Raw genomic sequence first — 54,666 nt, 5'->3', positions numbered from 1 at the left:
TATAAGCCTTGCTCTCCATGAGAGCAAAACGGAGAGTAAATCTATATGAAGTAAATCTATTTGTAAATATTTTTTTCATGTTGTGGGTTGTTTAGTTAATTGATAAATATTCCTTATAAAATCTTTGTCATTTTTAGCGCAGTTGTTGGCTATTTAAAACAGTGTGAATATCTTCTTGATATTTGTTCTCGTGATACGCCTGTTATATCAGCTACAGCTTTTTTCGTTACCGTTTCACCAGAATCCATTAATTTTTCGATAGCGGCTCTAATTGCGTTCTCCGTTTTTTCAGCTCTAACGTGATGCGTGATATATGCAGCGCGTGACGTGTGATGCATGCCGACATAGCCTTTTTTAAGGTTTTCAACACATGCGGGGTTTAGCCAAATACATTCCGTCCGCAATCCAGTTCCGCTACCAGCACTAATACGAGCCTGTTTATTTTCCAATCTCCATCCACTAAGTAGGTCGTTATAAAGATCACTAGGATAGCCGCTCAAAATAACTGATCCATCAAGCTTTTTAAGTTCGTTCAATAGAGCTTCATGATCACTGGTTGTCATTTCGTGACGGTATACACCGCCACTACTATTTATCTTACGTGTGTCAAAGAGGTAAGGCGGATCTACATAATGCAAAGTGCCTGGTGCGTCATGTTTAACCATACAATCTACAGCTGGTCGGTTTTCAATATTCACTCCCTGCAATCGTTCATGAACAAAACGCAGGACTGGTGGGTATTTTTGCCAACAGTGTGATGAAGTCGCGTATTTTCTTGATGCCTCACATCTAAATCCTGTCGGATGGCCAGAAGCGGCACCGCTACCAAATCCCATAGCAGATCTTACGATTGTTCGTCTTGCTCTTTCGATGGGTTCGGATGTGAACTCGTAAGCTAATTTGAATTCATCGCGGCTATAAGGTGTCAAATGGCAAAGCTGTATTAACTCTTCTGCATCCGATTTATTTCTTAGCACTTGAAATAAGTTAAAAATATCTTGGTCAAGGTCGTTGTATACCTCGCCATGACAGCGCTTCTTTCTTAGAAGAACAGAAGCAGCACCACCAAACGGCTCCACGTAAGTAGTATGTTCTGGGAAAAAGCCATAAAGCCATTTTGACAGTCGGTATTTGCCACCATGATAGCGTAACAGTGGGGTGTGCATTATATTTCCATTCCCTCTATGGCTTCACGTAATAAGCGAAGCGACTCGTCGCCATCCTCGGGGTTTAATGATCTAGTTGAATCAATAAAGCCAATGGTTTGTTTTATAGTACTTTCGAGCTCTTCAATTCTCTTTGATGCTGCAAATGCGAGATCACATATTTCAATCTCGCAAGAACCCTCACGTCCTTGTTCATCTTCACCAATGATTTCCATGGAGCCACTTTCATACTGCTCTGGTTCAGCAAGAGCTAACTCGGAAAGAAACCACGCTAGGTTTTTTTTACTGTATTTCATCTTCTCACCTATGCGCTTTGTTTTAATGAGTCGTCTAAATCAGCGTAATGCTGATCTATCACGGTTTTTAACCAGCGATGTGGCCTACCTTCAATGGTAGGCTTCATAAAGTCACCTTTAGCAACCTGCTTTCTTAAGTAGTCTTCTGTTACACCTTCCATAGCGGCAACTTCTTTTGTTGTGTAAAATTTGCTTGATGGTAAGCTCATAAATCACCTCTCTCATAAGTTTTTAGGCGCTGACTTTCTTTGCCGGCTATTTCAATGTGCCGTTTTAATAGCTTTCGGTTGGCCTTTCCAATACTGCTATCTGTTAAATCAAGACCCTCAAAAACCTTAGTCTTGTTGTGTTCTTCTTCGGCTATTTGGTTTCGCTCAAAATCGCGCATTTCAATCACTTCATCAAAGTGCTCTGCGCAAGCAAAGGCACCGCGATATTCGTATGCTTCATTTGCCTTTAGCTTAGCCTTGCATTTTTGGCATGTGTAATTACTCACAAATCACCTATGCTGTTTTCTTTTCTTCAATTGGATTGGCAGCTAAATAACAGTCACTTTTCATGTGGCCTGCAGCCATTTTTAAACGCTCTGCAAAATCTTCATCGTTATCAGGGAACTCTAAGTCGTAAAAAGTCCGTCCATTTACTGTGTTGTAATAGAACCGCATTTTAGGTGTGTCCATTACATCGTTTTGGTATATCGATAAATATAGGGCCGGTTGCTGTGGTTCTGTTGGTAGTACCATCATCATTTGTTGAAATAAATGAGTCAGATACTGTTTGCAACTTGGTCGTTTTTTCATTGTGTTTACCTTCTAGCTTAGTGACCGCAAACCAGTTATGCGCTCTACGTTTAACTTGTGGTTTCATTTGTTAGCTCTATAAGTTTTGCTTTACTTAGCTCAACAACTTTCCGGCATTCCGAAACATCAAACATACCAATGTGGCAGTCCGGTCCTGCCTTATTCATTTGAGTACCCAGCCATTTGTAAGCCTCTTGGCGTTTCATTAGTTTATGGCGCCATAGTTGATCAAAGGCTCTATGAGCTGCGCTTTTCGCTTGGCGCAGTTCTTTATTTGCAAGCCTGCCTAGAGGTTTTTCTGATGTGCCGTGGCAGCCAACATAAGCGCCGCCAGGCTGACAGTTGCAGCTATAAAAAGTCATTTGATAAAGATCTTTACGATGAGGGTAAATTTCTTTACCTGTCACTTTTTTTGAAAAGTCACCGCAGTAATCACAAATAGGTGTTAATCCGTTCATGCCGCTTTCGCCTTCATATTTAATTTGCCCACTTCATTGCCCCAAACAGACCAGCCTTTAACACGCTTACGAGAAAACAACTCGATACGAGGCACGTCTCCTGCAAGCTCTACGCATGCCTCTCTAAACTCATTTGGCTTTTCGCTATGCTGCCCAACCTTAAAAGCACCGCTAAATATTGTGTGCTTCAAAACTTCATCTAAGCTTTCAGGATCGTAGTGACCCACGGCTCTAACTGAATGGCTTGCAACTTTTGGCTTACCTTTAATTGCGATAATGGCTGACTCGCTTCCACCGCGAGTCCAAAAGCCCATACCAAAAAATGGTATGTTATTTACAGTGAGCTTGTTCCATACGAAGCCATTCATATTTTTAAGTGTGAAACCCCATGCTTTCACAACGTCTAGGGCTTCTTGTGGCATTGCGCCGACATACCACAGAACCAATATGCAATCGTCGGCTGCAATGTCATCTATAGGCATTGCTTTTATTTCATCTACAGTCATAGTCGACTTGTATTGATGCTTAGCACCGCTTGTCATGCTTCCACCTGTCTTTTTATTGCTGAATGACCAAGCGGGATCAGCGTATATAAGGTTGAATTTATTGCCTTTAAATTGTTCAAACATGGGGCCTTCCTTACATACACATCAATAGAGCAGGGTACTGCAAGCCGATGGGCGCGAATGGGATATCATCATCAAAATCTATAGGTGGCTCCATAGGGTTTTGAGGTCCGCCGTACTGCTGTGATTGTTGCGGTTTAGGGGCATACCCACCTTGCGAATTGTTATTACGAGTATTGCTTTGACGTTGATTGTTCTGTTGTCCGCCTTGATGGTGACTTCTTTGTTGCTGTCCACCTTGATATCCGCCTTGTTGATGACCGCCCTGATAACCACCACCTTGATAGCCAGTTCCTTGATGTTGATCGTTACTACGGCCACCAAGCATCTGCATCTGTCCGCCCATATCGACAACGATTTCTGTTGTGTATTTTTCTTGGCCTGATTGGTCGGTCCATTTGCGAGTTTGTAAACGTCCTTCAATGTAAACCTGTGAACCTTTACGTAAGTATTCACCGGCCACTTCAGCAAGTTTCCCGAACAATATAACGCGATGCCATTCTGTGCGCTCTTGCAATTGACCTGTATTTTTATCCTTCCAGCTATCAGTTGTAGCCACACTGATATTTGCCACACCATTGCCATTAGGCATGTAACGTACTTCAGGATCTTGGCCTAAGTTGCCAACTAAGATTACTTTATTAACTCCGCGAGCCATGGTTTACTCCTTACTTAATTATTACTTCTCGAGCGCCGTTATGACCAGGCGCGGTGATGATGCCGTTTGCTTCAAGCTGTTCAACTAATCGAGCAGCTCGGTTATAGCCAATTCGAAATTTACGCTGAATGCGTGAGACGGATGCGTGTTTTGATTTTTGAACAAACTCTACTGCTTCGGCATAGAATTCATCATTGCCATTGTTGTCTTGAAATTTTGAGAGCAATGATTCGTTAGTATCGTCTTGATCTTCAGGGAACCCATTGACAAGACCACCATGTGTAAGCTCGGTCACCATTTCGACCAATTCACTTGCAATTAAAATGAAGTCTGCATCTAACTTAAGTGGCATATCTTCAGCAGGAATATCAGCGTTTTCTTCTTTCAGTGTGTCTGAATAGCCAACTTGTTTGATGGCACCATCATTTTGGAAGTTAAACTTGATACGGTCTTTCCAGTTAAGTGCTAGTTTTGTGACTCGTTTACCCAAATCTAAATGAGCTTTAATTTCGTCACCTTGTAAGTCATGACCTTTCAGTTTGACAATTGCACCACTATCGTCTGCCTCTTGCATTTCGGCATCTGCGCCAATTGAGAAGTTGGCAGGGGTAGAAAAGTTAGTTAACCAATCAGTAAGAAAGACATCCAAATCAAATTCGCCAAATGCTGGAACGATTGGCAGGGTGCCAAGTGACTTACGCAATAGGGCGGTGAGCTCTTCAGCCTTTCCAAAGCTTGCGCTGTTAACCACTAATAAACCGCTGTCCATATCAATGAATGCGTATTGTAGGCTTGATTTAGTAAACGCTTGAGGTAGCAGCGTGTGCAAAGTGTTTTCTTTTAGTTCGTCACGTTCTTTCTTCTTAACTGTGCGATTTTCCTCAAGTTCAATTTGCTCAATTTTTTCGGCAACTATTTCATTAATCACAGCCGCTGGAAGGACTTTTTCTTCACGTTTAGCGCACACTAGGATTTTGCGATTTGAAAAGTGGCATAGTGCTTCACCATGCTTCCCAAAAGCTTTAGTCCAACCTAAAGTTGACAACTCTTGTTCACCACAATGACGAAACATATCTTGCTCAAGTGCTTCGTTGAATTGTTCATTATTGAACTCAATTTCTTGCTTGAATTTATAAATTATTAAATTTGAAAAAAGCATAAAATTACCTTTAAAAAAATTCTTCATTGATGAGCTCTTGAGTGAAATTTTGTTCAAGAGGCACCCACTCAAAAATTGGTTTTTTAGTACGCTTGGAGTATTGAAAAGCACCTTTTTTATCTGCTTTATGTACTCGTCTCATACCTTTTAAAGCTCGTATATCGCCCGTTTTATTTGCTAGCTCTATAAAGTCATCAACTAGGCTTGGACTTGATAATTCGCCACTGACAGCAGTAGGTTTTGACTTTAAGAACAATTCTTCTGTCACCACCTCAACCATTTGTTTGTGCTGTGCTGAATTTTTTGGCGCAAGTTCACCACGCATAGCATTTACCTTCTTTTCAGCAGCGGCTTTACATTTCTTTTTACTTACACCAAAGACACAAAACATTCTGGACCTACTTGGTTGTGAGCCAGACAACGGTGGCAACTAAAATCACAATTGCCCCAATGACAGCAGTTAATTTAATAAATTCTTTGCGTTTTCGAGCCTTACAAGCGCGTGTTGAGTTGCCACGGATTGCCATGTAATCGTCCATCATAACTATGCCGCTCTATCTGAGTGAGTTACTGATTTAATGCCACCTAGAGCCTCAATTAGGCTGTGCATCTTTCTGCACGTTTTAAACGCTTCAGTTCTATTTCGAGTAAATTTCCCACCAGGTAAAACCCAACCTTCCACGTTTTCTTTTTTTGCGCTTACTACTATGGCTGACCCAAAAATGATGTTGTTACAGCGCAAGTGCTGAGTCATACGGTGTTGAGCTATTCTTGTTACTGATGACATAGTTTCTCCCCTTAAATGGCGCGCCCGAAGGCGCTACATTTGTTTAAAGTTAGGAATTAAGCCGCAAGTGCTTTGTTTAATTCAGCTTCTAAGAATGCGATGTGACTTTCGGCTACTTCTAGCTGATCACAAACGCGGTCTAACTCTTCGTTCTCTGCTCGGTCCATTGCACTCGGCCATAATTCCAGAGGGATATAGCCATCAGTAGTAGATGCAGCTTCAAAAACGTCTGACTTGATTGTCCCGCCTAGAAGCGGTGCATCTTGAGATTGAAGTTGATTATCTTCTTGCTGTTCAAATTGAGCCTGCTGAACGCTATGCACATCTTGGCTGGTAACTTGATCTTCAACTGGCTGAGCAACTGAGTTAACAGATTCAAGTTGTTTGGCCTGTGTAAGCATCATTCGCAATTGCTGAATTACTTGTGCTTGAAGCTGGATAACTTCATCTAGGCGTGGACCAAAGTCACTTTCAGTAGGTGTGTAGTTTTCTAACTGAGTAATACGGTCTTGGATCACTTGGCTAGACTTGCCAAAGAAATCCATAGGGCTGTTACGCAATTTATTAATGCGGTTTTCAACTGTGCGCTCTTTTTCTATTTGCTCTTCTTTGGCGCGTAACTCAGCACGTTCAGCTTCAACTTTTTCGTTAGCTTTCGCTGTTTGATACATTTCATTAAGAGCTTCGATCACTTCTTTTTTAGCGTCGATAGCTTCATGAATAATGTCTTTGTGGAATGAATCAGTTTCGATGAGATCCACAGACTCCAGTGCATCAGCAATATACTGAGAGTCTTTGCCTTTGCATTGCTGAATAAAGCCTTTGAACTCAGCAATCTCTAAGCGTTGTTTATCTAGCATCGCTTCGTGTTCTGCTTTAATACGTGCAGCTTCTTCTTTACGGCGTTTATCTTCTGCTTCAAACGCTGTAATGATTGGGTTGTAAATCACATCAATTTTATTGATTAAGTCATCACCGTGATCTTTAAGGTCACTAGTGAAGCTGATTCGACGATCATTGATTGCTTTAGCAAGTTTGTTACGCTCAGTGCGAATTTTACGAGCTTCTTTGAAATCATCGTCATCTTGCATATCAAGTTTGAAAGTCTTCGGGTATTTCTTACGAAGTTCTGCCAGACCTTGCTTTGTAAGGTCTTCTTGAAATACGACTTCTACTAGGCTTGTTGCAGTGCTTTGCTTTGCTGTAGTCATGGTGCTATGCTCCATTTAGTTTCTTAGGTTGATTAGTGCTTGTTGATGCGCTTCGTTTACCTGGCTAACAAAATTGGTTGCGTCAATTTTGTTAGCTCTACAATGGCCCTTAACCTCTTGAAGCAGTTTCTTATGGTTAAGGTTTAAAATTGATTCGTTCTCAGCGCTTGTGATCAGGTCGCTGATTTTCGTGTTAATCCAATTCAAAAACTTTTTGTTTTTATTTATTGCTTCGTCTTGGTTTTGCTTTTCAAGCTCAGCTTTTTTGCGGTCTTTGATTGCTATCGCTTTGTCACGAATATCGATTCTGTTTACAGCTTCAGCGTACTTGTATGCTTTGTTGTAAGCTTCGCGCATTGATTCCATTAACTCTGCAGACTCAATCGCCTCTAAGTACTTATCGAATTTAGCTTTTGGTAAGGCCCAATCAGGTAGTTGAGGAGGAAACCATTGCGCTTCCATTTTTGGGCCGTTTTTCTGTTGCTTATTAAGTGGAATGCGTATGTATTCACCATCACACTCGAAACGGTTATTAACTGGTAAGCAAGTTGCAAACTCTGATTCAAGAGAGTAGAGGTAACGGCCAATACCAAATTGAACGGCTGTTCGCTTCATAGCACCCGATAAAGCACCTTTAAGGGGCTCTATATTCGTGTACTCTGCGCCATCCCACTTAGTTACCCATTTATCACCAATGCGAACTTTTAACCCGCAAAGGTAGCCTTTACCGTTAGATGCTTCTTGATAGACATTTTCCCAGCCATCCAGACCTAGAACGTCATCTAATCGTTGTTGGATTGCGCGGTTAGTGATGTATGGAATAACCATTACCCAAGGCTTTTGCTTGTTAGATACACCGCTTTGTTGAACACGCCATTCAATGTCATGTTCTTCAAAAGGATCTGCCAATAGGTCTTTTATTTTTGTAACGTCCATGGTCTTAGCTCACTAAATCAAGAGGGCAGTTAAGTTGATTAAGCTCGTCGATTACCGCATTGATTTTTTGTGCTGAATCTTTCGCATTTAGCAAGATGGTCTCTAAGTCAACAGTCTCGTTTGACTCGTCTTTTATGAAGATTGAAACCACATCATTAGCAGGTGAAATATTCACGCAAGCCGTGTGCTTAGCTAGTGCGAAAGTAAGCGATGCTGAAATTAGACGATGTAGTGCTAGTTCAACTGACTCTTTATGTTGTTTAGTGTTGCTATCCATGTTGATACCTTAAATTTAAACTTTCTAAAATTTACATTTAAAAGTTAAGGTATCTAAAATTGTTTGTCAAATTAAAATTTAAACTTTCTAAAATTAGGGTTTGTCGTTTGATATTTTGTGATGTTTTAGTTGGGTATTAAGGTTGGTTTAAATTGTTCTTAAGGGTTTGAATTTTCTGGTTTGCTTTATCTTTTGTAAGTGCTATTTGGGCATCAATGGTGCTATTTAATTCAACTTCCTCAAGTTTGATTGATGTCAAGCGATTAGTTACTAAGCTATTATAATCATTGCTTTTTTTGATTTTATTTATTTGGTGGTTAGATGTGGTTAGTGAACCTAGAAGCCAAATAATAAAAAATGCAAAACCTTCATTTTCAAACGCGTCACATATTAGAATTGATGGTAAGAACCAACCTGCGAAATGGCCATAAGTAACGCCTCCAGTAAGTTTTTTTGCATTTAAGTAAATATTTTCCTTCTTATCTTTCAGTTTCTCAATTAAGTATTTTCTCTCAACTTCTATAACTGAAATTTCAGCCCGACAATTTTTTTCAACAGCCCTTTTAGCTTTGTAAAAATTGGCCCATTCTGATTTGGATATTTCACTCTTTGTCGATGCTGGTTTTGCGTGTGCTTCTATAGCAGAAACAGCCTCAGATGGTCGGCATTTAAAAAATTCGCGTCCTCGACTAACTCTACAATGCTTTAGAGTTTTGTGGGCTTTTCCTTCAATTAATCTTGGGTTTTCAAATAAACCAGCATAATAAATAGTGAAGGGAGTGGGGATGCCTGTTTGATAGAGTTGTCCAGCTCTGCTTTTAGGTGAGTGTTTTGTATAGCCAACCTTAACAAGGCCCGGCATGGATTTATTTTCCAAGACATAAACCCAGCCAGCCATTTTACAATTCTTGGATTACTTGTTTTGCAACTGCAATGATCGTGCAATTGCCATTTATGGGAATTGTAGGGAAAGAGTTGTTAAAAGGCCTTAAATATTTCCTTCCTGCATCAATAACCAACTCTTTTACAGTTGCCTCGGAAGAGTCATCTAGTCTTGCTATTACAACTTTTCCACTAATAGCTTCAATATCAGGATCTGCAACCACAATGGAGCCTGCTGGTATAGATCTACCCGTGCTAGATGTCATACTGTCCCCAACTACACGAACCGCAAATGCGTTGGGGCCTACTTTAGCAGTCGTTCTGTATCTCGGAACTGATTCTGATACAAAGTTAATATCTTCCATTTCCTTCCATGCACCTGCTTGTACCCAAGAAATCAAAGGGACAGAGCCAGTAATGTCTGGACCTGGTTCAACATTTGAAGCGAAGCCAGTGCCTTGTAATAACTCAGTTATATCAACTTTTAATGCTTTCGCTAAAGGTTGTATTTGTGCACCTTTCGGTGAAGTTATCTCAGATTCCCATTGCGATATAGAGCCATGAGAAACGCCCACGTATTTAGCTAGCTCTTTTTGAGTATAGCCATTTAGTTTTCTTAGGCGCTTAATGCGCTGATTTAAGTTTTCTTTATTCATAACTAAATCATAAGCTCACTTGACTTTAGTTTCCTTTAGATCAACAATTTTAGAAAGCTATAATTATTGAGGTTGAACAATGCTCCGAAAAGATGTGATAGAGCACTTCGGTTCTGCAACTGAGGTGGTTAAAAGGTTAACTAATTTATCTCATGGCGCGGTAAGTCAGTGGGAAGAAGTTATCCCAATGGGCCGTGCCTATGAAATTCAATCCATAACAAATGGAAAGTTAAAGGTTGATTTAAGTTTGTATAACCGAAAGCAACCTGATACCGCAGCATAAGGAATAATATAAATGCTTTTATCTAAAAAAAGTACGTGTGCTCATGCACCAGCCGCACGATGCCCAATGGCAGCAGCTGAAAGTTATAAGAATGACTACAACATTGCTGAACTAGCTAGGCAGATGGGTATGAATCCAACAGTTCTTAGAAGCAAGTTGGATGATGGTTGTGATACTCACATTCTTGGGTATCGACAAATTATTGCAATGTCAGACCTAACACAAGACTACCGTTCACTAGAAGCCTGGGCATTTAGCGTAGGCAAAACTGTTGTTGATTTGCCTGATGTTGGTTTATCAGATGAAGAACTAGCAGACCAAATACTTCAGTTACAAGCCGCATGCGGTGACTTTGCTAAAGCTGTTCACACTTCACGTTCTGATGGCGTTATTACCGAATCAAATTTCGATGTTATTCAAAAGCGAGCACAAGAAGCTATTACAGCTATTTTGCATGTGACAGCTGAGCTCGAGCAAATGGTTCGTCCTGATCCAAATGAACCGGCTTCAGTGAAAGCTGCATCATTGAAGGTGGCTTAGTTGTGGGTAGTAATAAAACACAAAGACAGAAAGTGGCTGAAGGCTACGAAGCATACTCAAAAAGCGTTGAACGTTTAGGCAAACAAATCAGTGAAGAAGCGATTGAGCTAGGCCTTCATGATTCAGCAATGGTGGGGTTTGTTGCTGATGTTGTTAGGGGTATCGATGGCCTACCTGAAAGCCAGGTAGGCCGGCTAATAAGTAAGGCTTAACAGCCAACTTTGCCTTGGTCATAAACAGAAGAAGATTTTTTAAACTCTTTTTCAAAATCGACTTTAAGAAGTTCTAGGCCTTTTGATGTTAAGTAGTAATTCGCGTTATCTGCGTGATCGCCATCAAACATCAAGTAGTTATTTGCTACTAAGTAATAAAGGGTTGCCCTTAACAAAGGTATATCCGTCTTTACGTCGAAGTCTGTTGCCTCATAACGTTGAAGGTGGATCTTTTGTGGTAATGGGAATTGCTCTGCGAGGTCATTTAAAAGTGGTTTAGCAATTCTATTAAAAGAAGAAATATCGAAGTTCATTTTTAGTCCTTTTGTGTGGCTGGTTTTTGTAATTCGCACTTGCATGCTAGCAGACAAAAGGGCGCTTTAAAATTGGCAGTTTGTGATGTGTTAACTGTGAAAGGTTGGCAATGGTGAGGGTGCCTAGCCACCGTTAGTGGGTGGCTAGGACTTTCTTATAAGAGCCCTGCAGTGTATAGCGCTAAAACCATCGATGCTAATGCATAGATAATTTTAGAGATATCTACAGTGATCTTAACAGAGACTTGAAACTTCATGAGAAATCTCACTCCATCACAAGTCGCCGAGCGCTCAGCGACCAATGAAAATTTGGCCGACGAGTTCCGAGCCTTGCAAACTCGGAGGCAAGGGAGGGGAGTCTATTAGTCCCTAATCACGTCTAGGGCAACGGTCTGTGCAAGCCAATAGACTAACTCTCCCTGTCGCTACCGCCTATAGCGAACATACAGAATGTGTGTTTTTTAAAACTTATTCAAGTAGTTAATGGAGTCGTAATGGATGCAGCTGATATTGCTCAAATTGAAATAGAGCGAGAACAAGAAAGACAGTTAGCGAACTTAAAACAAGAAGATATTCAAGAGTCATTAGATTGTATTGAGTGCGGTACTGATATTCCTGAAGAGCGTAGAAAGGCAGTTAAAACGAATTTGTGTATTGGATGCGCTGAACTTCAAGAAATACAAAGACGCCAGTTTAGGCGTTGAGTATGAGCTTTATAGTTCGTCACTCTATAAGCATTGGGGTGCTGCTGATGGTGATAAGTACTCTCGCCAGTAAACATGAAACAATTTCTGATTTATTAGCCATGTTAGCTGTGATGGCTTTTGTAATTAACTTAATTGGTTGCGTGGTTATTGGAAGAAGAAAACTGAATAAAGCAAAAGAATTTAAGGCGCGAGCTACAGCAAAGGCTGATGTAACTCGCAGATAAAACAAAACCCGCATCAGCTTTGGTCGGCAGGATAGCGGGTTCAGTAATAACAGGAGTAAGTATGGCTAATTTAGCAGAGATTTACAAGTTCCCATGTAGCCAGGAGCAAACAAAACAGGCCGAGGTCGTTACTGTGGCAAGTTTAGAAAAAGGCTTTACGCGCCTAGCAAATGCATTGCTGGATGCTGCGATTAGTCATGATATGACGAAGCGTCAATACAAGGTGTTTCTAGCAGTCATACGTAAGACGTATGGCTTTCAGAAGAAGTGTGACCGTATTAGTGGCTCTCAGTTATCTGAGATAACCAATATGCCAAGAGCACGCTGTAGTGAAGTATTGAATGAATTGATTGAAATGAAGCTGATTATCCGTACAGGCGGAACTCAAGGCGAGCTAGAAATCAATAAAAAAACGAGTGAATGGACAGAGCATAAACCTAAGAAGTGTTACCAAAACAGTACTAGCAAAAAACCAAAACAGTACAGTACTGAAACAGTAACACTTACTAGTACTGAAACGGTAACACATGCTAGTACTGAAACAGTACACACAAAAGAAAGTCTTAAAGACAACTCTAAAGATAAAGAATTAACTAAAGTTAATTCTTGCTCAGAGCAAGGCTCTGAACCAGCCGTTGCATGGATACCGACCAACAAAAAAGATGAACGCTACGAAATAACTCAAACTCAAATTGATGAATGGTCTGAAACCTATCCGGCAGTTGATGTTTTACAACAGCTACGAGAAATGTATTCGTGGAGTAACGCAAACCCCACTCGTCGTAAAACACAGCGAGGTATGCCGCGATTTATTGTTAGTTGGTTATCGAGAGAGCAGGACCGGCCATCAGCACCAAGTCATTTTAGCCAACGCAAATCTAACAACGTTGGTGACCAACTAGCTGCAATGCAAGCAGCGGTGGCACACATGCCAGCACTTCATGATGACGAGGTGATCGGATGAACAATCAAGTATCGACACTCAATCAATCGCAACGTTGTCCTGATCAAGCGCTTGCAAGCCTGATCGGTGGTGAGATATTGCCAGCGCTAAGAGCTTACTACCCAGCAAGTGATTTTAATTGGCGTGGAAACTTAGAGCAGACAGCAGTTGAATATGCGAATCAACTCTTTGGGATGAAGTTCTTAGTGAAGGAAATTAGAGCTGCGCTCAATTTGGCTAGAACTCGATCTGTTTCAGAACGTCACGCGCCAAACCCCATTGAATTTAAAATTTTATGTTTGCATGCCCGCGGTATGCCAACACTTGCGCAATGTATGGCTGAGATAAACGACCAACGAGTTAAAAACTACGGCAAAGACAAAGAATGGTCTGAGCCTTTAGTTTACTGGCTTAACCAAAGTATTGCTGCAGCAAGAGCAAATCTTACTGATAGCGCTTGGCAGAAAATGGCTAAAGAGAAATACACAAACCTTGCAGAGCTATATGGCAAAGGAGAACTGAGCCCTATACCGCTAAAGCTTGAGTACTCAGCACCACCGGCTTACTTGAAGTACGTGGGGTGAGCCATGAAGTCTTACGAACAAGACCAAAAGCAATTCATCCGTGCACTAAAAGAGATTTTAGGTGATGGGTATTGGTTTGCAGTCGTTGAAGCGCGTAAGACCAAGGAAGAGGTGCTTGAAGGAATAAATGAACCAAGCGCAAGAGAGTTAAATGCAGCTACTGCAGCAGGTAATAGGGTAATGGCCAGAGCAGCAAAACTTGCTGGTGTTCAAAGTGTCCCTCAGTACATCAAGGACCAGAAAGAAGCATTTAAGCAGGAAAAGATTAAACGTGAAGAGTCTCGCCGTCAGCATCGTAAGGCAGCAAACCAGATGAGTAATGTAAAAGCTCATCCGGGTAACTTTACATCAAATAAGGTTCCATTAAATCAGGGCTACTCGCTCAACGCTGAAATGGAAAAAACATTTAAACAAGCAAGAACTGCATAGAGGTTAATCATGGCACAAGTAAAGAAAAGCACATTACAGCAACTATCACCCACTGGGGAACTTATTAGTGATGGGTTTCTATCAGCTGCCAAAGGACATGCAGCAAAAGCTATCCAAGAGGGAAGCCAGGCAAATATGAACAAAGCAATTGAGCTACTGGTTAAGTCAACAACAGTGATCACTGAGCGATATAACTTGCCCCGTGATTTACGTGACTCAATGCTAGCGGCAACGGCAGAAGTATTGAAACTGGCACACAAAGAGGAAGTAGCCAAACAAGAAACTGCAAAAGAACCAGAGAAGGCAGCGTAAATGGCAAAGAAAGTTTTAACGGCTACTAATGCCCAGTATTACTTGCCTCAAATAGGGCAAGCAGTAAGAGATATGCTGCGCTTTGGTAAAGACGTTGTGATTGAATTCAAAGAATTCAAGGCAAAGCGTTCTTTAGCTCAAAACCGACTTATGTGGGTGTGGAATCAGGAAATAGCAGAACACTTGCGAGAGCATTTTGGGCAAGAAAACAGCTCAGAAGATGTTCACGAAGTATTTGTGCGCAAAAAGTTTGGTGTGCGCGTTATCCAAGCAGGCAATGAAGAGCCAATTATTGTCAGAAAGCGCACTCGAAAGCTGAATACCAAAGAGTTTACTGAATACCTTAATTGGCTAGAGCAATACTGCGCAGAGTACTTAGAGTTAATGCTAACTAGGCCTGACGATTTATACATGCTTGCTCTATATGGGGAAACAAATGTCGCTCATTAGTAAGAAAATTCGAAATAGCGCCAGAGGTCAACAATGCCAAGTGCGCATACCGGGTGTGTGCAATGGCAATAGTGAAACAGTGGTACTTGCGCATGTAGGGAAAGGCTCAGGTATGGGCCAGAAGTGCGATGACATACATGCAACGTATGCGTGTTCGGCATGCCACGATGTTATTGATAACAGAACTCGAGTAGGTGATCCGCGTATCAATCGTTTGTATGCATATGAAGGGATGATCAGAACGCAATCAATTCTATTAGAGCAAGGTTTAATCGAGGTACCAAGCGCATGCTAACAATTGGAATAGATCCCGACTTTGTTAAAAGTGGTATTGCTGTAATTCAAGGGAAAACTATTTTACACCTTGAGTCACTTAGCTTTGTTGACCTGTTTGAATACATCGCTGCAGCAGGACCAAAAGATTCAATCACAATCAAAGTAGAAAACCCTGAAGCAATAAAGCCGTTATTTGGTGAGAAAGTTAAGAACAAGCGCTCAGTGCGCGAAAAAATTTGCCAAGACGTAGGTGCATGCAAAGCGACAGGTCGGCTAATTTGTGAAGTTCTTGAAAGCCAAGGTTACAAAGTCACTAAAGTAAGACCTCTTAAAGGGCCATATAAGCGACAAGCGAAAAAAGACGGCAATTACTTCAATAAAATCACAGGGTGGCAAGGCCGAACAAACGAAGACAAACGTGACGCAGCAATGATTGCGCTTTGGGGGTAAATAGAATGCAGCCGATTAAACTACTAGCAAAACTAACAACTAAAACACTTAATCTAACTGGTACGTTTGGCGGCAGCGGTCAAGACGTCATAGATTGGAGAACGGCAGCGCATGCACTTGCAGGCTTACCGCCTTGCCAAACAAGCTGGGCTTACTTTCGATATGTAGGCGAAGAGCAAAGACTTAAACGCGTAGTACGCTCTTTAACAATGCATGCAACGCTTTTTATCAAAATACGAAAGTACAAGATAAAGCCAGAAACATTAGACGGCCTAGTAATGTCGGCAATATATGAGCACGTACAGCCGGTATGTCATGAATGCGATGGCAGCGGTTTAGCATCAGGGGAGAAAGCGACAAACCCAAACCCTGAAATTTGCATTCATTGCCATGGTAGAGGGCGCAAGCCAATATCAAAGAGAAGTCGTTGCCAAATCATCGGTATCAATCACAAAAGCTACAGCTGTGCACATGACGAAGTAACCAAAGAGCTTTTAAGACTAATAAGCGAGTGGGAGCGGGATATATTTAAAAATATTCGTGGAAAAATGTGTGAAGTTGCCTAGTATTAACTCATATAGTTTACAAGTAGAGAAATTTGTGGGATGTTTATTATATTGTAAGCATCCTTAAAAATTAGACTAAGGAAAGTATTAAGCGTATAATCTTCGACCGCCTTTGGTATAGAAGGTTACTCTTCAACGCACTAAGGAATTCAATGACTCAACAATCTTTACCAGAATCTAAAGCTAACACCTTGTTAGAGCAGATATTTCATCATTTGAAGTTTAATAACGAAATTGACACATTCTCTAAACTTCGTTTTCTGAAAGAGGTTGATGATATTAATGATTTTGAGCCTAAATTAGTAATAAAAGGCATGTTATTTCATGCGTTAGGCGATTTTGATGAAGGTGAAAGTTATTTTAGCAGGGCCTTAAACATGTTTGGCCCAACTCCGTTTGTAGTAATCAATCACATCGGTGTTTTAACTTCACTGGGCCGTTATAGATTAATTAAAGCTCATTTTGCTGAGTATCGTCAGTCAACATCGGCAACAGTTTTAGTTGAGGCTCTGGAAGAGGCATGCAAATACAGTCAGTTGGATGTAATTATTTCTATTCTTGATACCTTGGAACCTATGGAGGTTGGCTTGGAAGAATTTAGAGTTCAGATAGAAGCTGCAAAGTCTAAGAAAGAGTTGTTATCTAACATCTATGCTAGTTATGATTTAGAACAGTCGGTTGTAGACGAGCATGTGGATGCGGCTCTACAAGTTCTTGAAGCAAAGAATACAAAGTTTAAATCATGCGGAATGAACCTTTATGATTCAGAAGGTTTAGATATATATTTTCAAGTAGAAGCTACCACTTCAGAGCTACTTGCACTTAATGAAGATCTAATGGATGTTGCCATACAAGAAGATATAATGCATTCTTGTGTGACAACTCGATTTAGGCCTTTTAACTAATTACATTGGAGGTAATATGGCAGTCTGTTCCTCGGATTTTTATTCACAAGCGGAAAGCACTTTAGCGAATTCTATAGGTGAGATTTCATCAAGGTGTAGCGTTAAAAACTCTTATTATGCAGCTTTCCATAAAGTCAATGAAACACTAACTTGTGAGCCAGCTAAATACTGTGGCACGGGCGTCCATCAAAGTTTTATTGAGTATTTAACCAATGAGGCTTTTAGGCATGAGCCGAACATCGAAAAGAATAAACTCAGGAGGCTCGCTGTAATGCTAAAACAAATGAGGAACTCAAGAGCTCAAGCTGATTACATTTTAGATGATACCGTATCTGAAGGTGATGCAACTTTACAGTTGGCAATGTCAAAAAGACTCTTTGCATTGTGTGATGAAATCGAAGCTGGCAAGGTTGCATAGAACGCTTACTCCACCCAACGATTATCAAAAGTGATGCATTGAAGTCATTAAACGCACCTATCTACACAAAACATCACTCCAACCACTTTAAGTTCTGACCTGTAAATTCAGGTATAACAAATTAGTTTAAATATATCCCGACGGATTAAATTTAGTGCGCAATGTGCGCAGCTACAACTTGTTGATTAATAATTATAAGCGCAAAGTCTATCTGTAATTTTTGAACAAATGCGTGATTAAATGCGCTTAAAGTCAACCTAATATGCAAAGGGTTTGGAGAATGCATGGAATAAGGAGATACAGATGCAACAAAAGCTCACCAACATAAAAGTACAGCCAGTTGGATTTGGCGATTACTGCAATTTCACATTAGCTCTAGATATCGACAATGAACATTTAGAGGCTTATTTCAATAAGAATGATACGAAAGCTACTGTCGCTTATAAGCTTCGTTCATTGGCAGAAAAATTGGAGAAGCGCATTGAATAGTAGGTCAGAAATAAATGTTAAGCCGAACATAGAGCTTTTAGATAGAGTTTTTTAAATGTGTGAACTATTAGAGAAAGCCATTCTAACAGTTAAAAAAGTTTGGAGAGCTATCATTGATAAATTAGTGAAGAAAAGTGTAATTGCTGTACTTTCTGTAACTGTAGTTCACTTAGTTATAGCGGCTGTAATATGTAATTGGGTTTATGATCACTACGTTATAACCGGTAACATTGGTTCAGTAAGTGATATTCTGATAGCTAGTTTCACAGGGTTGATTTCTTTGGCAACAACTTTGCTGTTAGTTTTAGCTTGGATGACAAAGGAATCTTGGTTAGAGCAAATAAAAAAACAGCGAGAACTAAATTTTTTAGATAACTTTATCGAGTATTACTATGAATGCTGGTTTCATGCTGACTGTAAATACGATTTAGATATCTATGATGAGTTAGTGTCACAAAAGGCTGGTGATTTGAAGTCTGATCTTAGCAGTCACGCAAACCGGTTTATGTCGAAGTATCTTGATATTAGTTGCAAAGTTGATAGTTTTTCAATTAAAGAGGTAAGGCATATCAAAAAATGTTATGAGCTAAACTATCGTGAATCGCAACGTAAATACTCTAAACACCTCGAAAAAATGAATACGTTAAGGCTTGAGCTGATGAAGCATGGCCCAGTATTGTCACTTGATTTTAAGACATTAATGGTTGATATAGGAAATGTTTCAAAAGACTTAAATCCTGATACAGTAATTGAGTCCTATGCTGAAAAGCTTGGAGTAGAGAATTTCAAACCAATGAACTTAGGTCCTTTTCCGAAAGCTATAGATAAAAACAAAAAACAAGATTAATTTAAATTTTATTTAAACCATGATGGAAAGTAACTTTAACAAAGCCAACAACTTTAAAGATTTACCAAATGGAGTAGCAGGCTTAATCGAAAAGAACAAAGATGCAACCTTTTATGGCATTGCTAGCGGCCGCTCGATGGAAGGTGTTGGGATTTTTGACGGTGACCTGCTAATAATTGACCGCAGCGTTGATGTTAAGCAAGGCGATGTTATTGTTGCTGCCTATAATGGTGTGTTCGTTTGTAAGGTTGCTGATCTTAAGAATAACCTTCTTTTATCCGCAAGTGATGATTACCCACCCGTAAAAGTTACCAAGCATGATGAGTATCTTTTTGAAGGGGTTGTCATTAGTTCTGTGCGAATGCATAGAGGAAGTGTTAAGGACACGTTTTAATTATGAGTGATAAAATGACAAAGCCTAAGAATAAGCAGTTTTTTTCAATTGATGAGAGCGTAGGACTGCATAAAAACTACTCATTTAGACTTGCTATACTTCTACCTGTAGCTATAAGCGTAATCCTTATCATAATATTCACAGTTCAATTAGCGCTTAAAGGGCAGTTTTGGTTTTCTTTTTCTCAGCCTGGTGTAACCGCATTTGTAAAATATTTTACCTTTCCAATATCTTTACTGTCATTAAGCATAGTCTTTGGGGTTATGGTTGCCAGATTTCACTCATCAAAGCAAAAAGCTAAGAGTAATGAGATAACAGAAAGAAATAATTCAGTTAATTACTTTTATAAGACTCACGAGGAATTTGAGAAGTTTTGCATGAAGTTAATTTCATCAACAGATAATGGTTTTAAAGGTATTAAGGCAAATATTTGTTATGAGGCGATGTTTGATTCAAGTTCACCTAAAGCACCATCGCTCTTTGTAGGTGACAACTTTTTTCGCTCTATCGAAAGTTACTATAGTGTTTACATTGATAATTTGGTTAATTATCTAGGCAGTGACGATTTCAAATTAGCAATTAGCGGCACTAAATTGAACAGTATGGGCCCTAAGCATAATTTTAGTAAAGGTTTAAAAGCTAAGCTTGAAAGGCTAGGGTTAGAGTTTGATTGGATAGGCTACACTACTGATTTAAATATTGAAAAAGACCTTAAAGAGTTTTACGAATCTATATTTGAGCTTTTTTCCTTCCCTGGCTTGGAAAACAAATTAAAATCAAGAGAGAAGCTAAACGACATTCACAAAGAGAGGATTTTATTTCTTAAGGCTCACCCGAAGTACATTGAGTTTATAGGCTTGCAAACCCCCCAATCCTGATATAGTATTTCCTATGTTGAAGAAATCCGCTTAGTTTATGACTCGGCGGATTTTTTTGTTTTTATATTCCCACAAAGCTTTGCATGTTAATCTGATACCTATAACGCTTAAAAGGAGAAAGCATGCAGAAGTTTGATAAAATGACTGTAATAGCAGTTTTATTGACATTTTCAGCAGGAGTTATTGTAGGCCAAGGTTTTTCAATCGGAATTAAACTTAGTGACTTGATTGCTACTGCAGCAGCATTAATTACCTTTCTATTTGCTTGGAACGGCTTAAAGCACAATGAAAAGCAATTCTTGAACTCTATTCAACCAGTCATTGAAAAACTTGAGTACTATAGTAAACCTGAAGGCCTTTATCGCTACACCCTTCACAACTATGGAAACGGAGCAGCCATAAAACTTGAATACAAATTATTTTTGGGCGGCAAAGAGCTTAGTCAAATTGGAATTGAGGACAAAATAAAAGCTAGCTTTAAGGGCATTAAGTTAGAGCTTGGAGGGCCGTTAGGAATAAGTCCTAATAGTTCGCATAGTCTCATTACCGCTAGGGGATTGAGCGGGAGTGATTATGAGCGGTTCTTATTCTTACTGAAAAACCTTAGAGTTGAATTGAAGTTTAGAACTACTCAAGATCAAGTTATTACTAAGCAATTGCTTTTTGGTCACTTTTAACAATTATTGATTAGTTAAACCCGCACCTTGCGGGTTTTTTTATACCTAAAATTTGAGAACAGTTTATGAAAGCAGGAAAACTTATAGCGCTGGGGTTTTCCGGCATTCTTGCGGCAGCAGGTGTAACAGTCGCTACTTTCGAGGGCCAAGAGTTAACCGGCTATGTTGACCCTGTTGGCATTGCAACAACTTGCTATGGTCATACTGAAACAGCTGTTGTTGGTAAAGAGTATACAGAAGATGAGTGTTTGAACTTATTAGCTGATGATTTGGCAGCGCATAATGAACAGCTGATGAGTGCTATCAATATAAAACTAAGCCAAGGAGAGCATATTGCGTATTTATCATTTCACTACAACGTAGGCTCAGGCAACTTCCAAAGTAGCACATTACTTAAAAAGCTAAACAATAACGATCGCATTGGCGCTTGCAATGAGCTGTCACGCTGGATTTTTGCTAAAGGCGAAAAGTTACCAGGCTTAATCACGCGAAGAGAAAAAGAGCGATCAATATGTCTTGATGGAGTAGCAAATGTTCAAAGTACTATTCAGCAGCATTGAAAGAATCGCTATCGTCGCATTACTAGCGGCACTGGCTTACGCAACATATCAACTTGTGACTATTGAAAACGATCTTACAGAAGCTAATAAAACGATTAAAAGTAAAAGCTTAGTGATTGATAATCTAACAATGCAAACTGAGTTCTTAGCGCAAAGTGTTGAACTAACTGAACAGCAGAATCAAAAGTTAATACGTGAGCGGGAGTCATTATCTCGCATTAACCAATCCTACCAAGATGAAGTAAGCCAGCTAACAAACAGCTTAAATACTTCACAATCTGAAATAGACAAGTTACGAGAGTCAAGCAATGAAGCTACTAAACAATGGGCTAATGATAGCGTTCCTTGTGATGCTATCCGCTTGCTCAAGTACGCAAGAACCAGCGAGTGTGACAAGGACGGTGGTACAGACAAAATACGTGTACGTAACACCGCCGGAAGAATATCTATCCAACTGTAACATCGACATTAAACAAATAGCAGGAAACGCGAGTTTGTTAGCGTATGCGCAGTATTTAGAGTTTGTCATAGATAAATGCAATGAAAACATTAAACGAACCAAACAATGGGCCAGCGAATTTAACAATGGATAAATCAACAGCAGCAGCCAGTTACACCGCAAGTATCGGTACTGGTGTCGGTGGCTTATTGTCACTTAATAACATTGCCCTTGCGCTTGGTATTTTGTTCACAGTGATAACGTTTTTAATGAACTGGCGTTATCAGAGCAAAAAGCATGAGCTTGAACTTCAGAAACGCCGTGAAGATGCTGAGTACCATAAGGCACGTATGAGAGAACTAGTGCGTGACGATGAACAAGCATTAGCTGAGTGCAAGGCAGGCTACGGTGAACAGTAGTGTCAAAATGGGACGATTTAAAGACACTATTCTTAAAGGAGCATGAAGAAAGTGGTATAGGTCCGCGCGATTTCTGTGAAAGTCACGGCCTTAATTACGCAACAGCAAGACGTTATATAAAGCTGCCTCAAACCAACCTGAAGAAACAACCAAAGGCTAGAGAGCGTAAAACCAAAGAAGGTAAGCAAAAACCCGGTGTAAAGCCAGGTACTCGAAATCGACACCTTGTAACGCATGGTGGCTATACAAAGTACTTTGAGAATGAAGTTAATCAACTTGTAGAAGCTACAACCCTTGAAGATGAACTCTCTCTTTGTAGAGCTCGTATTCACATGGTTATGAAGGCCATGGAAGGGATCAATCAGAAGCTAGAAGATCCTGAAACTGATGTTGATACAGCAGCGCGGTTTTATGAGTCGTTATTCAAAGCAGAGTCAGCGCTCGATAGAAACATTACACGCGTTGAATCAATTATAAAAACGCTATCGAATCTTGAAACTGACTCACTCGCACGCGGCAAACTGATTGCTGAAACATCAAGAATATCACAACAAACTAAAGCACTTGTTCATGCAACTAAGCGTGGCAAACATCAAGCGGAAATTGCTGAACACGAAGCTACTAAAGCCAGAAAAGAAGCAGGTGGTACTAGCAAGCTTGATAACTTCATTGATAGTCGCACTGACGGCTTAGATCAGGTGGTAAGTGAATAATGCAGCCAAAGCTTGCTAAATACCCTAAAAGCACTTGGTTAACAGAAGAAGAACGCTTCACTTTGGATGATGTGGACCTGTTAGAGCGTTGTGAGCCATATTTAGACTGTTGGTGGTGGCGACTAAACAATCTCTACATTATCGCTAACGAAAAGGGCCAAGAGGTTTTATTCCGTTGCAGGCTTGCACAAACCATGTTGTTTATGACTATGTGGTTTTTAAACATCATCTTAAAAGCACGTCAGCTGGGCTTTAGTACTGCTATTCAAGTTTTTATTCTTGATCACGCTATGTTTAACGATAACAGGCAGTGTGGCGTTATTGCTCAAGGTAAGGATGAAGCAAGCGCGATATTTTCATCCAAGATACTTTACCCATACGAACGGTTACCAAGTTGGCTAAAGACAGGTAAGCGCTCGATTAAAAGTAAAACGGGCACTGGTATTTGGTTTAATAATGACAGCTGGGTACGTGTTGCTGTTTCGTTCCGCTCTGGAACGCTTCAAGTCTTACATGTTTCCGAGTACGGCAAGATATGCGCTCAATACCCATTACGTGCAGAAGAAGTTAAAAGCGGCTCATTCAATGCTGTTCATGACGGCTCATTAATATTCGTTGAATCAACAGCAGAAGGCGCAGCAGGTAACTTTTTCGATATGTCATGCGAAGCAATGGAGTTGCTAGAGTCAGGCATTGCGTTAACTAGGCAAAATTTTAAGTTTCACTTCTTTCCTTGGTTTGAAGATCCTAAGTATGTTGCACCAGTCCAAACAGGCGGGTTGAAGCTAACTAAAGAACAAGTTAAGTACTTTAAGTCAGTTGAAGCTGCCAATGGAATAGCGCTCAGTGAAGAGCAGATATGTTGGTATATCGGCAAAGAACGCAACATGAAGGACAAGATGAAACAGGAGTTTCCATCTACGCCAATGGAAGCGTTTTTAACTTCAGGCCGCAAAGTATTTGCTAGTGATGACTTAATGCGTGTTGAAGGCCGTTGCAAAAAGCCTCTTATTGTTTATGAGATTGAGCCCTATACAGGCAAGCTCAAAAAGATGAATGGCAAAGTGGACCTATCATCTAAAGCAGCTGACAAGCTAGCACAATCAACACTTGGTTACTTACTCGTTTGGGAACTGCCAGACGAAGACGAAGAATATGCGATCGGCGGCGATGTTGCAGAAGGACTTGAGCACGGCGATCGCAGCTCGTTAGATGTATGCGCTAAATCAGACGGTCGCCAAGTAGCCCATTGGTTTGGTCATATAGATCCTAAGCGCTTTGCTCATATTAATAAGCATATTGGCCTTATGTATAACAAGGCTTTCATTGGGATAGAGCGAAACAATCACGGCCATGCAACACTTCAAGAGTTAGTTGAGATTTACCCAACTAGCCGGATTTACACAGAAGAACACATAGATCGTGAAGATACCGATGAAGAAACAAAAAAAGTAGGGTGGCACACCAGTGCACAATCTAAACCAATACTCACAAGTGGTTTAGATGAACTGCTTACACATGACAAGGACGGCATTGTTTGGCGCGGAACAGCCAACGAATTAAACACCTTTGTTTACGATAAAAAAGGGCGAATGGGCGCGCAGCCCGGCGGCTTTGATGACCAAGTAATGAGCTACATGATTGCTAAAGAAATGCTGGTCAGAATGCCGAAGAAACTCATTAAAGATAATACTCCCGCACCGCACAACCCTAACTCTTGGATGGCACGATAATAAATGGCTGATTTTGCAAAGAACAAAGATGGCTTGTCGTTAGATAAGTTATTGTCGATCCTTGGTGACATTGACTCACAACCTGATTGGCGAACACCCGCAACAAAAGCTTGTGCGTATTATGATGGCGATCAGTTAAGTGCAAAAGTTAAAGCTGTTTTAGCAGAACGTGGTCAACCAGACATTGTGCACAACATGATTGGTCCAACTATTGACGGCGTTTTAGGTTTAGAAGCTCGGTCACGTTCTGACTTGATGGTTTCAGCTGATGATGAGCAAGGTGAAGAGCTAGCGAAGGCGCTTAATGAAAAGTTTAAAGACTATTGGCGCTTAGCAAATGGCGACAGAGCGTGTTCTGATGCCTACGCGAGTCAATTGAAAGCGGGTATTGGCTGGGTAGAAGTTACTAAAAATCCAATTCCTTTTGCAGCACCATACCGAATTAAGTTTATTCATCGTCGTGAGGTTTGGTGGGACTTTCACGCTGTAGAAGCTGATAGAAGTGATGCACGCTGGATTGCTCGCCGTAAATGGCTTGACTTAGATGAAGCAATAGCGACTTTTCCAGAGCATAAGGAAATATTGAAGCATTCCGTTAATCACTGGGAAGACTTCTTGAGAACGTTGGATGAAGAGCACACCGAAGACCATGCATTGCAATCTGCATGGAGCGATGCGCAAAGCTGGAACAGATCAACAAGTGAGTGGTTAGACACAACACGTAAACGCGTATTACTGCAAGTTATCTATTACAAAGTGTGGAAACGTGCTCACATTATTCGACTTTCTGATGGCCGTGTTATCGAGTTTGATAAGAATAATGCGGCACATGTTGCAGCTGTCAATAGCGGTAAGGTTCAGCTTGAATATGCTGCATTCCCTAATGTGCGAGAAGCATGGTTCATTGGTCCGCATCGTATTATTGATCGACCAAGCGAAGCGCCAGGTGGCATGTTTAACCTTGTTCCATTCATTGGCTATCAAAAAGACGCAAGCGGTGAGCCTTACGGTTTAGTCAGCCGAATGATGCCTGCGCAAGATGGTATTAATGCGCGAGTAATACGACTTAACTACTTATTACAAGCAAGACGTGTTATTGCAGATGAAGATGCAACGCAGCTATCAGATAGACGTGTAAAGGAAGAGGTCGAAAAGCCAGATGGCTACATTAAGCTTAACCCGGAGCGAAAGAACAAAGGCAAGGCCAGTGATGCAATAAGCATTCAAAACGATGTCGGCATTGCAGCACAACAGTTTAACTTGATGCAGCATGATATGAAGCTGATACAAGATTGTGCCGGTGTATATAACTCGATGTTAGGCCAAGACAGTAACGCAACAAGTGGTGTAGCTATTGCTAACTTGGTAGAGCAAGGCACAACAACACTTGCTGAAATAAATGATAATTTTCATTACTCGCGAAACAAAGTAGGTGAGCTGCTTCTTGCTTATATTATCGAAGAACTTAAGCCTCAAAATAACATCGAGGTAACCGTTAACCGTGAAGATAAAGCAAAGCGCCGTTCTATTGTTATTAATGAGCCAAACCCTGAAGGTAAGCGCAATAACGATGTAGCACGTTGGCGCGGACATATGGCACTGGCACCAGTAAAAGCCACACCAACTTACAGACAGCAACAAGCGACACTACTCAGTAACACCATGAGTCAAATACCGCCCGAAGCTCAAGCAGCAACTTTACCAATGCTTGTAGAGCTAATGGATCTGCCAAACAAAGAAGAATTTCTATCAACCTTACGCCAAGCGTTAAACATTCCAAAAGCTAAAGAGGATATGAGCGAGGAAGAATTGGCACAGGCGCAAGCGCAAGCAGAAAAACAGCAGGCAATGGAACAGCTACAGCAGCAAGAAATTCAGCAGAAAGTACAAAAAATCGTACTCGAAAACAAACAACTTGAAGCGCGCATCAATGAAATTCAGAAGAAAGCTGAAACTGAGGGCGTGAAAGACGAGAAGATCCAAGCCGAAACGCAAAATATTATTGCTGAGGTACAAAAGAAACGTGCAGAAGTAGCAGCGCTCAAGTCATCTATTCAAACAAACTTACAACAGCAACTAGACGCAATACAGGTTTAACAATGTCAGAAACAGCACAATTAGAAAGTATCGAACATATACCGGCAGAGCATTTAGAGCAGATCACCGCTATTGCGAAAATGTGCCATGAAACGAACCGCGCATACTTGTTAGTTATCCGAGAAAGCGCAAAGCCTTGGGATCAGCTAGACCAGCAAGATAAAGACAGCACAATAGAGCAAGTGGCTTTTTATATTCTCAATGAGGGGGCTGACGTATCAGCATGGCATGACGCATGGACTGCAAAAATGATTGTTGCTGGATGGAAGTACGGGCCTAAGCGATCAATTAAAAATAAAACCCATGAATGTTTGAAGCCTTTTCACCATTTACCAGAAAAGCAGCAGGTTAAAGATGCGCTATTTCACAGCGTTGTAAGCCAAGCCATTCACGCAGAGATAGAGGAAGTAGACGATGACATTGAAATTCATCAAGAACTTGTTTCTTAAGTATGTGTTATCAGCGTTTAAGCCTGCAAATAATCCGGCTATGCCAGAAATCATGTGGATGACACGCCCTATAACAAATCTAGACAATGCACCACATAGCACAATGCCAAGACATATATCGCATATTAGCTGGGGAAGTGTTGATGTGAGGTTACGCAAACCTTACCGGTAATAAATCCAATTAAGTATGTACTACGCAGAAATTAAGCCGCTTTAGGGAAACCCAAGGCGGCTTTTTTGTGCGATGCACAACAACTCGCAAAGGCAGCGTACAGCCTACAACTTTAATTTTCGCAGCTATGTGTCAAATAGTGATGGAGTCATAAGTGGATAATCTCGACGATATTTTAGAAAACGGCACACCAGAAGAAATCGAAGCGGCACTGGCCGATGTTGATCTTGATGGTGACACGCTTTTTGGTGATGAAGATGGCAGCGAAGTAAGCGAGCCTGTAGTAGACACTAAAGAAGAACCTGCAGTGGAAGCAGAAGCCAAACAGGACCAAGGCAAAGAACAAGCTGAAACAGACGTAAAACCGGAATCGTCAACCGAAGCAAGTGAGCAAAAAGGTGATGTGCCTGAAGGTTTTGTGGAAATAGACGGTAAATACTACGTTGAAGCAACAGACATTACGAGTAAGAACGGCCAGCACAGCTTGCCTTACGATGTACTAGTCAAAGCGAGACAGCGCGCGGCAGACGCAGAAGCGACAAGCCAACGTATAGCCGATGAAAAAGCAGAACTGGAAAGCAAGTACGAAGAAACTAAGCAGTTAGCTGAATTGCACAGCAGTCAGTTAAAAGAGGCCGGTATCGACGCACGTAAATTGCCTAAGCAAATGCTTGAAGATCCTGAATTGTTGGCACGTATCAAAGAAGAATATCCAGACTTAGGGGAAATGGTCGGCGCTTTAGCTGAACAACTCCGAGAGCACAACGCTAATAAGCAAGCATCCCAAGAGCCTCAGAAGCAAGAAAAGCCAGCAAGTGACAATTCGGTTCAAACTGCTTTTGAAAGTTCAAAGCATCTGAAGTCGTGGCGTGATAATGATTCAGACAAATGGGAAATGGCCCAAGTTATTGATGAAAAGCTCGCAAGTGACCCGTCTTTTAAAAACAAATCAGTAGCAGAGCGCTTTGAAGAAGTTGAAAAGCGTGTTCAGTCAGCGTTTGGAGAGCAACACAAGCCTAAGCCAAGCGAAGTCCCATCTGCTGCAATCCCCAATTCACCGACCGACTTAGGATCACAAGCAAGCGACCTTAGCTCAAATGCAAGTTTGCTCGATAAGGACGCGGCAACGATGACTGATGAAATGTCTAATATGACAGAAGCTCAGATCGAGGCCTTGTTATCCGAAGCGTCGGACGTTTTATTCTAGGAATTAAAATGAGTACGATCACTAGAGCACAGGCTGCAAAAGCATTTGGCGCAGCCCTGTTTACACACACTCGTCGTCAAAACACGTTTGTAAACATGTTGACTGGCGGTGCACCGCAATCTGCGAAAAAAGACACGAACCATGGTAAAAATCAAACCGAGAAAGGTGCGCCAATTGTCATGATCCGTGACTTGGAATCACAAGCCGGTGATACGGTTGAAATGGATTTATTCCACAACCTAAATGGTTTGCCAACAATGGGTGATAAAAAACTGGAAGGCCGTGGCGAAAGCTTGAGCAAAACAGTGTTTGAATTACGCATTGACCAAGGCCGAAAGATGGTTGATTCGGGCGGTAAGATGAGCCAAAAGCGTACTAAGCATAACCTGCTTAGCACTGCGAAAACGTTGTTAGGTAATTACTACAACGACCTGAAAGATGAAGTTGCAATGTATCACTTAGCAGGTGCACGCGGTTCATTTAACCCAAGTGACATTATTGTCCCACTTGATGATCATGAAGAGTTTAACGAAATCATGGTTAATGAAGTGCAAGCGCCTACCTATGACCGCCATATCTTCGGTGGTGACGCAACGTCATTTGAAACCTTGGATCCAGCTGACATTTTAACGTTAGACAAATTAGATGATTTAGCGTTGATCCTTGAAGAGCAGCAAAACCCAATGAAGCATATTTCGTTTGAAAAAGACGAAATGGCTAACGAGTCGCCGTTCTTCATCCTGTTTGTTACTCCGCGTCAATGGCGTGATCTATGGAACAGTGCCTCAGAGAAGAAAATGCAAGAACTTATGTCTCGTGCAATGGCGCGTGGCCGTGGCTTTAACCATCCAGTATTTAAAGGTGATGTGATCATGTGGCGTAACATTCTTGTTCGCCAATATCGTAAACCTGTGCGTTTCTATGCTGGTGATACTGTCACTGTTTCAAACAATGACAAGTTAGCAACGACCAAGCAAGTAACTGCTGGTACGGATATCGACCGCGCTATCCTGCTTGGTGGTCAAGCGCTGGGTAATGCGTATGGTAAAGCTGAGTCAGGTACTCACTTTCACATGAGCACTAAGAAAGTAGACCATGACAACGGCAATGAAACAGCCATTGTTTGGATGAATGGCTGTAAGAAAGTGCGATTTGCAGATCGTGAAGGCCGGGTAAATGATTACGGCACAATGGTTCTCGATACAGCTGTAACACTTCAGTAAACCATAAAGAGGCAGTTAACACTGCCTTTTCCATCTTAACTTTTCAAGAGCGAACAAGATCATGAGAGAAACATTTTATAAAGGTGCTCAAGGCAACTTGTCTTTGCACGTAGCAAGTGTGATGTTAGCCGGCTTGGGTGTTGGCGCGTCAGTAACGCTGTCAGAGCAGTTACCAATTGGCACGCAAATTACTGGTGTACGTGTTTTAAATGATGCGTTAGGTGCGGATAGTGAAATCACTATTCGTTTATCAGATAAAGACAACAGTAAAACATCATTAATTGAAGTTGATACGGTAAATTCTGGCAGTGCCGTTGTACCAGTAAAGCCCGTATATATTGGTGACAATGGCCCTAGTGATTTAGAGCTTCTTAGCTCAGGTGCAGGTGCTGCTACAGGCGAAGTTACAGTGCAATTGGAGTACCGTTTCAAAGGTTATTAATTAGCCTTGAGATACATTGTTAAAAGCCCTGTGTTCGCAGGGCTTTTCTATTTTAAATCATTGAATTATGGAGTCATTAAAATGGCTACGAATATTGTTTATATTGGCTCAAAACGAGTCAAGAAAGATACCGTATGCGGCACTCGCCTAATCTTCAAACGACATGAGCCTGTCCCAGTAGATGACGCACTAGCGCCACGCTTTCTAGACTTTCCGACCGTATGGGTTAAAGAAAGCCAGCTTGAAGGCGTTATTGAACGACAAAAAATGTTAGACAAGATTGCTGAAGAAGAGCGCCTAGCTGCAGAAGAAGCAGCGAAGAAAGCAGAAGCTGATGCCAATATGGTTGTGACTGTTGAAGGTGAAGAAGTTGATCTTGGCAAGTACAGCTCAAAACAGTTAGATACTTTCGTTGTGGCTCATGAATTAGAAATCGAAGGCCCTAAAAAGCCAGTAGATGACTATCGCAAAAAAGTGCGTGATGCATTCCGCGCCTTAATGAGTGAAAAAGGCGAGGAATAATCATGGCTCAGCTGTCCACCTTGATCCCACTTGTACGAGAGCGTTGCGGTGGCGTTCTTGAAAAGTTTGCACTTGATCACCTTAAACGTGCATATCAAAAGTTCTGCGCTGAGTCATTGTATTTGGCTCGCTCACAACAATTCAATCAAGGTGAGACAGCAGCGCTGGCAGTTGAAGATAATCACGCATTTGGTGGTGTTAATTTTGTTTTGGATGCAAACGGCCATGAACTTGAGCGAGGTTTAGATTACAGCGTATCAGTTGATGGAGAAGTGTATTTAACAAAGATCACGCCTGCTTATCGAGTTTTTTACTTCATTACACCACTTTTTACCTTGCCTGATAGCTTCGATGCGAACGACATCTTAATCAATAAATATGCTGAATACCTTGCAGATGGAGCGGCATCAACATTGATGAAAATGCCTAATACACAATGGACCGATATCAGTTTATCTCAGTATTACCAACGAAATTTCATTGATGGCTACCGGTTGGCATATCGAGAAGCAGTGAATGCATTGGACGAACAGCGACCTATTAAACAAAGAGAATTTTACTAATGGCTATTGTCACTTCAAAAGAAATTATAACGCGAGTTAATAAGCTGCTAAATGATCCGGGCTTTGTTCGATGGCCTGAAGACGAGCTATTGAACTACTTGAATGATGCTCAACGTGCAATCGTATTACGTCGACCTGACTCATATAGTGTTGATATTGATGATTTCGCATGCGTAGAAGGCACTAAGCAATCGTTACCTGCTGACGCATTGAGACTAATCGATATTACGCGCAATGCCACGGGTAAAGCAATTCGCGGCCCATACAATCGACAAGTATTAGATGATAATCATGAGTCTTGGTATGCAGGAACAGAAGCAACTGAAGTTCAGCTTTATATTTATGACGAGCGTGTGCCAAAAACTTTTTACGTTTATCCAGGTGTAATGGCTGGTGTCCTATTAACACTAGCTTATTCAAAAGCACCAGCGTCTATTGGTATGGCCGAACACGGTACAAATGCAGTTATTGCGCTAGATGACATTTACGTAAATGCGATCATCGAATGGGTACTCTACCGCTCATACATGAAGGATGCGGAATACGCTGCAGATCCAAACAAAAGCACAATGCACTTACAAGCATTTGAGAACCAGCTGGGGCAAAAGAACCAAGCTGATAGTGCAATGATGGGCCAACAGAGAGGGTAAGCTATGACAGCTAGTGCAGGTGCATGGTATCGAGTCGGTACCGTTAATGTAACAAATGGTCAGCAGTCAATTGTTGGCGTGAACACGGCTTGGCAAAATGATGTTATTTCGATTGCTGTAGGTGATATTTTTACCTTAGATGCAAAAACGTGGTACGAAGTAACTGCGGTAAATAGTGATACAAGCTTAACACTTGATAGAGGGTTTGAGGGAGCAACGCAGAATACAGCTAATTACGCAATTGTTCGCAACACATCAGGTACATTGCTTACTCGAATTGCAGGTCAAATAGCTGTTCAATTTAATCAAAAGCAACTATTTCTAGATGAGTTAAGAACATGGCTTAATTCTGATAATGCAGCTGAAGGATTAACTGATAGTCACGGCGTAAAAACACAACTCAAAACACCTGCACAGATGGTGCGAGACCACGACGAAAAGCTAGCTGAACTTGATTCTATCCATCCACACCCATGGGCAATGCGCAAGGTTGAATTTGAAGCAATGCGAGCAGCAGGTAGGGAAAAATACGCCAGCGGTTTTTACCATAAAGGTAAAGAGTACACAAACGGTGTGAATCGTTTGGTGGTAGCAAGTGGCCTTTGGACTAATACCACTTTTCCTAATATTTTAAACCTTGGCCGCGACAGCGCAGACGCCTCACAACAAGGTGACTCTAAGCAAAGTGAACCGGTTATTTGTATCGATGGGGTACTGACTGAGCTATCGGGCCTTTCGACAACGAACGGTAGAAACAACCTCGTCAAACTTCCACCCGCCGAAGGTGGAACCCGAACATACAATAGTGCAACAGGTAAATCTGTTACATACCCAACTCCGGCTTTAGCGTTTGCGGCCGAAACGACAACAAATAAAGTTGTAACTGACCGCGTAGATATGTGGGGATTCGAGGCTTTTTTACGTGAAATCACCGATGATGATCCATTTGTATATAAAAAGGGTTTAATTCAATCGTTAGCGAGTGATATCAATGGTGTGGCAACTGTTAGTGATAATGTCAGACCTATTACTTATTTCGCATGGTATGCAGGTGATACAACAAGCCGTGGTAAGGGTGTAAATTGGCAAACTGCTACAGAAGAAGAACGTATTGCTATCGCAAGTGACCTTGGCAACGAAAATAAGATTTACTTTGATGACGCAACGGGTAAGTTTTATCAATGGTGTGTCCGAGGTCGAAGCATTGCGGGAGCAGGAAATGGGGACTGGGATTGGATAGATGCAAGCTCATCTACTTTAAATTATGGATTACAGTATCAGTCGGCCGGAGTTAGGGTTAAACCTCAAGGTATTAATTCATTTATAGAAAAATCACTAGCACTTTATACAGAGGATCTTCAGAGTGATTACTTGAATTACAATACAGATATAGGCCTAGCTAAAGATTTTAAAAAAGGTAGAGGTATATTTGCGGTTCGAGTGGGAGGCGCTCAGAAGCCTTCTGACTTTGCTGTTAATGGACAGTGCTATTTCCTTGTTTGTAACACTGTTCAGCGTTTAAACAAAGGTGGCTACCACCCAAGTTTTAATCCTCTAGGTACTAAAGGGTTTTCAAATCAAGATGGTACTTTGATGGTTACTTGGGCTGCTAAAGCTTCAATACGGAGTGCCCCTTTAACAAAGGCCGATTGTTTTGACTACCCGACAACGGATTATCCATACACCGATGGCAAAGTGTTTGGTGGTGTAAATTCAGTCTCGGGCACAATATCAGGTGGCCCAACAAGAAATAGTCGACCTGATGGTCGCTACTTTGATGCTATTTACGAAAGCGGCCAAGGTGGTGTATGTCGTGATATGCGYTATTCAGCTCATAAGTTAACAGCCGAAGACTTTGCAGAAGAAGACCTAAGAATTAAGGCTGGTGAGTATCGAGGTAGAGAAAAATTGTTCTTTACAAAAAAAGTATTGAAAGAAGTTTCTACAAGCGACAATGCCTTAGCAGCGGGAACTCAAGTTTCTAACACAGATAACTACACAGTTGGTGATTTGATTACGGTGTATAGCGAGAGTGGTGAAACGCTGATTAATGAAGCACTAATATTGTCAAAAACTGAAACGGGGATTATTTGGGATGGTACTAAACAGTTTGAGCGTGTAAATGGTGGAACATATATATTAGTAACCGGCTACTACACCAATATTTCTGTAGCTGATGAGTTCATTCATACCGAGGTTATTGGGGACCCTGCTAACATTATACTTTGTGATGACTTGAAAGATGGATGGGTTGGAAGTTGGAATCCAACAATACCAGATGGGATTTCTCAAACCTATACACTTACTAAACCACAAAGTGGAACTCCATCAGGCACGGGTTTTTCTGCTGTAGTTACCACAGATAGTGGTCAAACATTGACATCCACACACGGAGGTAATTTGGGGTGGAATAGTATTACAAATAGCGCAACCTTTTCTACCTCAGCCTCTGCTGTAATAGTGGCTAATTATTTCACTAAAGCAAGAGTAACCCAAAGCGTGGTCAGGGATGAAATTTTAGGGGGCTGCAAAGGTGTTGGTATGGTGTATGCCAGTTCTTACTATTTAGATTCACGAGGTAGGGGTTTTGGTTTCTCTTTAACAGGAAAACTAAATACGAATACACTTTATGTGGTAGAGGCAGGGCAGCAACATAGTTCGTTTTTAACATTATCAGAAACACCTATATTAGATAATAAACTAAACTCTGGATTAGTACCTACACATAGGGACTTAACCCTTGGTACACCTAGTAACAATAGTCCTGCATTCAAAGCCCTGAATTACAACGTAGTTAAAAACCAACAAGGCTTTATCAATTATGCTTACGCTCAACTTACATACGATGCCACAGCCGGTGATTGGGGCGATGATGGCAAAATTCATATTGCAGATAATCAAACCACAATGCTAGACGAGAATGGTCATACTAATTTAGTTGGCATGGCTTGCTGCGTAGAACCAATAGGATGGGTTTAATATGATTACACCAATTTTAGAGTTTATCGAACTTGACGCCGAGCAAAACCCAGTGGTTGACGATCAAGGTTTACCAACCTTGATGCAGCGGCCAATATCTAAAAATATTCCTGATCTTATTAATAAAGGCAAAATTGATAACATTGATATGTTTGCTCAGTTACATGCTCAGATACTGCAATGGGATTGGGCAGAGTTGTATTTTAACTATTTAATCGATCTTCAAGGTGTTGAAAAGCACAATGCTAATTTACCTGAACCATACGAAAATGAAGAGGGCGAATTAGTTGAAGTTCAACCATTGCCCCTCCCTGAAGCGCCAGAAAGACCACCACTGAAAACATCTGATGAAGTACTTGAACCTTTCCAAAGGCATATAAATAAGCTTATTGGCATTGAGTTCAAAGGTGTCCAAGTGTCACTCAATGAGTCAAACCAAAACGGACTATCAGCTTTAAAAAGTGCTTTAGAACTCGCTAAAGAGTTTGAGGTAGAAAACGAATTTTTTCCTGTAAATTTCAATGCAGAAACACGACAAGGCGTTAAAGTACTAACACTGGACGATGAGACTGAATTTAAAAGTTTTGGTTTGCAGTTTGTTTTGGCTAGAAAAGCTTTCTTTGAATAGGTGAAATATGGACTTCTTAAAAACAGCAAGAACGTTACTAGGCTACATTTTATGTGGCCTTTTTTTTATCGTGCCGTTTATTTTGCTAACGGTGTTTACAGTGTTTGGATGCCGATGGGCTTTTAATGGCTTATATGGAATTGATATCACTATATGCAATATTTGCCATGGAACCAATTTAGAATCTATATCGGCACGAAGTTACAGGCTTAGAGGTGACAAGCGGTATTATCTACAAATGAAAACAATTGATGTCTTAGCAAAGCCTTTCGACGGAGATAACCACTGCCAACGCGCGCACAAATGGGAAAGTAAAGTAATAAAACTTAACAAGTAAACCAGCCCACCTATTAACTTACATTAAGCGAATATCATGCCTGCAATCACTGTTAAAACTTTTGCCGGTGAACGGCCTAAGCTCGACCCGCGTTTACTTCCTAACGAATCAGCCTCAAAAGCATTTGGTTGTCATTTTGATAATGGCAACCTATCACCGCTAAAACGTCCAGCCTTAACAGGTATTGCCGTTATAAATACTGCTAAAACTATTTACCAACACTTAAATCAATATTGGTTTGCGTGGGACAAAGAGGTTCACGCGGTGCCAAGTCCCATCACTGACGACCCTTGGCAACGAGTGTACTTTACTGGTGATGGATATCCCAAAGTGACAACGAATGCAATATTTGAAGGTGCAAACATGCCTGCATCAGCATACAGGCTTGGGGTGCAAGCACCAGAAGTCGTTATCATTGCATCTGTAACTGAGGGAGTTGACGAAAATGAAGATGGTTCAACTATAGACCCTAATGATGACGAAACTCGCTATTACACGCACACCTATGTCACTGCAGCAGGTGAAGAAGGTCCACCTGGTGAAGCATCGCAAAGGATTGAAATTAAATACCCAGATGAAGAAGGAACATATGTATCACTGGTATTTTCCCCACCAAACGTAAACGTATCAAACATCACACATAGGCGCATTTACAGAACAGCAACTGGCGGCGGTTCAGCTGACTATCTATTTGTAGCTGAAATACCTATCTCACAAAACGTTTTCACCGATGATATTCAAGGCGATCAGTTAGGCGCATCGCTTGATACATATGACTTTGAAATGCCGAACGAAGATATGATCGGATTAACTTCAATGGCTAACGGTATTTTAGCTGGCTTTTTTGACAGCACCGTTTGCTTTAGCGAGGCCTATTTACCTTACGCTTGGCCGAGTGACTATCAGCAAACAACAGAACATGAAATTGTGACTGTAGCAGCGCTTGGAAATACATTAGCAGTACTTACTAAAGGTTACCCTTATTTGTTTAGTGGTATTACACCCAGCGCAATGGCAGGTCAAAAACTTGAGTTTAACCAAGCTTGTGTAAGTGGGCGATCAGCGGTCATTGTTAATGGTTCACTTATTTACGCGAGCCCAGACGGTTTAATTTCACTTTCAACAAGTGGCCTTAACATGCTAACCAATCAAGTTATTACTCGAGAACAATGGCAAGAGTATGATCCTCAGACAATTGAAGCGTACCAGCAAGAGGGGCGATATCTAGCTTTTTATGGAGAGGATTTAGACAAAGGCTTTATATTTGACCCAAACACTGGCGATTTTAGGCATTTTACAGCAACCGCCGATTGTGGATTTAACAGCTTAATTGATGACGCGTTATACACATGTCAAGGTGGAAACCTAAGCAAATGGGGATCAAGTCCTGCAGTGATGAATTATCAATGGCGGTCTAAGGACTTTGAGGCGCAAGATATTAGCTTTGCATGCGGCATGGTAAAAGGAGTAGATCTTATTCAGTCTGGTCTACGCGTCTTTGCAGACGAGACTGAAGTGCTACACCTTGAGCCCGGTCAAATCCCTAATACAGCATTTAGGTTACCCCCAACACGCGGCGACTCATGGGCGTTTGAGGTTTATGGAAGTGGCACTATACACAGCGTATCAATTGCAACAACAATGCGCGAGGTTGCTGTTTAATGGCAAAGAAGCTGAAGAGAAGTGATTTCCCAGGTATTGGTCGCCAAAATGATAAGCAAACTCAAAGTGCGCTGGCTGAAAATATAGAGTTACTTACAGGGCAGCGTGGTAGTGGTGAGAGTAGAGCACTGCTAGTAAAGGATCTGGTTAACCTTGATCAGATGAAAATGGCGGCGTTACGTCAAAGTGCTAAAAATGGAAACACTAATGATGGCGGTTTGCCTATTACAGTCGGCGGGGTTGAGCGCCCTCACAAGCCAGTTAATTTGCTTGGTGTTGGTGGCTTCACTTTTATTGCGCTTACTTGGGACAGGCCAACGTATCGCGGCCATGCTTATGCAGAAATATGGAGAAGCGAAACAGATTCATTTAGCAGTGCCGTTCTAATTGCTACAGAAGTAACAGATACATTTAGCGATTCGGTTAACATGAATAGCGAATACTTTTATTGGGTTCGCTTTGTCAATGTTGCTGATATGAAAGGGCCAACACAAGGTGCTGCGGGCGTAAAGGTTAAAACCCAAGAGTCCGCTTCAAGTATTCTTGACCAAATTGGCAGTCAAATTGAGCTATCACATTTAGATGATTGGCTTAAAAGTGAATTTAACAAGATACCTGATATAGCTAGCAAGGTTGATAATATCGAGAATGCTCGGCTTCCTAGCTTAGAGCTTGATATAAACGAGCTAGGAATTGATGTTACTGACCTATCAAACAGCTTTGATGCAACGTTAGATGAGTTGAGTGTTATACGTTCACAACTGGACGATATTGAGCTTACAAGCATTCCTAATATTCAAGCAGAACTTGATGACGTTAAGGTGTCCATTCCCAACTTACGTGCTGATATTGATTCTGTTCTTGAGACTATTCCCGATATTCAAAATGATATTTCTCAGTTTAAAATAGATATACCCTCAATTTCAGACAATATTCAGTCACTGTTGATAGAGACAGACATTGCTAAATCGAGTGCACAGGATGCAAAGCAGCGCGTCGAGTCAATAGAACTGAGTAACGACGACTTAGCAAGGCAGTTAATTGATTCTGTAATTATTAATGATGTTAACTGGCAAAATAACACAGTTAAGCTGATCGAGTTTGAATCGACGCTAGGCAATATGTCAGCACGTATTGAGTCAGAATTTTTAACAAAGACAGAAGCTAATGAAGCTATCGCTGCAGCTGCAGAGTCTATACGTGTTGAAATTGAGGAAAACGGTTTATCTCTTTCGGGTGATATTGAAAACACTTACTACACCAAAGCAACTGCAGATCAGGTTATAGCATCTGCAACTGAGACCCTAAAGTCGGAAATTGAAAACCCTAACGGCTCAAGTTTAGGTGCCACTCTTAACAATCAATTTTACACGAAAGTAGCAACTGATAGTGCAATAAGCTTTTCAGCGGAACAACTTAAATCTGAAATCGAGAACCCTGAAGGCACTAGTTTAGGTGCGTTGATCAACAATGATTACTATACGGCCATTCAAGCTGACGAAGCTATAACAGCGTTTGGTAATCAACTTAAATCAAGCATTGAAGATCCTAATGGTTCAAGCTTGGGTGCGACTCTTCAAACTAATTACTACACAAAAACAGCCACTGATAATGCACTTTCTCAGTTAACTACAAACTTAGAGTCAGCAATTGCAGATGAAGGGCAAGCAACTCAAGATGCGATAAATGCTACTTTAAACCAGCAATTTTATACAAAAGCGCAAGCTGATAGTGCGACAGCACAAGCAACAACTGAATTAAAGGGGCTCATTGATAGTGATTTAGAAACAATCACGTCAACACTGATCAGTGATTATTATACCAAGGTTCAAGCAGATCAGGTTATTACTAACTCGACTGAATTACTAAAAGCGGCGATAGAAAACCCTGAGGGAGACAGTTTAGGCGCATTATTAATATCTGACTACTTCACAAAAACAGATACTAACAAAGCAATAGCTAGTGCGGTCTTTGAACTGAATAGTCAATTTGAGCCATTGGCGCAATCGGTTATTGAAAATGCATTAGCAAATGACATTGAGATTCAGCGCCAACAAGTGATCACAGCAAATATTGTTCAACAACAGGAGGTGATCACATCAGAAGTACAAGCTGCAAGTAAATCGATAACGGTGATTGAGTCACAATTCAATGACAGCCAATCAAAAATAACAGATTTGTCCAAGACAGTCGCTGAGGAAAAATTAGCGAGCGCAAAAGTAACGAGTGAATTGCAAAGCCAAGTGGACGATAACTTTGCTTACTTGGAGGTTAACTACTTCACAAAGGCAGATACAGAAAGCGCAATAAGTACTGTATCAACACAACTACAGTCCAACATTGACGGCGTTCAATCACTGATCTATCAAGATTTTTATACCAAAGCTGATGTCGATAGCGCTATAAGCAGTTCAGCGCTGGATATAGCTGCGCAATTTGATACAGAGCTAGGCCAAGTCACTGCTAATTTGAGTAATAATTATTACACAAAGGCAAGTACAAATGAGGCGATTGCGCAAAGCACACAAGCATTACTAGCTCAGATTGAAGATCCTGAAGGGAGCAGCATTGGTGCTATTTTATTTAGTGACTATTCGACAAAAGCAGAGACAAATACAGCAGTAGCTAATGCGGTAACACAATTAAATAGTAACATTGATGGGTTGCAAGCTGATATTTATGAAAACTTTTATACGTCGGTTGACGCGGATAACGCTGTTACAGCAAGCGTTAACGCTCTCAGATCAGAATTAAACCAACTAATAGAAGATGGTGATAGTCAAACGATACAAAATATCACAGCTGACCTTCAAGAAAACTACTACACATCAGTTAATACTGAGCAAGCAATTGCAACAGCATTTACAGCACTTAAGAGCAGCATAGAAGATCCTAACGGCACAAGTGTTGGTGCACTATTAAAATCAGATTATCTTACTGAGGTTGAAGTTAATAGCGCGATAAGTCAATCATCTAGCCAGTTACAATCATATATGGATGGCGTGAGCGCTGATATTTATGAAAACTTCTATACACAAACCGAGACAGATCAGGCGATTACTAACGCTGTTAGTGTATTGGCAAGTTCAGTAAATTCCGAACTAGGCAACTTAAATGCTGAATTGCAAAATAACCATTACACAAAAGCCGATTCTGATAGTGCAATTGCGAATTCAATTAACACGCTTCAAGCTCTGATTGAAGATCCAAATGGGACAAGCTTAGGCGCAGCGCTTTTCAATAATTATTCAACTACGGTAGATATGCAAAGTGCGATAAGCGAAGCTTCAACGCAGCTGCAAGCAAGCATTGATCAAGCTAGTGCTGATATTTACACCAACGTATACACAGTTACTCAAGCTGATACGGCAATAAGTGACCAAGTAAACTCGTTAAGAGCGGCAGTAGATAATGACTTACTTGCAGTAACAACAGGCATAGATGAAAACTATTATACAAAAGCCGAAACAGATGCTGCGTATAGTCAGGCAGATATTCTATTAAAATCATCAATCGAGAATATTGAGGGGAGTAGTCTAGGTGCAACGCTTCACAATGACTATTCGACAACGGTTGAAATGGATGAAGCAATAACCGTAGCAACAACTCAACTGAGAGCGACCCTTGAAGATCCTAACGGCACTAGCTTAGCAGCCGATATTTACCAAAACTTTTATACTAAAACAGCTGCAGATGAAGCAATAAGCAGCGCTGTCACGTCAATTATAAGTGAGTTTGAAGATCCTGAAAGTGGCGGCACAATTGCTGAGCTATTTGACCAATTTCAAACTAAAACAGGTTCACAGGAAGCGATTGCAAATACAACGTCAGTGTTACGTGCTGAGTTTGAAATCAGTGCTGAGTCGATTATTGAAAATGCTTTAGCAAATGATATTGCGCAAGATAGAAATAGACTGGTTGAAGCTGAAATCATTGATACTCAGAATGTTATTGCAAGTGAGCAGAAATCAGCAACTGAAGTAATAGGGGCTTTAATTTCATCAGTAGGTGAAAGTCAAAGCGAACTTCAAAGCATAAAATCAACAGTCGCAGAAGAGAAGCTATCTACTAGCAACGAGCTTACTAAACTGAGCAGTGAGGTTGGAAATGTACGCGCTGATTTAGTAGAGAACTTCTATACAAAAGCAAATGCTGACGAGGCTATTTCATTAGCTACTACGGCATTGAAAAGCGAAATAGAAGATCCAGAAGGGAATAGCATTGGTGCATATTTACAAGAAAATTTCATTACTAAAGTTGATGCCAATTCTGCTATAGCCCAAGCCCAAACAACATTAAGTTCACGTATTGGTGATGTAGAGTCTAATTTAGAACAGAACTTTTATACTGAAGCACAAATAGACCTCGCGATAGCACAAACACAAACACTGTTAAGTTCGAAGATAAACGATGTTGAATCTATCATTTTTGAGAACTATTACACTGAAGCACAAGTAGACCAAGCAATTGCACAAAGGGAAAGTATCTTAAGTTCACAGATCAACAATGTTTCTAGCAACCTATATTTGAATTACTACACGAAAGCGACAACGGACCAAGCTATAAGCCAATCCCAACAGGCGCTTGAGTCGCAACTTGGCTCAGTATATTCATCACTCTATAACGACTATTACACAAAAGCTGCAACGAACAGTGCAATTTCACAAGCAAAGCAAACACTTTCATCAGAGATTAATGGTGTAAGCGCAGAGCTTGAGTCAGTTAGTCAAACTGTAGCAAACAACCAAGGTGTATTTAGCGCACTATGGGGAGTTAAAACGACAGTAAATGGAATAAGTGCTAGCGTTGGTCTTGTAAATGATGGTTCAGAACCTTTATTTGTTGTAAAAGCTGCTAAGTTTGCAGTTATAACCAATCAAGACCCTAATAGCAGCACACCATTCTTTGCTGTGTCTGGTAATAAAACAGTGATTAATAACGCAGTAATAGATGACGCGTATATTAAAAGCTTAGTAACAGATGACTTGCTTGCTAACAGAGTAATCGTAGGTTCTTCATTTAGTGCACCATCTATAAATTATAATCGTAGCAATGGCGCTCGCAGTGGCAACTTTTCAATTGACCCTAACGGAAATATGCTAGCCAAAAGCGCTACACTTGAATCTGTCACTATCAAAGACTACAACGGCAATGTCATGCTTAGTTCAGGTGGTATCGCTTGGGATTCAGTAACAGGAAGTGGAAAGCCTGAAAGTGGTGCTGATAAAACATCAAATAACGTGGCGTTAGGCACCGCGATTAGTGACACCCGTAATTCTAATGATTCACCTGATACATATTGGAATTATAAAGGCCAAGGTACATTCACAGAGTTTAAATCTCGAACAGCAATAGGCGCTCCTGGTGCGGGTTCATTCGGAACATTAGTGACTACAGTCGGTTGGCGTGACTCGTCCGGTGGAAAAATAACACAAGTTTTTTACGGTGATTATGGCACATATAGAAGAACGTCAGTTTCTGGCACATCTTGGTCATCGTGGCAGAAATCATACGACGAACAGAACAAGCCTTACTTAAATGATATTCCTGATTCTGGACGCTTTGCAGGTCTTGATAAGATACTTAGCTCAAATGTAACGACATACATAGCTAATGGGGCTATTGGGAGTGCACAAATTGATCAGGCATATATCAACACCTTATTTGGTAATAATGCGAGCTTTTTTGGTACCGTTTATGCCGCGAATATTGAAGGTGATGTAACCGACTTAAAGGTAAAAACCTCTTCAAACGTAAATGCAAACTCTACGAACAGTGAATACACGATAATAAACTTTTACATATCAAGCCTTCCTTTTGCTAGAAGCGTCACAGTTAGTGGTATTCAGGTGAAAGCGTATCATGAGTATTATGATGCACCTTCGGTTGATGTCATGTTATTTGTGTCAGGTTTTACGACAGCAAGGGATGTTTATAGGCATGAGTTTTCTGACGAGCCCGGCACAGAAACGGTTGTCACTAGAACACTAGCTGCAATTATTCCAGCGTATACAAGTGTTACGGTGACACTGAAAATTAAAAAAACGTCAGTAGGCGGCACACATAGTATTTCAGCTCCCGGGCAAAATATCGTTTGCCAAACATTCAAAGATGGCTCAACGATTAGTTAATGGCAAAACCCCCCAATATAGGTTAGTATTTTTACATAATGGACAAATCGTATCTGCAGTGTGTGTCATGGGCCAACCACCGTGACCGGCTTAAAGAGCCAATAACGCGAATAGGTAACACAGCGAACGAACCCAACTTGTTCAAAGAAATAGATAAAGCCTGCTCAAATGAGTGGGCTTTTTTGTTTGTAGCGCCTGATGGCTTCGTTGTTTTGAGGCCGCGTTCGCAAATGAAACATGAGTATATCCAAGTGTGTGTTGCTTCTTGTCATGGGGGCGATGCAATCAACCGGTATCTCTACCACATCATTCGCCTTGCCAAATGTGGCCGGGCATCCTTCATAGAGTTTTCAACAGCACGTAAAGGTTTTAATAAAGTCGCGCCGGCTTATGGTTGGCGGCGATTTTGTGTGCGTGATGGTTTAGTTGTCTGGCGGCATTTTTTAGAGGTTTGTAAAGCATGAGTAAATCAGGCGGGGATATTAAAGAGACTGAGTACGAGAAAGAACTCGCAAAAGTCTATGCAGAAGAGTGGGCTTATTACCAAGATAGCATAGTCCCATTTGAAAACATGGTGATTGATGACGCTAAAGAAGCGAACGATGACACTGTTTATTCAGACATTGCTGAAAGTGCAAACCTTGGCAGTCAAAAAGCATTCACTAGTGCAAGGACAAACACTGCCACAAATTTAGCGGCGAGTGGAGTGAATCCAAATTCAGGCAAATTTAAAGGCACGTTAAGCGACTTAAGTGACAAGCAATCAGTTGTATCAAGTGACACTACAGCACGTTCACAGGTGGCAGGCCAAGAGCGCTATATAGATAAAATGAGTAATGTAATGGCGATGGGCCAAGGTCAATCTCAAGAAGCAACGGCTACTCTAACGGACATTGCGCAAAGCTCACAGCGTAAAGCCTTCAATGATGCAAACATCTCACAACAACAAAGCGACAACTTACTTGGCGCAGCTGGTGCAATAGCAGGTGCAGGGGCTAGTTATTACAAGAACCAGCCCGCTGTAGACGCAAACAATGCCAACACAATCACCTATAACGCAACGACTAACAGTAGCTTGCTCGACGATAGCAATATCAACGCAACGAGAACAACTTAGGAGATAAAGCCATGGCAGATACACCAGCAACAACAGATGACCCATTTGATCTTTATGCCGTCGATTCAAGCCAAATACGCACAGGTCGCTATCAAGATGCGTTAGCGGATCTAACACGCCAACAATTCGAAGATTACAAAAAGCGTTACCTTCCTGTGCAAGAAAAATTATTTTCGTTAGCAACGGATGATTCGCTATTAACAGAGCAGCTTGAACGAAATCAGCAGAACATTGATAGCAACTTCAAGGTAGCTAAAGAAAGTGAAGACAGGCAGTTAGCACGTTTTGGTGTTAGCGCAGCAAACAGCAAGCAAGATAATAATAATAATAACCTGCTTAAAAGCCTTACAACGGCGTCTGTGAATAATGAAACGCGCAGTTCAGTAGATGACCTGCAAAACAAAATACTAACCGGTCAAGGTGGTGCTACAAGCACGCTTGCTGATATAGGAAACGTCTAATGTCTTACTCAATTATGAACGCAGGCCAAAGCACTAAGGCCAAATCAACTCAGTCACTCAAAACGCTCTCAGATATGGAGCAAAACCGAGAAATAGCAAATGACCAAGCTGATCAGGCGCAAAAAAATTCGCAAATGAGTGGCACTGCTACCGGTGCAATGATTGGCACACAGATAATGCCAGGATGGGGCACTGCTATTGGTGCTGTAATTGGTTTTGCTGCTGGTTCTTTATAAGGGGGAGTTATGGCAGGTGCATTCGTAGATGGCGCGTTAAAGGGCTTCAACATGATGGAGCGGCATCAGTCGCGTCAATTCAATGAGCAGCGTTTAAGTGATTTAGATAAGCGAAATGAAGAACGTTACCAGCAAGGGCAGATGCGACTTGCTGATTTAGACAAACAAAGAAAAACAGAACGAGCAGAAGATGTGGCATTCAGAAATCAGCAGGCTAAGCAAAATAATCAACATCAAAATGCAACGCTTAGGTCAATGAATGACTATCGCAATAAATCCCTAGAACAGCGTGCTGCTGAAACTACATGGCAGCAAAATTACCAAACTCAACAAGATACTTGGAAAAAAGACCAGCCAGTAATTTCTATGGCTTGGCAAGCATTCAGAGATACAGGAAAAATACCGGAAGATTTAGAGCCTGTAATGCAGAGAAATAAGGCGATGGATCCGCGGACTTACGCAAAGCCTGAAGCTAGAGAAAACATAAAAATGTTTGACTCTTTTCTCGGTGAAGTTGCAAAAACAGGCAAAGTATCTGAACTAAACTCGCCTAAATCAATAGAGCTAACAAACGCTGCTTTTTCCGACAAGCTAAATTCAACCATTGGGCAGTACAACGAGAGTGTTAAGTCGAAGGTAGCAAACAATAAAATTGTTAGATACGTGCCGCTTAGTGATAAAGGCGAGCCTGCAAGATTTGGCTTTGAAATAGAGGTCACTTATGAAAATGGCATGAAAGAAATAAAACCAATGACCAAGGGCAGAACATCTGAACCTGATGATCCAGTAATGACCTATACGCCTAAAGAGCTTTTTGGCACTGTAAAAGCGCGCGCAATGATGGCGGATATGATGGAACGGCCAGAGTATTACGATCGTTTAGGAAAGCAATTAAATGCGAATATGGGTATTGGTACTCGTACAAGTAGCCGCAGTAAATCACCTAAAGATGAATACCGAAAACAGCTCAATTCTATTCAAGATGAAATGACAAAAGCACTTGCTAAGATTGAAGGTGGTTCTGATTTGGATTACTTGGAAGATGGTGGAAGAGAGCAAGCAATAAATCGAGTTAGAGATTTATACCAGCAACGTATAGATCAACTAAATAGCTCATATGGAATTGATAGTAATCAACATGGTGAGCAAGAAAATATAGCAAATAAGTCAATTGATAACTTAAGCGATGATGAGCTTTTAAAGCAATTAACCAGCGCATTGGGAGCACAATAAGCAAATGTCTGACAAATTGAAACTTTTAACGGAAGCTAATAAACGCGGCATTCTCAAAGGTCAGCATAAAGCTATGTATGACGAAGCGGTTAAAAGAGGCTTGATACAAGAGGAGGTAGTAAAAGCCGAGGGAGGAATAGCTGCATCATTTGGCGCCGGTGTTGATAAGCTACAAGAGTTAGGTTACCGAGCTGTAAAAGGTTTCACAGATGTTGGTGCACCTAAAGAAGATCAAACAGGTTCATTAGGCAGAGCTATAGGCCAAGGGGGTTCATTGTCGAAATGGGCTCAAGAAGGCATTGATAGAAATATTGAAGAACAAAATAGCTATGAGCCTACAGTTAAATCATATAAAGACATTGAAAGCCTTAGTGATTTTGCGAGTTATGCAGGTGAACTAACAGCAGGCTCAATCCCTAATATGGCTGGTGCCGCTTCTGGCATAGGTGCTTTTGGTATGGCCGGTGGGCTTGCACAAGAAGCTTACGAAAAACAGCCAGAAGGTGAAAAAAATGCAACACGCGCAGTTGTGTCCGGTGCTGGGCAAATGCTGCTTGAACGACTTGGCATTAAAGCTAGCATGGGTCAACTAGGTAAAGACATTTTAAGAGATGGAGTTCTTGAGACAGCAAAGCGTTATGGTAAAGGTGAATTAACTGAAGCTGTACGTGATCCTAGCATTGCTAAACGGCTACTAAAAGGCGCAGTTGGTGAAGGCGTTACAGAGATGGGCCAAGAAGCATTAGCACAGTGGGGCGCTGGCAAAAGTCTGGATGAATTTGAAAAATTAGACGAGGCCTTTGTAGGTGGTTTGGTTGTTGGGGGTATAGTTAGAACCGGCTCTGAGGCAACTCAAAAAGCGCTAAACTATCAGCAAAGAACAGCAGAAGTCGTGAAGAATAGTGCAGATAGCTTAGTTGAGTCTGGCGTACCTCAAGACGAAGCGATTGATATGGTGCGAGTCAAGCAGTTTGAAGCGGCTAAAAAGCAAGGTTTCACTGACGCTGAAGCCTCTGCAATTGTAGCTCGAACGATGAAAGAAAAGTTTGGCATAGATAACGACTTATTTAATGCAGCATCACAACCTGAGCCATTACCTGAGCAGGCTTCGCCTAATGAAAATGTGCCAACTAATCCAGGTGAAAATGATGCAGTTAGTGATGTAAATTATGACGCACCCACTGCAGCGAGACAAGCAGGTTTTGGTGAGTCTAACAAAGACATTGGGCAGTATGGTGATTTCATTACTAGTCCTGCTCAAGAATCTTTGCGAAAACTTGATCAGAGTAACGGCTCGCTTTCAGTCGAGGCACAAGTTAATGAAGCACAATCAAAAACAGAACCAACACCTGAGGACCGTTTTAGCCCTATTAAGTACACGCATGAAGGCGACTACCTAGAAGCTGAGCCTCAGAGTAGGCAGGGTATTGAAAAAGCTCCAATCGAAGGAACTGTAGAGCCAGAACAGGGTAAACTCCCAACATCACAAGAAACGGCGAATCGCCAAGAGCGTGAAAAGCTTTTTGCTGATCTTGACGCGCAACCTGAAGGCATTGAACAAAAAGATATTATCTTTGCGGAAGATGATAGGCCTAAGCAAGAGGCTCAACAACGAGTAGAGAAAGCAGGCCGTGACGCTGAGAACTTATTGCCACACAAAGATATAATTTTTTCAGGTGACCAAAGTGGTGTAAACGTTCAAAAGGACGGACAACCATTTAAGAGCAAACGCGATGCATTGTTAAGCAAAGAGGCACGGGCAGCACGCAGAGCTGGTGATAAAACTAAAGCAGTTTCCTTTGGTAATGGTTTCGGTTGGACGATTAAAAGTTCAGCTAAAAATCAAGGCAAGGGCACTGAGTCCGCATTAGAAGAAGCCACAGGACAGCAGGCCGACATTAAAGGCGAAATGATAGATTCTGAATGGCAGGCTTTTTCACCACAAAGCCAAACTAAAAAAATACCGCGTGCTGAAATGCCACAAATTAAAGCGGAAAATCGCGGTGCCATGGTTAACTTTATGAAAGCCAGAGGCATTGAGCACAAACAAGATACAGTTTCAGCACAGTCTTTGAAACCAACACAAGCGGAGTTCTCACCTAACAAAGTTACACAAGCTAAAGAATACGAAGGCGGTGAGCGTTCGATTTTAGTGTCGAATGATAACCATATATTAGATGGTCACCACCAATGGCTAGCTGCTAGTGAAAAGAATAAGCCTGTTAAAATAATTCGTTTAGATGCACCAATAGAACAGTTAGTGTCACTGGCAAAAGAAATGCCTAGCACTCAAACTCAAGACAATACTGGTAAGCTAACTGTTGCTGATAGTGAAGAAGCTACCACTTCTGGTGAATTAAATGGCGATATTGGTAAATTACCTGAGCAAAAAGCAGAAGAAAACACTGATAATGGTAAATCAATTGAACAAGACCCGGTAACCCTTGAACAAACAAACGGATTACCACCAATACTGAAAACATCTAAACGTAAATGGCTTCAAACTGAAGCTAAAAAGCAAGGTCTAAAAAAAGATTCACCTGGCTATGACGCTGCGATGAAAAAACTAGATGAAGGGTATGAGTCAGCTGTTGATAAAGCGTTTGCAGAGCAGCCTTTTGAAACTTATCAGCAGTTTAATGCTGACACACCTGAAAGTATTAATCGGCAGGCTTACAACGAGTTAAGAAAAGAGTTCGATATAACAGATAAAGAACCGCCTATTTCTGACAAGACACCAGAGCAAAATTCAAAGCCGCCACAGAGCGGCTTTTCTGTGCCTAGCGAACGGGAAAGAAAGCAAACAAGTGATTCAGAAGTTATTGAAGATTTCGGTGAAAAGTTAGGTGGTGCTCGTAAAGATTTATGGGGAGGGTTTGCAGAAAGTCTTGATGAAAAATCAGATTCGATTAAATCGAAACCACTAAGTAAAGCCTTACCTCAACCTGATTACCAAAAAATGTCAGATGAAGGCGCAGATCCTAAAGCATTAACTTTTATTGCAATGGCTAGAGGAAGCATACCTTCAAAACCAAAATTGAGTCATAAGGTCAGTGACTGGGCTGATTATGTAGATAAAGTTAAGCAATCGATTAATCGTGTTTTGAAAGAGGGAGCCGACCCCGAAAGTGAAATTAATTTACTTAACCACTTCATGCGCAAAGGCACTTTAAATGGCGCTAAAGAAGCGTTAGGAACAATTGCGAATGCAAATCCTGCAATTCTGAAAGAGGCGGCGAAATATCGCATACGTTCTGCCAAATATAGCCTGTTCAATGGCAAAGAACACAAGCCAGCTAAAACTTTTTACACTATTGAAAAGCAAGGTCGCCGCGTAAGCTTAGATAATGCAGTTGAGACATTAGAAGAAGCTCAAAAGCAGTTAGCTGAGATAATTAAGATTGAGAGTCAATCAACAAATAGACAAGCAAGACATTCCAAAATAAATGTGTTTCGTGATCGGTACACGGGCCAAGTTTATTTGGGCTGGAAGGGCGCGAGTGGTGTATTGAAGATTCAAGACTTCAAAACACCGGCAGAAGCTCGGGAGCATTTAAGCTCTAACAGAGATGCAGTTGAAGCGAAGTTGCAGAAATTAAAGTCCACACCGAATATGCGTAAGCCTGTAAATGCGGAACGAACAGGGCCAGAAAGACACTCTGATAATGTTACACCTGGTACGTTTACTGAAGCATTTGGGTTTCGAGGTGTTGAATTTGGGAATTGGGTTGAACAGGGGAAAAGACAAAAGGATCTCAACCAAGCATATGATGCATTGATGGATTTAGCAGAAGCGATAGATGTGCCTCCGAAAGCGCTTAGTCTAAATGGGCAGCTTGGCCTTGCATTTGGTGCCAGAGGTACGGGTGGCAAAGAACCTGCGGCAGCACATTACGAATCAGGCAATATGGTCATTAACCTAACTAAGAAGTCGGGTTCAGGTTCCCTTGCTCATGAATGGTGGCATGCACTGGATAATCACTTTGGTAAACAAAAAAATAGAGGCTCAGATTTTATTACAGAATCACCATACCACTTAAAAGGTGATGAGCTTCGTCCAGAAATGGCTGAAGCGTTTAAGAGGGTACGAAATGTTATTAATGCAAGCGATTTACCCAGCCGGTCATTGAAATTAGATCAACGTAAATCTAAAAAGTATTGGTCTACAAATGTTGAAATGACAGCGCGTTCATTTGAGACATTCATAATTGATAAGTTAAAAAAAGGCAAAATCACAAACGATTATTTAGCAAATGTAGTAAGTGATGAAGCTTGGAGTGCGGCGGAGTCACTTGGTTTTGAAGATGGCAATACATTCCCTTACCCATTAAGTTCAGAGCAAACCCCAATCAATGAAGCCTATCAAGCATTGTTTGACACAATAGAACATAAAGAAACACCTGAGGGGATCAAGTTTTTCTCTAAATCTAATGCCAAAGAAAAGCCTAAAGGTGTTGCAAAAGTTGATGCTGAAAAAACAGCAAATAGTTTCATTAAATCTTTGAATGGCGCCAGTGGAATTAATGTTCATGTACTTGAATCAACTAACGATGCTGAGAAGCTATGGCGTATGAGTTTAAGTGACTCAATCGTTAAGGGGGCTTATAACGATAAAACTAAAACGGTCTATGTAATAGCAGAGAATATTGAAAGTGGATCCGATTTAAAACGAACTTTAGCACATGAAATTATCGCCCATGGTGGTTTAGACACTGTTATAGGTAAGGAAGCACATCAAGAGTTCTTAAACCGCATAAAGAAAACGAAAGGTCGAAAAGCATTTGAACAATATTGGAAAGATGCCAATAAAGATTATTGGGATTCCAGTGATGACGTAAAAGCAGAAGAGATCTTTGCACGATTTGTTGAGAATGAGCCTAGTAAAGGTGAGCTTAAGTATTGGTGGCAGGCATTAAAGCGTTGGCTAAAAGCACAACTTGATAAAGCAGGTATTATGTATCGTGAAGATGATGAAATTACTCATATGCGCGAAATGCTGCACAGTATTGTTAAAGGCTTTAAATCGAGAAGTGCTCCTTACACCGACTCAATAGGGGAGTTGGCATACAGCCAGAAGGGGAACAAATTTAGTCAAACGACTACTTCAGATAACCGCACTGCCAAAGAAAAGCTGGGTTTAACTGAAAATGCTCAGAAAACCTTGTCAGATAAAGCGAAAGAGCGAACGGCTGAAGTTATGGAGACTTTAAAGAGCGCTCCATTTTGGAACCGTTTGAATGAAGGTATCTTTGATGGGCTTGCAGGTATTAAGCAAGCTGAGGAAGCGATTGGTGTAACAGATCCAAATAAACAAGGCTATGTGAGCGCACGTTTGGCAGCAGGGGTTTCTGACGTTTTACACGGTGTATTCAATTATGGTGCGCCGCAATGGAAGGACGGGATCATTCAACGCAAAGAAAACACGAAAGGCTTACTCGAAGTTTTTAGTATGGTTGAAAACGATCTAAATGATTGGTTAGCGTGGATGGGGGCTCACAGAGCTGAACGATTAAAGGCACAAGGAAGAGAAAATAATTTATCAAAGGCTGATATTGAAGAGCTCAAGTCACTAGCGAAAGGAAAAGAAAAACTCTTTGAAGAGGTTAGAGCTGAGTACAATAAAATCAATTCAGCTATTCTCGATGTAGCCCAAGGTGCTGGACTCATCAATACGCAACAGCGCAAGTCATTCGATGAAGAATACTACGTCCCGTTTTTCCGAGATATGGGTGAAACTGATCCAGAAATGGATGCAATCAAACGCTCTATCGTCGAGCCTCACACTCGAAAAGGCATTGCAGGCCAGTCTGCGCAAATTAAAGAACTTAAGGGCGGCAAGCAATCTACCAAGGACCTATTAGAGAACATTATCACTCGCCAAAGCACTTTAATAGAAGCATCACTCAAGAACAAGGCGATGCAGGAAGTCGTATCAAATCTTGATGGTACTGACTTTATGATCCATGAAAAAAGCGATGACGCTAAAAGCATGACGCAAGAAGAGTTGAATCGAAACAGCAAAGTACGGGTTATGATAAACGGTGAGCCACAAGCTTACTTAGTTAGTGATCCAGCTCTCATGCGCTCACTTATTCAAGTGAACAGCTCGGGTAGCCAGAACATCGTTAATAAAATCGGCCGTAGCGCAAAAAGGTTTTTAACTGCAGGTATCACATTATCACCTGACTTTATTGCAAAGAATTTTATTCGTGATGCGGCGCATGCTTGGATGATCAATAAAGATGGCTTCAAATTCGCTGCAGATAGCGTTAAAGGTTTGAAAAAGGCGTTTAAGGAAGATGAAGCATACAGGGACCTTATATTCAGCGGTGCAGCTTTCCAAGGTGGTTATATTCATGGAGCAGATCCAGAAGCTGCTGCACAGCAAACTCGTAGAGCATTAGCAAAGAAAGGCTTGTCTGAGAACGAGATAAATACTTATCTAGGCAGTTTAGTGACCAACGGTAAGCAGCTACTAGAAACATACCGAAATATAAGCGACAAAGTTGAGAATGCTAACCGGTTAAGCACTTATGAAGCGGCATTAGCAAACAATAAAAGTAAGCGACAAGCAGCTTTTGAAGCGAAAGACTTAATGGATTACAGTCTAAAAGGTAATTTTACGACAATTAATTTCATGGTTGATGTATTGCCATTCTTCAATGCTCGATTGCAAGGCATGAGCAAACTCGTCAGAGCGGCCAAAGCACAAGGTGATGATCAGTTAATTAAAGTGCTAAGTCGTGAACTGGCAATGAAAGGTATTAAAGTCGCAGCGTTTAGTCTTGCATTGTCTATGTATAATGATGATGACGAACGTTACCAGGCATTACCTGATTGGGACAAAGATGCTAACTGGCATTTCTTTACTGGTGATGATCATTGGCGCATTCCAAAGCCATTTGAGTTAGGCGTGATTTTTGGCACCATACCTGAGAGATTGTTTAATTATGCCGCGGGCAACCAGAGCAGCAAGGATCTGCAAAAATCATTAATGCATGCAGCCCTAACAACGATGGCATTAAACCCTACACCCCAATTTATACTGCCGCTTGTTGAAACGTCATTAAACCGTTCATTCTTTAGAGATGCACCAATTGAAGGCATGGCAGACCAAAACAAACAAGCCCAAGACCGTTACAGTGCTTTTACTAGCGATACAGCAATAGCATTGGGCAAGACGCTTGGTTGGTCACCTAAGAAAATTGAGCATGTGATTTTAGGTTATACCGGTACGATGGGGAGTTATGTTCTTGGAATCAGCGATATGATTGCGAGACAAGCCATTGGTAAGGTTAATGCTGAAACACCACTTAATAGATACCCGGTGATCAAATCTTTCTACCAAGGTGACACACCCAAATCGAACACTAAGTTTGCAAATGAGTTCTATGATGCGCTTGATGCTGCTAATCAAGCCTATGGAAGTTATAAGCGCGCTATGGAGCTTGGTGATACTACTCGTATTAAGGAACTGCTTGAAGATGAAGGTAGCAAACTACGTTCTAGAGCAGGGCTAGCAAAGGTTCAGCGTTCTATATCAAAGTTAACCAAAGTCAAGAATGCAATTAATGATAGCAAACAGTTAACTAGTTCTCAGAAACGAGAGAAGGTAGATAAAATCCAGAAGCAAATTAATGCTATTTACCATAAAGCTTACTTAGCATTTAGATTAGGCGGAAAATAAAAAAAGCATACAAACAAAGGAATGTAGGAAAGTTTGTATGCTTGGGTATTTATAATGCTTGGGAATTTGCTAAATGAAAATTTTATGAAATTCATTTATAAGATAGGAGCTAAACTAATTGTTGTCAAATTTCATTCTAAAAGTTTATATAACCCTATTTATTTATGCTAATTTAAAAGAATGAAGTAATTAAGAA

59 protein-coding genes and 1 pseudogene are annotated in these 54,666 nt (G+C 41.1%); 43 read left to right on the top strand and 17 right to left on the bottom strand.

Annotation, left to right across the window (positions count from 1 at the left end):
• Positions 1 to 149: 149 nt before the first annotated feature.
• The 16 genes and pseudogenes from L1D46_RS05515 to L1D46_RS05440 form a co-directional block, all read right to left on the bottom strand.
• On the bottom strand, positions 150 to 1,166 hold the full coding sequence (locus L1D46_RS05515; RefSeq protein WP_239977032.1) for a DNA adenine methylase: 1,017 nt from the start codon (positions 1,164 to 1,166) through the stop codon (positions 150 to 152).
• Positions 1,166 to 1,462 carry a hypothetical protein gene (locus tag L1D46_RS05510; RefSeq protein ID WP_239977031.1) on the bottom strand — a complete coding sequence of 99 codons (297 nt, stop codon included), beginning with the start codon at positions 1,460 to 1,462 and terminating at the stop codon, positions 1,166 to 1,168. The genes L1D46_RS05515 and L1D46_RS05510 overlap by 1 nt, the downstream gene beginning before the upstream one ends.
• 8 nt (positions 1,463 to 1,470) lie before the next feature.
• The gene (locus L1D46_RS05505) at positions 1,471 to 1,671 is read right to left on the bottom strand and encodes a helix-turn-helix domain-containing protein (protein ID WP_239977030.1); all 201 of its coding nucleotides are present in this window, start codon (positions 1,669 to 1,671) and stop codon (positions 1,471 to 1,473) included.
• On the bottom strand, positions 1,668 to 1,958 hold the full coding sequence (locus L1D46_RS05500; protein ID WP_239977029.1) for a hypothetical protein: 291 nt from the start codon (positions 1,956 to 1,958) through the stop codon (positions 1,668 to 1,670). Before L1D46_RS05500 ends, L1D46_RS05505 begins: the two co-directional genes overlap by 4 nt.
• 7 nt (positions 1,959 to 1,965) lie before the next feature.
• Positions 1,966 to 2,262: a hypothetical protein gene (locus L1D46_RS05495; RefSeq protein WP_239977028.1), complete on the bottom strand. Its 297-nt coding sequence runs from the start codon at positions 2,260 to 2,262 to the stop codon at positions 1,966 to 1,968.
• 50 nt (positions 2,263 to 2,312) lie between these two features.
• Positions 2,313 to 2,720, bottom strand: a complete 408-nt coding sequence (locus L1D46_RS05490) for a zinc-finger-containing protein (RefSeq protein ID WP_239977027.1) — start codon at positions 2,718 to 2,720, stop codon at positions 2,313 to 2,315.
• A complete protein-coding gene (locus tag L1D46_RS05485) occupies positions 2,717 to 3,349 on the bottom strand; it encodes an MT-A70 family methyltransferase (RefSeq protein ID WP_239977026.1) in 633 nt (210 codons plus the stop codon). Before L1D46_RS05485 ends, L1D46_RS05490 begins: the two co-directional genes overlap by 4 nt.
• Before the next feature lie 10 nt (positions 3,350 to 3,359).
• Positions 3,360 to 4,004: a single-stranded DNA-binding protein gene (gene ssb, locus L1D46_RS05480; protein WP_239977025.1), complete on the bottom strand. Its 645-nt coding sequence runs from the start codon at positions 4,002 to 4,004 to the stop codon at positions 3,360 to 3,362.
• A 10-nt stretch (positions 4,005 to 4,014) separates the two neighbouring features.
• Positions 4,015 to 4,302 (bottom strand): DNA translocase FtsK, encoded by a 288-nt coding sequence (locus L1D46_RS20895; RefSeq protein ID WP_275668406.1) that lies wholly within the window; start codon positions 4,300 to 4,302, stop codon positions 4,015 to 4,017.
• Positions 4,279 to 5,163: pseudogene (rdgC, locus tag L1D46_RS05470) on the bottom strand (recombination-associated protein RdgC); the annotation flags it as partial. The pseudogene rdgC and the gene L1D46_RS20895, both read right to left, overlap by 24 nt.
• Before the next feature lie 10 nt (positions 5,164 to 5,173).
• A complete protein-coding gene (locus tag L1D46_RS05465; protein ID WP_239977023.1) occupies positions 5,174 to 5,584 on the bottom strand; it encodes a hypothetical protein in 411 nt (136 codons plus the stop codon).
• 422 nt (positions 5,585 to 6,006) lie between these two features.
• A complete protein-coding gene (locus tag L1D46_RS05460) occupies positions 6,007 to 7,176 on the bottom strand; it encodes a DUF1351 domain-containing protein (protein WP_239977021.1) in 1,170 nt (389 codons plus the stop codon).
• Complete coding sequence (locus L1D46_RS05455; RefSeq protein WP_239977019.1) at positions 7,177 to 8,097, bottom strand: Rad52/Rad22 family DNA repair protein; 921 nt, start codon at positions 8,095 to 8,097, stop codon at positions 7,177 to 7,179.
• 4 nt (positions 8,098 to 8,101) lie between these two features.
• Positions 8,102 to 8,374: a hypothetical protein gene (locus tag L1D46_RS05450; RefSeq protein WP_239977017.1), complete on the bottom strand. Its 273-nt coding sequence runs from the start codon at positions 8,372 to 8,374 to the stop codon at positions 8,102 to 8,104.
• 136 nt (positions 8,375 to 8,510) lie between these two features.
• Positions 8,511 to 9,272, bottom strand: a complete 762-nt coding sequence (locus L1D46_RS05445; protein WP_239977016.1) for a GIY-YIG nuclease family protein — start codon at positions 9,270 to 9,272, stop codon at positions 8,511 to 8,513.
• 1 nt (position 9,273) lies between these two features.
• Positions 9,274 to 9,912 (bottom strand): S24 family peptidase, encoded by a 639-nt coding sequence (locus L1D46_RS05440; protein WP_138557959.1) that lies wholly within the window; start codon positions 9,910 to 9,912, stop codon positions 9,274 to 9,276.
• A 79-nt stretch (positions 9,913 to 9,991) separates the two neighbouring features.
• Between L1D46_RS05440 and L1D46_RS05435 the strand changes: the two genes are divergently transcribed.
• From L1D46_RS05435 to L1D46_RS05425, 3 genes are read left to right on the top strand one after another with little or no spacing between them, the layout of a single operon-like run.
• Positions 9,992 to 10,195, top strand: a complete 204-nt coding sequence (locus L1D46_RS05435) for a Cro/CI family transcriptional regulator (RefSeq protein ID WP_239977015.1) — start codon at positions 9,992 to 9,994, stop codon at positions 10,193 to 10,195.
• Positions 10,196 to 10,207: 12 nt separating this feature from the next.
• Positions 10,208 to 10,735, top strand: coding sequence for a phage regulatory CII family protein (locus L1D46_RS05430; protein WP_239977014.1), 528 nt, complete (start codon positions 10,208 to 10,210; stop codon positions 10,733 to 10,735).
• Positions 10,736 to 10,737: 2 nt separating this feature from the next.
• Positions 10,738 to 10,947 carry a hypothetical protein gene (locus L1D46_RS05425; RefSeq protein ID WP_239977013.1) on the top strand — a complete coding sequence of 70 codons (210 nt, stop codon included), beginning with the start codon at positions 10,738 to 10,740 and terminating at the stop codon, positions 10,945 to 10,947.
• On the opposite strand, the gene L1D46_RS05420 is transcribed toward L1D46_RS05425, so the two are convergent.
• The gene (locus L1D46_RS05420) at positions 10,944 to 11,261 is read right to left on the bottom strand and encodes a hypothetical protein (RefSeq protein WP_239977012.1); all 318 of its coding nucleotides are present in this window, start codon (positions 11,259 to 11,261) and stop codon (positions 10,944 to 10,946) included. The two genes, L1D46_RS05425 and L1D46_RS05420, sit on opposite strands and share 4 nt — an antisense overlap.
• A gap of 494 nt (positions 11,262 to 11,755) precedes the next feature.
• Here L1D46_RS05420 and L1D46_RS05415 point away from each other — a divergent pair, with 494 nt between their 5' ends.
• The 40 genes from L1D46_RS05415 to L1D46_RS05225 all read left to right on the top strand — a co-directional run bounded on the left by L1D46_RS05415 (position 11,756) and on the right by L1D46_RS05225 (position 54,470).
• Positions 11,756 to 11,965, top strand: a complete 210-nt coding sequence (locus L1D46_RS05415; RefSeq protein ID WP_239977011.1) for a TraR/DksA C4-type zinc finger protein — start codon at positions 11,756 to 11,758, stop codon at positions 11,963 to 11,965.
• Positions 11,966 to 11,967: 2 nt separating this feature from the next.
• On the top strand, positions 11,968 to 12,192 hold the full coding sequence (locus L1D46_RS05410) for a hypothetical protein (RefSeq protein ID WP_217874308.1): 225 nt from the start codon (positions 11,968 to 11,970) through the stop codon (positions 12,190 to 12,192).
• Positions 12,193 to 12,253: 61 nt separating this feature from the next.
• A complete protein-coding gene (locus L1D46_RS05405; protein ID WP_239977010.1) occupies positions 12,254 to 13,156 on the top strand; it encodes a replication protein in 903 nt (300 codons plus the stop codon).
• Positions 13,153 to 13,719, top strand: a complete 567-nt coding sequence (locus L1D46_RS05400) for a hypothetical protein (protein WP_239977008.1) — start codon at positions 13,153 to 13,155, stop codon at positions 13,717 to 13,719. Before L1D46_RS05405 ends, L1D46_RS05400 begins: the two co-directional genes overlap by 4 nt.
• A 3-nt stretch (positions 13,720 to 13,722) precedes the next feature.
• Positions 13,723 to 14,148 carry a hypothetical protein gene (locus tag L1D46_RS05395; RefSeq protein ID WP_239977006.1) on the top strand — a complete coding sequence of 142 codons (426 nt, stop codon included), beginning with the start codon at positions 13,723 to 13,725 and terminating at the stop codon, positions 14,146 to 14,148.
• Positions 14,149 to 14,157: 9 nt separating this feature from the next.
• On the top strand, positions 14,158 to 14,460 hold the full coding sequence (locus L1D46_RS05390; RefSeq protein ID WP_239977004.1) for a hypothetical protein: 303 nt from the start codon (positions 14,158 to 14,160) through the stop codon (positions 14,458 to 14,460).
• Complete coding sequence (locus tag L1D46_RS05385; protein ID WP_217874303.1) at positions 14,461 to 14,910, top strand: recombination protein NinB; 450 nt, start codon at positions 14,461 to 14,463, stop codon at positions 14,908 to 14,910.
• A complete protein-coding gene (locus L1D46_RS05380; protein WP_138557950.1) occupies positions 14,897 to 15,205 on the top strand; it encodes a DUF1364 domain-containing protein in 309 nt (102 codons plus the stop codon). Before L1D46_RS05385 ends, L1D46_RS05380 begins: the two co-directional genes overlap by 14 nt.
• Complete coding sequence (locus L1D46_RS05375; RefSeq protein ID WP_239977002.1) at positions 15,199 to 15,636, top strand: hypothetical protein; 438 nt, start codon at positions 15,199 to 15,201, stop codon at positions 15,634 to 15,636. The genes L1D46_RS05380 and L1D46_RS05375 overlap by 7 nt, the downstream gene beginning before the upstream one ends.
• A gap of 5 nt (positions 15,637 to 15,641) precedes the next feature.
• Positions 15,642 to 16,202, top strand: a complete 561-nt coding sequence (locus tag L1D46_RS05370; RefSeq protein WP_239977001.1) for a hypothetical protein — start codon at positions 15,642 to 15,644, stop codon at positions 16,200 to 16,202.
• Positions 16,203 to 16,354: 152 nt separating this feature from the next.
• On the top strand, positions 16,355 to 17,107 hold the full coding sequence (locus tag L1D46_RS05365; RefSeq protein WP_239977000.1) for a hypothetical protein: 753 nt from the start codon (positions 16,355 to 16,357) through the stop codon (positions 17,105 to 17,107).
• Between the two features lie 283 nt (positions 17,108 to 17,390).
• Positions 17,391 to 17,525 carry a hypothetical protein gene (locus tag L1D46_RS20890; RefSeq protein WP_275668405.1) on the top strand — a complete coding sequence of 45 codons (135 nt, stop codon included), beginning with the start codon at positions 17,391 to 17,393 and terminating at the stop codon, positions 17,523 to 17,525.
• Between the two features lie 303 nt (positions 17,526 to 17,828).
• Entirely contained in the window at positions 17,829 to 18,014 is a 186-nt protein-coding gene (locus L1D46_RS05360; protein WP_239976999.1) for a hypothetical protein, read from the top strand.
• Between the two features lie 55 nt (positions 18,015 to 18,069).
• The gene (locus L1D46_RS05355) at positions 18,070 to 18,861 is read left to right on the top strand and encodes a hypothetical protein (protein ID WP_239976998.1); all 792 of its coding nucleotides are present in this window, start codon (positions 18,070 to 18,072) and stop codon (positions 18,859 to 18,861) included.
• Positions 18,862 to 18,880: 19 nt separating this feature from the next.
• A complete protein-coding gene (locus L1D46_RS05350; RefSeq protein ID WP_239976997.1) occupies positions 18,881 to 19,255 on the top strand; it encodes a S24 family peptidase in 375 nt (124 codons plus the stop codon).
• A 2-nt stretch (positions 19,256 to 19,257) separates the two neighbouring features.
• Positions 19,258 to 20,133, top strand: coding sequence for a hypothetical protein (locus L1D46_RS05345; protein WP_239976996.1), 876 nt, complete (start codon positions 19,258 to 19,260; stop codon positions 20,131 to 20,133).
• Between the two features lie 122 nt (positions 20,134 to 20,255).
• On the top strand, positions 20,256 to 20,810 hold the full coding sequence (locus L1D46_RS05340; protein WP_239976995.1) for a hypothetical protein: 555 nt from the start codon (positions 20,256 to 20,258) through the stop codon (positions 20,808 to 20,810).
• Between the two features lie 65 nt (positions 20,811 to 20,875).
• Positions 20,876 to 21,370, top strand: coding sequence for a lysozyme (locus L1D46_RS05335; protein WP_239976993.1), 495 nt, complete (start codon positions 20,876 to 20,878; stop codon positions 21,368 to 21,370).
• Complete coding sequence (locus L1D46_RS05330) at positions 21,342 to 21,830, top strand: hypothetical protein (protein WP_239976991.1); 489 nt, start codon at positions 21,342 to 21,344, stop codon at positions 21,828 to 21,830. Before L1D46_RS05335 ends, L1D46_RS05330 begins: the two co-directional genes overlap by 29 nt.
• Positions 21,831 to 21,910: 80 nt before the next feature.
• On the top strand, positions 21,911 to 22,228 hold the full coding sequence (locus L1D46_RS05325) for a holin (RefSeq protein ID WP_062564163.1): 318 nt from the start codon (positions 21,911 to 21,913) through the stop codon (positions 22,226 to 22,228).
• Positions 22,228 to 22,941, top strand: a complete 714-nt coding sequence (locus L1D46_RS05320; RefSeq protein WP_239976989.1) for a hypothetical protein — start codon at positions 22,228 to 22,230, stop codon at positions 22,939 to 22,941. Before L1D46_RS05325 ends, L1D46_RS05320 begins: the two co-directional genes overlap by 1 nt.
• A complete protein-coding gene (locus tag L1D46_RS05315) occupies positions 22,941 to 24,674 on the top strand; it encodes a terminase (RefSeq protein WP_239976988.1) in 1,734 nt (577 codons plus the stop codon). Before L1D46_RS05320 ends, L1D46_RS05315 begins: the two co-directional genes overlap by 1 nt.
• A gap of 3 nt (positions 24,675 to 24,677) precedes the next feature.
• The gene (locus L1D46_RS05310; protein WP_239976986.1) at positions 24,678 to 26,771 is read left to right on the top strand and encodes a hypothetical protein; all 2,094 of its coding nucleotides are present in this window, start codon (positions 24,678 to 24,680) and stop codon (positions 26,769 to 26,771) included.
• A gap of 2 nt (positions 26,772 to 26,773) precedes the next feature.
• Entirely contained in the window at positions 26,774 to 27,220 is a 447-nt protein-coding gene (locus tag L1D46_RS05305; RefSeq protein WP_239976984.1) for a RyR domain-containing protein, read from the top strand.
• Positions 27,221 to 27,546: 326 nt separating this feature from the next.
• Entirely contained in the window at positions 27,547 to 28,599 is a 1,053-nt protein-coding gene (locus tag L1D46_RS05300; protein ID WP_239976982.1) for a hypothetical protein, read from the top strand.
• An 8-nt stretch (positions 28,600 to 28,607) separates the two neighbouring features.
• Positions 28,608 to 29,822, top strand: a complete 1,215-nt coding sequence (locus L1D46_RS05295) for a N4-gp56 family major capsid protein (RefSeq protein ID WP_138557934.1) — start codon at positions 28,608 to 28,610, stop codon at positions 29,820 to 29,822.
• Positions 29,823 to 29,883: 61 nt separating this feature from the next.
• Positions 29,884 to 30,264: a hypothetical protein gene (locus L1D46_RS05290; RefSeq protein ID WP_239976980.1), complete on the top strand. Its 381-nt coding sequence runs from the start codon at positions 29,884 to 29,886 to the stop codon at positions 30,262 to 30,264.
• Positions 30,265 to 30,345: 81 nt separating this feature from the next.
• A complete protein-coding gene (locus tag L1D46_RS05285) occupies positions 30,346 to 30,786 on the top strand; it encodes a hypothetical protein (RefSeq protein ID WP_239976979.1) in 441 nt (146 codons plus the stop codon).
• A gap of 2 nt (positions 30,787 to 30,788) precedes the next feature.
• Positions 30,789 to 31,349 (top strand): hypothetical protein, encoded by a 561-nt coding sequence (locus tag L1D46_RS05280; RefSeq protein ID WP_239976977.1) that lies wholly within the window; start codon positions 30,789 to 30,791, stop codon positions 31,347 to 31,349.
• The gene (locus L1D46_RS05275; RefSeq protein ID WP_239976975.1) at positions 31,349 to 31,999 is read left to right on the top strand and encodes a DUF6682 family protein; all 651 of its coding nucleotides are present in this window, start codon (positions 31,349 to 31,351) and stop codon (positions 31,997 to 31,999) included. Before L1D46_RS05280 ends, L1D46_RS05275 begins: the two co-directional genes overlap by 1 nt.
• Before the next feature lie 3 nt (positions 32,000 to 32,002).
• Complete coding sequence (locus tag L1D46_RS05270; protein WP_239976973.1) at positions 32,003 to 34,978, top strand: hypothetical protein; 2,976 nt, start codon at positions 32,003 to 32,005, stop codon at positions 34,976 to 34,978.
• Between the two features lies 1 nt (position 34,979).
• A complete protein-coding gene (locus L1D46_RS05265; RefSeq protein ID WP_239976972.1) occupies positions 34,980 to 35,606 on the top strand; it encodes a hypothetical protein in 627 nt (208 codons plus the stop codon).
• Between the two features lie 373 nt (positions 35,607 to 35,979).
• Positions 35,980 to 37,605, top strand: coding sequence for a hypothetical protein (locus L1D46_RS05260; RefSeq protein WP_239976971.1), 1,626 nt, complete (start codon positions 35,980 to 35,982; stop codon positions 37,603 to 37,605).
• A complete protein-coding gene (locus tag L1D46_RS05255) occupies positions 37,605 to 43,736 on the top strand; it encodes a DUF1983 domain-containing protein (protein ID WP_239976970.1) in 6,132 nt (2,043 codons plus the stop codon). Before L1D46_RS05260 ends, L1D46_RS05255 begins: the two co-directional genes overlap by 1 nt.
• Before the next feature lie 137 nt (positions 43,737 to 43,873).
• Positions 43,874 to 44,200 (top strand): hypothetical protein, encoded by a 327-nt coding sequence (locus tag L1D46_RS05250; protein WP_138557925.1) that lies wholly within the window; start codon positions 43,874 to 43,876, stop codon positions 44,198 to 44,200.
• Positions 44,197 to 44,853: a hypothetical protein gene (locus L1D46_RS05245; protein ID WP_239976969.1), complete on the top strand. Its 657-nt coding sequence runs from the start codon at positions 44,197 to 44,199 to the stop codon at positions 44,851 to 44,853. The genes L1D46_RS05250 and L1D46_RS05245 overlap by 4 nt, the downstream gene beginning before the upstream one ends.
• A gap of 11 nt (positions 44,854 to 44,864) precedes the next feature.
• Positions 44,865 to 45,314, top strand: a complete 450-nt coding sequence (locus tag L1D46_RS05240; RefSeq protein WP_239976968.1) for a hypothetical protein — start codon at positions 44,865 to 44,867, stop codon at positions 45,312 to 45,314.
• Entirely contained in the window at positions 45,314 to 45,550 is a 237-nt protein-coding gene (locus tag L1D46_RS05235; RefSeq protein WP_062564145.1) for a glycine zipper domain-containing protein, read from the top strand. Before L1D46_RS05240 ends, L1D46_RS05235 begins: the two co-directional genes overlap by 1 nt.
• Positions 45,551 to 45,559: 9 nt before the next feature.
• The gene (locus tag L1D46_RS05230; RefSeq protein ID WP_239976967.1) at positions 45,560 to 46,783 is read left to right on the top strand and encodes a hypothetical protein; all 1,224 of its coding nucleotides are present in this window, start codon (positions 45,560 to 45,562) and stop codon (positions 46,781 to 46,783) included.
• Between the two features lie 4 nt (positions 46,784 to 46,787).
• Positions 46,788 to 54,470 carry an LPD38 domain-containing protein gene (locus L1D46_RS05225; protein WP_239976966.1) on the top strand — a complete coding sequence of 2,561 codons (7,683 nt, stop codon included), beginning with the start codon at positions 46,788 to 46,790 and terminating at the stop codon, positions 54,468 to 54,470.
• Positions 54,471 to 54,666 lie beyond the last annotated feature (196 nt).

This window comes from Pseudoalteromonas sp. Isolate3, from assembly GCF_022398505.1.
Lineage (GTDB): Bacteria > Pseudomonadota > Gammaproteobacteria > Enterobacterales > Alteromonadaceae > Pseudoalteromonas > Pseudoalteromonas apostichopi.
The sequence above is the reverse complement of the archived record's forward strand: the minus strand, read 5'-3'. Positions and strand labels throughout refer to the sequence as shown.

Coding starts and splice junctions, on each gene's coding strand:
- L1D46_RS05345 (WP_239976996.1), top strand. CDS start 19,258: ATGAGTGATAAAATGACAAAGCCTAAGAATAAGCAGTTTTTTTCAATT.
- ssb (WP_239977025.1), bottom strand. CDS start 4,004: ATGGCTCGCGGAGTTAATAAAGTAATCTTAGTTGGCAACTTAGGCCAA.
- L1D46_RS05275 (WP_239976975.1), top strand. CDS start 31,349: ATGGCTATTGTCACTTCAAAAGAAATTATAACGCGAGTTAATAAGCTG.
- L1D46_RS05305 (WP_239976984.1), top strand. CDS start 26,774: ATGTCAGAAACAGCACAATTAGAAAGTATCGAACATATACCGGCAGAG.
- L1D46_RS05280 (WP_239976977.1), top strand. CDS start 30,789: ATGGCTCAGCTGTCCACCTTGATCCCACTTGTACGAGAGCGTTGCGGT.
- L1D46_RS05355 (WP_239976998.1), top strand. CDS start 18,070: ATGTGTGAACTATTAGAGAAAGCCATTCTAACAGTTAAAAAAGTTTGG.
- L1D46_RS05375 (WP_239977002.1), top strand. CDS start 15,199: ATGCTAACAATTGGAATAGATCCCGACTTTGTTAAAAGTGGTATTGCT.
- L1D46_RS05490 (WP_239977027.1), bottom strand. CDS start 2,720: ATGAACGGATTAACACCTATTTGTGATTACTGCGGTGACTTTTCAAAA.
- L1D46_RS05495 (WP_239977028.1), bottom strand. CDS start 2,262: ATGAAAAAACGACCAAGTTGCAAACAGTATCTGACTCATTTATTTCAA.
- L1D46_RS05360 (WP_239976999.1), top strand. CDS start 17,829: ATGCAACAAAAGCTCACCAACATAAAAGTACAGCCAGTTGGATTTGGC.
- L1D46_RS05255 (WP_239976970.1), top strand. CDS start 37,605: ATGGCAAAGAAGCTGAAGAGAAGTGATTTCCCAGGTATTGGTCGCCAA.
- L1D46_RS05330 (WP_239976991.1), top strand. CDS start 21,342: ATGTTCAAAGTACTATTCAGCAGCATTGAAAGAATCGCTATCGTCGCA.
- L1D46_RS20890 (WP_275668405.1), top strand. CDS start 17,391: ATGAGGAACTCAAGAGCTCAAGCTGATTACATTTTAGATGATACCGTA.
- L1D46_RS05235 (WP_062564145.1), top strand. CDS start 45,314: ATGTCTTACTCAATTATGAACGCAGGCCAAAGCACTAAGGCCAAATCA.
- L1D46_RS05310 (WP_239976986.1), top strand. CDS start 24,678: ATGGCTGATTTTGCAAAGAACAAAGATGGCTTGTCGTTAGATAAGTTA.
- L1D46_RS05285 (WP_239976979.1), top strand. CDS start 30,346: ATGGCTACGAATATTGTTTATATTGGCTCAAAACGAGTCAAGAAAGAT.
- L1D46_RS05450 (WP_239977017.1), bottom strand. CDS start 8,374: ATGGATAGCAACACTAAACAACATAAAGAGTCAGTTGAACTAGCACTA.
- L1D46_RS05510 (WP_239977031.1), bottom strand. CDS start 1,462: ATGAAATACAGTAAAAAAAACCTAGCGTGGTTTCTTTCCGAGTTAGCT.
- L1D46_RS05410 (WP_217874308.1), top strand. CDS start 11,968: ATGAGCTTTATAGTTCGTCACTCTATAAGCATTGGGGTGCTGCTGATG.
- L1D46_RS05295 (WP_138557934.1), top strand. CDS start 28,608: ATGAGTACGATCACTAGAGCACAGGCTGCAAAAGCATTTGGCGCAGCC.
- L1D46_RS05415 (WP_239977011.1), top strand. CDS start 11,756: ATGGATGCAGCTGATATTGCTCAAATTGAAATAGAGCGAGAACAAGAA.
- L1D46_RS05420 (WP_239977012.1), bottom strand. CDS start 11,261: ATGAACTTCGATATTTCTTCTTTTAATAGAATTGCTAAACCACTTTTA.
- L1D46_RS05230 (WP_239976967.1), top strand. CDS start 45,560: ATGGCAGGTGCATTCGTAGATGGCGCGTTAAAGGGCTTCAACATGATG.
- L1D46_RS05440 (WP_138557959.1), bottom strand. CDS start 9,912: ATGAATAAAGAAAACTTAAATCAGCGCATTAAGCGCCTAAGAAAACTA.
- L1D46_RS05455 (WP_239977019.1), bottom strand. CDS start 8,097: ATGGACGTTACAAAAATAAAAGACCTATTGGCAGATCCTTTTGAAGAA.
- L1D46_RS05240 (WP_239976968.1), top strand. CDS start 44,865: ATGGCAGATACACCAGCAACAACAGATGACCCATTTGATCTTTATGCC.
- L1D46_RS05515 (WP_239977032.1), bottom strand. CDS start 1,166: ATGCACACCCCACTGTTACGCTATCATGGTGGCAAATACCGACTGTCA.
- L1D46_RS05380 (WP_138557950.1), top strand. CDS start 14,897: ATGTCGCTCATTAGTAAGAAAATTCGAAATAGCGCCAGAGGTCAACAA.
- L1D46_RS05460 (WP_239977021.1), bottom strand. CDS start 7,176: ATGGAGCATAGCACCATGACTACAGCAAAGCAAAGCACTGCAACAAGC.
- L1D46_RS05395 (WP_239977006.1), top strand. CDS start 13,723: ATGAAGTCTTACGAACAAGACCAAAAGCAATTCATCCGTGCACTAAAA.
- L1D46_RS05340 (WP_239976995.1), top strand. CDS start 20,256: ATGCAGAAGTTTGATAAAATGACTGTAATAGCAGTTTTATTGACATTT.
- L1D46_RS05505 (WP_239977030.1), bottom strand. CDS start 1,671: ATGAGCTTACCATCAAGCAAATTTTACACAACAAAAGAAGTTGCCGCT.
- L1D46_RS05260 (WP_239976971.1), top strand. CDS start 35,980: ATGCCTGCAATCACTGTTAAAACTTTTGCCGGTGAACGGCCTAAGCTC.
- L1D46_RS05225 (WP_239976966.1), top strand. CDS start 46,788: ATGTCTGACAAATTGAAACTTTTAACGGAAGCTAATAAACGCGGCATT.
- L1D46_RS20895 (WP_275668406.1), bottom strand. CDS start 4,302: ATGGTGACCGAGCTTACACATGGTGGTCTTGTCAATGGGTTCCCTGAA.
- L1D46_RS05265 (WP_239976972.1), top strand. CDS start 34,980: ATGATTACACCAATTTTAGAGTTTATCGAACTTGACGCCGAGCAAAAC.
- L1D46_RS05290 (WP_239976980.1), top strand. CDS start 29,884: ATGAGAGAAACATTTTATAAAGGTGCTCAAGGCAACTTGTCTTTGCAC.
- L1D46_RS05335 (WP_239976993.1), top strand. CDS start 20,876: ATGAAAGCAGGAAAACTTATAGCGCTGGGGTTTTCCGGCATTCTTGCG.
- L1D46_RS05485 (WP_239977026.1), bottom strand. CDS start 3,349: ATGTTTGAACAATTTAAAGGCAATAAATTCAACCTTATATACGCTGAT.
- L1D46_RS05350 (WP_239976997.1), top strand. CDS start 18,881: ATGATGGAAAGTAACTTTAACAAAGCCAACAACTTTAAAGATTTACCA.
- L1D46_RS05430 (WP_239977014.1), top strand. CDS start 10,208: ATGCTTTTATCTAAAAAAAGTACGTGTGCTCATGCACCAGCCGCACGA.
- L1D46_RS05435 (WP_239977015.1), top strand. CDS start 9,992: ATGCTCCGAAAAGATGTGATAGAGCACTTCGGTTCTGCAACTGAGGTG.
- L1D46_RS05325 (WP_062564163.1), top strand. CDS start 21,911: ATGAAAACATTAAACGAACCAAACAATGGGCCAGCGAATTTAACAATG.
- L1D46_RS05385 (WP_217874303.1), top strand. CDS start 14,461: ATGGCAAAGAAAGTTTTAACGGCTACTAATGCCCAGTATTACTTGCCT.
- L1D46_RS05245 (WP_239976969.1), top strand. CDS start 44,197: ATGAGTAAATCAGGCGGGGATATTAAAGAGACTGAGTACGAGAAAGAA.
- L1D46_RS05365 (WP_239977000.1), top strand. CDS start 16,355: ATGACTCAACAATCTTTACCAGAATCTAAAGCTAACACCTTGTTAGAG.
- L1D46_RS05405 (WP_239977010.1), top strand. CDS start 12,254: ATGGCTAATTTAGCAGAGATTTACAAGTTCCCATGTAGCCAGGAGCAA.
- L1D46_RS05315 (WP_239976988.1), top strand. CDS start 22,941: ATGCAGCCAAAGCTTGCTAAATACCCTAAAAGCACTTGGTTAACAGAA.
- L1D46_RS05370 (WP_239977001.1), top strand. CDS start 15,642: ATGCAGCCGATTAAACTACTAGCAAAACTAACAACTAAAACACTTAAT.
- L1D46_RS05400 (WP_239977008.1), top strand. CDS start 13,153: ATGAACAATCAAGTATCGACACTCAATCAATCGCAACGTTGTCCTGAT.
- L1D46_RS05390 (WP_239977004.1), top strand. CDS start 14,158: ATGGCACAAGTAAAGAAAAGCACATTACAGCAACTATCACCCACTGGG.
- L1D46_RS05445 (WP_239977016.1), bottom strand. CDS start 9,272: ATGGCTGGCTGGGTTTATGTCTTGGAAAATAAATCCATGCCGGGCCTT.